Genomic DNA, 57,671 nt, shown 5'->3' on the forward strand with positions numbered 1-57,671 from the left:
CCGCACCACCGGGTTCTGGGTGGGTGTCGCGCCGATCGCGTTCTGCTCGCTGCTGCCGGTGCTGCGCAATACGATCCTGGGCTACCAGGAGGTCGACCCCGCCCTGATCGATGCGGGCCGGGGGCAGGGCATGTCGGCGGGACTCGTGTTGCGCCGCATCGAGTTCCCGCTCGCGGTGCCCTACATCCTGGCGGGCCTGCGGACGTCGTTGGTGCTGGCCGTCGGCACCGCCACCCTGTCGTTCATGGTGAGCGCGGGTGGACTCGGCATTCTCATCGACACCGGCTACAAACTGCGCGACACCGTGACCCTGACGCTCGGCGCGGTGCTCGCCGTCGCGCTGGCGCTGTTCGTCGACTGGCTGGGCGCACTGGCCGAACAGTTCCTCGGTCCGAGGGGGTTGCGGTGAGATTCACCGGATTGTTGCGCGGGCTGGCCCCGGTCCTGAGCGTGCTGGTGCTCGCGAGCTGTGGTCTGCAGTCGGGCGGTTCGGTGCCGCTGCCCGTGGGACCGGGCAGTATCGGGCCGGTGCCAGAACTCGACGGTGTCGCGGTGACGGTGGGCTCCAAGGACTTCACCGAGGCCAACATCCTCGGCTTCATGATCGAATTCGCCTTGACGGCCGCGGGCGCGAATGTGCGTGACCTGACCAATATCCAAGGCTCCAACAGCCTGCGCGACGCGCAACTGAACGGCCAGATCGACATCGCCTACGACTACACCGGCACCGGCTGGATCAACTACCTCGGCAAGGAGAAGCCGATCCCGACCGAGGCGGCGCAGTTCGACGCGGTCCGTGACGCCGACCTGGCCGAACACAACATGGTCTGGGCGGCGATGGCGCCGATGAACAACACCTACGCCCTCGTTACGAGCAAGGGCACCGCCGAGGAAACCGGCGTGCGCACGCTCTCGGACTACGCGAAACTCCTCGCGAAAGATCCAGGCGCGGCGGCCACCTGTGTCGGCACCGAGTTCAACGTCCGCCCGGACGGCTATCCCGGTCTGGCCGCCGCCTATGGGATCGACCAGGGCAAGGCCCAGCGCCAGATCGTCCAGGACGCGCTCGTCTACCAGGCCACCGCCGACGCGAAGCAGTGCCGCTTCGGCTCGGTCGCGGCCACCGACGGCCGCATCCCCGCGCTCGAACTGGTGCTCCTCGAAGACGACAAGGCCTTCTTCCCGAAGTACAACGCATCGCTGGTCATGCACCGCGACTTCGCCGACGCGCACCCCCAGGTCGTACAGGTGATGGCACCGATCTCTGCCCGCCTCACCAACGAGGTGATCACCGAACTCAACCGTCAGGTCGACATCGACGGTCGTGAACCCGCCGATGTCGCCCGTGACTGGATGGTCGCCGAGGGCCTCGTCACCGCCGGCTGACCCGCTGTGCCGGTTTGCCGAACTGTTACCAGCATCTGCCCGACATGTCCGGAACGCGTGGGTCGCTCACACCAACGCCTCAGCTTCTCGGTCCATGATGGACGGCGGTAGAGACACCGGAAACCAGGACGCGCAGCGGTGGGGGTGCCCGCGTCCAGACTGGGAGGCTGACGCATGACCATCGAATTCCGCAAGGTGACAGTCCTCGGGACGGGGGTGCTCGGATCCCAGATCGCGTTCCAGACCGCCTTCCACGGGTTCGACGTCACCGCCTACGACATCGACGACGCGGCGCTCACCGCCGCACGCACCCGATTCGATGGACTCGCCGCGGTGTATCAGCAGGACGTGGCAGGCGCCGATGCGAGCAACACCGCGGCGACCGCGGCGCGCATCACCCTGACCACCGACCTGGCCACCGCGGCGGCCGAGGCGGACCTCATCATCGAGGCGGTGCCGGAGGTACTCGAGATCAAGCGCGACCTGTACGGCAAGCTCGGTGCGCTCGCGCCCGAACGCACCGTGTTCGCGACGAATTCCTCGACGCTGCTGCCCAGCGACATCGTCGACTACACCGGGCGCCCCGATCGGTTCCTGGCGCTGCACTTCGCCAACCACGTCTGGAAGTTCAACACCGCCGAGGTGATGGGCACCGAACGGACCGATCCGGCGGTGTTCGCCGCCGTGGTCGAGTTCGCGAAGGCCATCGGCATGGTGCCGATCGAATTGCACAAGGAGAAGGCGGGTTACGTTCTCAACTCGCTGCTGGTGCCGTTCCTGAATTCCGGAATCGAGCTCGCCGCGGGCGGATACGCCGAACCCGCCGCGGTCGACGAGACCTGGCGCATCGCCACCGGCGCGCCCATGGGCCCGTTCCAGATCCTCGACATCGTCGGCCTGACCACTCCGTACAACATCCTGATCAACGGCAGCGACGCCCACAAGAAGCTCGCGGCCTGGCTCAAGGAGAACTACATCGACAAGGGCAAGCTCGGTGCCGCCACAGGAGAGGGGTTCTACCGCTACAGCGAATAGTCCCGCTCGACTTTCCGGAACGGACAGAGGAGACGGATGTACTACAGCAGTGGCAATTACGAAGCGTTCGCCCGGCCGCGCAAACCCGAAGGGGTGGACCGCAAATCGGCCTGGTTCGTCGGTGCCGGGCTGGCCTCGCTCTCCGGCGCGGCATTCCTCATCAGGGACGGGCAGCTGGCGGCCGACAAGATCACCGTGCTGGAGCGGCTGGCCTTGCCCGGTGGCGCGCTCGACGGCATCAGGGAACCGAAGAAGGGTTTCGTCATTCGCGGCGGACGCGAGATGGAGAACCACTTCGAATGCCTGTGGGACCTCTATCGTTCGGTGCCGTCGATCGAGATCGAGGGCGCCAGCGTGCTCGACGAGTTCTACTGGCTCAACAAGGACGACCCGAACTTCTCCCTGCAGCGGGCCACCGTGAAACGGGGCCAGGACGCGCATACCGACGGCTTGTTCACCCTCACCGATCGCGCGCAGAAGGACATCGTGAAGGTGTTCCTCGCCACCCGCGAGCAGATGGAGAACAAGCGCATCGACGAGGTGTTCGGCCCGGACTTCCTGGCGAGCAACTTCTGGCTGTACTGGCGCACCATGTTCGCGTTCGAGGAATGGCACAGCGCGCTGGAGATGAAGCTGTACCTGCACCGGTTCATCCACCACATCGGTGGCCTGCCCGACTTCTCCGCGTTGAAGTTCACCAAATACAACCAGTACGAGTCGCTGGTGCTGCCGCTGTACCGGTGGCTGCTCGACCAGGGTGTGCGATTCCGCTTCGACACCGAGGTCACCGACGTCGACTTCGACATCAGCGGGCCGCGCAAGCAGGCCACCCGGTTGCACTGGGTGTCCGAAGGGGTCGAGGGCGGGGTCGACCTGACCGCGGACGACCTGTTGTTCGTCACCATCGGCTCGCTCACCGAGAACTCGAACGAGGGCGATCAGCACACTCCCGCCCAGCTCGACGAGGGACCTGCCCCGGCCTGGGATCTGTGGCGGCGCATCGCCGCCAAGGACCCCGCGTTCGGCCAACCGGAGGTCTTCGGCGGCCACATCCCGGAGACCAAGTGGGAGTCGGCCACGGTCACCACCCTCGACGAACGCATTCCCCGCTACATCCAGAAGATCTGCAAGCGAGACCCGTTCAGCGGCAACGTGGTCACCGGCGGCATCGTGACGGCGAAGGACTCGTCCTGGCTGATGAGCTGGACGGTGAACCGGCAGCCGCACTTCAAGCACCAGCCCGCCGACCAGATCGTGGTGTGGGTCTACGCGCTGTTCGTCGACCGTCCCGGCGATTTCGTGAAGAAGTCGATGCAGGACTGCACGGGCGCGGAGATCACCCAGGAATGGCTGTACCACCTGGGTGTTCCCGAAGCCGAGATCCCGGAGATGGCCGCGGACGCCGCGACGTGCGTCCCGGTGATGATGCCGTATGTCACCGCGTTCTTCATGCCACGCCAGGCCGGTGACCGCCCCGATGTGGTGCCCGCGGGCGCGGTGAACTTCGCCTTCATCGGCCAGTTCGCGGAGACCACCCGCGACTGCATCTTCACCACCGAGTACTCGGTGCGCACCGGTATGGAGGCGGCCTACACGCTGCTCGGTGTCGAGCGGGGCGTGCCGGAGGTCTTCGGCTCCACCTACGACATCCGCTCGCTCCTGGCGGCGACCAGCAAGTTGCGCGACGGCGAGGAGATGAGCCTGCCCGGACCGGAGTTCGTCCGCAATCGACTGCTGAAGAAGCTCGACGACACCGAGATCGGGCCGCTGCTCCGCGAATTCGGCCTCATCGGCGAGGACTAGGAAACGACAATCGGGGCCCGATCCGGACGGATCGGGCCCCGATTGTCGTGTGTGGGACTACTTCTTGGTGATGTCCACGCCGGGTGCGGCGTCGGCGAGGATCGAGTCGGCGGCCAGCACCGCGCCACCGCTCTTCTTCCGCGACCGCAACCGCTTTTCCAGTGTGGTGGCCAGGAAGCTCAGCGCCATGTTGAGCGAGATCATGATCAGCGCGATGACGATCAGCGCGGGGATCGTGTTCTGCAACGACGCGCCTTCTTGCTGACCCGACCGCACCAGCTCCACGTAGGTGATCTGGTAGCCCAGCGCGGTGTCCTTGAGGACAACGACCATCTGCGAGACCAGTGCGGGCAGCATGGCCGTGATGGCCTGCGGCAGCAGGATCAGCCGCATGAGCTGGTTCTTGCGCAGACCCAGCGCCACGGCGGCTTCGGTTTGTCCCTTGGGCAGGGACTTGATGCCCGCGCGCACGATCTCGGCGATGACCGCGGAGTTGTAGATGATCAGCGCGATGACCACCGCGGCCAGCGCCAGCTGATCGGACGGGAACAGGTCGTAGTCGCCGAACACCGCGAACAGGAAGATCATCAGGATCAGCACCGGGATCGCCCTGGCGAGCTCGACGATCGTGCCCGCGACCCAGCGCACCCACGCGTGGTCCGACAGGCGCAGGATCCCGAAGATCATGCCGAACAACACCGAGCCGATGATCGAGATCACGGCGGCGGTGAGGGTGCCTTCCAGACCGGGCAGGAGATAGGTTTCCCAGATCTCGGACTCGAGGAACGGCTTCCACTTGGCCGCGGTGAACTGGCCCTTGTCGGCGAACGCGTCGTAGAGCCACCAGCCCGCGCCCACCAGCACGACGACGACCAGAACCGAGTACAGGTTGTGACGCAGCCGCGCGCGGGGCCCCGGAGCGTCGAACAGAACCGAAGCGCCGCTCATCGTGCCACCTCGTATCGCTTGGCCAGCCAGCCGAACAACAGCCCGGTCGGCAGGGTGAGGACGACGAAGCCGAGCGCGAAGATCGCACCGATGGTGAGAATGGCGGCTTCGTTCTCGATCATCGCGCCCATCAGGTACGCGGCTTCGGCGACGCCGATGACGGAGGCGACCGTCGAATTCTTGGTCAGCGCGATCAGCACACTGCCCAGGGGTGCGATGACGGCCCGGAAGGCTTGGGGCAGCACGATCAACCGCAGGTTCTGGGCGAATCCGAAGCCCAGCGACCGGCCCGCTTCGGACTGGCCGAGCGCGACGGTGTTGATGCCCGAACGCAGCGATTCGCAGACGAAGGCGGCGGTGTAGACGCTCAGCCCGATGATCGCCCAGCGATAGTTGATGACCTTGATCTCGTCACTGCCGAGTTTCCACCCGAGGGTGCTGTACAGGCCGAGCGAGGTGAATACCAGGATCAGGGTGAGCGGAGTGTTGCGGAAGACCGCCACATACGCCGCGCCGACCCAGCGCGCGACCGGAATCGGGGATACGCGCATGCCGGCGACGACGGTACCGATGACGAGCGCACCGATCGCCGAGAAGAAGGTGAGTTTGATGGTTACCCAGAACGCATCGAGGATTTGGTTGTCATACCTCGAGATCAGGTCGAACACGGACGCGCGTCCTCCGATCGGTGTGAAAGCCAGCAGGACAACACCGCATCGGTGACCCGGGAAACCCCGGGCCACCGATGGTCAGTGGTTGATCAGTAGCGGTCGATGGTCGGCGGTGCGGGCACCGCGATACCGGTACCCGCGAAGTTCTTCTCCTGCGCGGCCTTCCACGAACCGTCATCGATCATCGCCTGGATGGCGTCGTTGACCTTGCCGCGCAGCTCCGAATCGCCCTTCTTCAGGCCGATGCCGTACTTCTCGGTGGTGAAGGTCTTGTTCACCAGCTTGAAGGTGCCCGGCGACTGCGCCGCGTAACCGGCGAGGATGACGTTGTCGGTGGTGACCGCGTCGATCGCGCCGCTACGCATCGCCTCGATGCACAGCGAATAGGTGTCGTAGGTCTGCAGCTGCGCCTGCGGGTAGTTCTTCTCGATGTTCTGGGCCGGGGTGGAGCCCTTCACCGAGCAGACCTTCTTGCCCGCGAGGGAGTCGGGGCCGGTGATGTCGGTGTTGGCGGCGGGCACCAGCAGGTCCTGGCCCGCGATGTAGTACGGGCCGCCGAAATCGACCTTCTCCTTGCGCTTGTCGTTGATCGAGTAGGTGGCCACGACGAGGTCGACCTGGCCGTTCTCGATCAGCGTCTCGCGCTGCGCCGACGGCGATTCCTTGAAGGTGACGTTCTCCGGCTTCACCCCGAGCTTGTCGGCGACGTACTTGGCGACGTCGACGTCGAAGCCGCTGTAGGTGCCGTCGGTGTTGCGCAGACCCAGACCCGGCTGATCGAACTTGATGCCGATGGTCAGCTTGCCGTCCTGGGCGTTCTCGAGGGCGGACTTGTCGCTACCGCCACCACAACCCGCGGTGACGGTGGCTGCCAATGCCAGTGCCGCTGCGCCGATTCCGACGCGCATCGCACGATTGATCCTCATGGGGTTTCCTTCTCCTTGTGACAATGGTGCTGCGAGTCAGTGGCTGAGAATCTTGCCCAGGAAGTCCCTGGCGCGTTCGGATTTCGGTGCGGTGAAGAATGTTTCGGGCGCGGCGTCTTCGACGATCTCACCGTCGGCCATGAACAGCACGCGGTCGCCCGCTCGGCGCGCGAAGCCCATCTCGTGGGTGACCACGAGCATGGTCATGCCTTCCTTGGCGAGGGCCACCATCACGTCCAGCACCTCGTTGACCATCTCGGGGTCCAGCGCCGAGGTCGGCTCGTCGAACAGCATGACCTTGGGATCCATGGCCAGTGAGCGGGCGATCGCCACGCGCTGCTGCTGGCCGCCCGAGAGCTGGGCCGGGTACTTGTCGGCCTGGTTGGCGATGCCGACCCGCTCGAGCAGGGCGAGGGCGTGCTTGCGCGCCTCTTCCTTCTTCTTCCCACGGACCTTCGTCGGCGCCAGCATCACGTTCTCGAGGATGGTCTTGTGCGCGAACAGGTTGAACGACTGGAACACCATGCCCACCTCGGCGCGCAGCGCGGCGAGAGCTTTGCCCTCGTCGGGCAGTGCGACGCCGTCGATGGCGATGTCACCGGAGTCGATCGGTTCGAGGCGATTGATCGTGCGGCACAGGGTGGATTTCCCCGAACCCGACGGGCCCAGGACGATCACGACCTGCCCACGGGGCACTTCGAGGTGGATATCGCGCAGGACATGGAGCTCACCGAAGTGTTTGTCCACGTTGCGCATCGAGATCATCGGCGGAGCAGCGGTGGTGGCTGCGGCGTCGGCGTTCCCGTTCGCGGGTGCGGCGTCGTCGGTCATGGTCAGAAACCTTATGTCCATTCTGGAGAATTGCCCGGCTTTCGAAGACATGCCGTGACGGCACGCCGAAACGACACCTGCTGGTAACCCGGCGGCTGCCCGTTACCTTTGCGTATTATCGTGCGAACGCAACCGTGACGCGCATCACACTCGGGGCTGCCCGTACCCTGGACAGGTGGATTCGACGGTTCAGGACGCGACTGAGGGCGCGACGCAGCACAGCTCTGTGGCGCAGCGCAGCTATGAGGTTCGCACATTCGGCTGCCAGATGAACGTGCACGACTCCGAACGCCTGTCCGGGCTGCTCGAGGACGCGGGCTATATCAAGGCCGCCACCGGCGAGACGCCCGATCTGATGGTGTTCAACACCTGCGCGGTGCGCGAGAACGCCGACAACAAGCTCTACGGCACCCTCGGTCAGCTGGTCCCGGTCAAGCAGGGGCGCCCCGGCATGCAGATCGCCGTCGGCGGCTGCCTGGCGCAGAAGGACCGCGAGACCGTGGTGCGCAAGGCGCCGTGGGTCGACGTGGTGTTCGGCACCCACAACATCGGTTCGCTGCCGGTGCTGCTCGAGCGGGCCCGCCACAACGAGCAGGCGCAGGTGGAGATCCTCGAATCGCTCGAGGCGTTCCCCTCGACGCTGCCCGCCAAGCGGGAGTCGGCGTACGCGGGCTGGGTGTCGATCTCGGTGGGCTGCAACAACACCTGCACGTTCTGCATCGTGCCCTCGCTGCGCGGCAAGGAAGTGGATCGCCGTCCCGGAGACGTGCTCGCCGAGGTGCAGGCGCTGGTCGACCAGGGCGTGCTGGAAGTGACCCTGCTCGGACAGAACGTCAATTCCTATGGCGTGAACTTCGTCGATCCCGCGCAGCCGCGCGACCGCGGCGCGTTCGCGCAGCTGCTGCGTGCGACCGGACAGATAGAGGGCCTCGAACGCGTGCGGTTCACCTCCCCGCACCCCGCGGAGTTCACCGACGATGTCATCGAGGCGATGGCGGCCACCCCGAACGTCTGCCCGCAGCTGCACATGCCGCTGCAATCGGGTTCGGATCGGGTGCTGAAAGCGATGCGCCGTTCCTACCGCAAGGAGCGTTTCCTCGGCATCATCGACAAGGTGCGCGCCGCGATGCCGCACGCGTCGATCACCACCGACATCATCGTGGGCTTCCCCGGCGAGACCGAGGAGGACTTCCTCGAGACCCTCGACGTGGTCCGCCGGGCCCGCTTCACCAGCGCCTACACCTTCCAGTACTCCAAGCGTCCCGGAACTCCGGCCGCCGACCTGCCCGACCAGCTGCCCAAGCAGGTCGTGCAGGAACGCTTCGAACGCCTGATCGCCTTGCAGGACCAGGTCTCCTGGGAGAACAACCAGGCGCTCATCGGCACCGAGGTGGAACTGCTCGTCGCCGAGGGCGCGGGCAAGAAGAACGCGGTGACCGCGCGGATGAGCGGTCGTGCGCGCGACGGCAGGCTGGTGCACTTCCGGCCCGGCGAGGTGACCGGCATCCGGCCGGGCGACGTCGTCACCGTCGACATCACCGAGGCGGCGCCGCACCATCTCATCGCCGACAGCGCGGTGAAGTCGCATCGGCGCACTGCCGCCGGTGACGCGCACGAACGTGGAATCACGCCCAAAACGGCGCCGATCGGTGTCGGGCTCGGGTTGCCCCGGATCGGCGCACCGGTCATCGAGACGGTCGAGAGCGGCTGTTCGACGGGGTGCTCGTCGTGAGCGACGACGAATCTACTACCGGTCGTAGTGGGTCGGATGCGAACGGCGCGTCCGGTGATGGCACAGTGGGACCCGCCAACGACCAGCCTGTGGACAGGAGCGGACACGCGGTGAACCCGGCGCGCAACGACGAGGATTTCGAACAATTCCGCGGTGAACTCGACGCGGTCGAGCGCCGCATCGCCGGTGAGATCGACCCCGGCGCGCGAGCGCTGGTGGTGGCGGGCGCGGTCTTCGCGCTGCTGATCTCGCTGGTCCTACCGACCGCGGGTACGGCGCGCGGCTTCGATGTGCTGCTCGACACCGACGCGGCGGGGGTCGAACACATCGGCTTGCCGTCGCGGATCTTCGTGTGGCTGGTCATCGTCTTCGGTGTCGGCTTCTCGCTGCTGGCGCTGACCACCCGTCGCTGGATACTGGCCTGGGTCGCCTGCGCGGGGTCGGCCGTCGGCTCGGTGTTCGGTGTGCTCTCGATCTGGCACCGCCAGACCCCCGGTCTCGGCAACTATCAGGGCGCGGGTCCGGGGATCGGCCTGATCCTGGGCACCCTCGCGATCATGGTGCTCACCTTCCACTGGGTTCGTGTGGTGTGGAGTCGCACCGCCGTGCAACTCGCCGCGGAGGAACAGCGCCGCACGGCGGCCCGCGAAGCCGAAGATCGCGACCGCAAGCGACTAAGCGGCGAATAGTCCTGCGAGACAAGAAAACCCCCGACCGGATCGGTCGGGGGTTTCTTTCTGTCTCACTCAGAGATTGCTGACCGCGCCCTCTGCTGCTTCGGCCCATTCGCGCCACTGCTGTGCCTGCTCGAGCGCCTTCTCCGCATCGCGCTTCTTGCCCGCCGCGGTGGCCTTGGCGGCCTGCTCCTCGAACTGGGCCACCCGCTCGCGGAACTGTGCGGCCCGCGCGACGGCCTCGGGATCGGAACGACGCCACTGCTGATCGGCCGCGTCGCGAACCCGCTTCTCGATGGCGCGCAGCTTGGCTTCGAGCTCCTGCATGCGCTCGCGGGGGACCTTGCCGATGGCGTCCCACTTGTCCTGCAGCTCGCGCAGCGCGTTGCGGGCGGCGTCCACACCGTTGGCCGGGTCGATGTGCTCGTAGGCCGCCAGCAGTTCCAGCTTGGCGGCGGCGTTGTGATCGAACTCGGCGTCGCGCTCGCTGACCGCCGCGTTGCGGGCGGCGAAGAACACATCCTGGGCGCTCTTGAACCGTCGCCACAGCGACTCGTCGGCCTCGCGCGGTGCCCGGCCCGCGGCCTTCCACTCGGTGAGCAGGTCGCGGAACACCGCGGCGGTGCCGGTCCAGTCGGTGGAGTCGGCCAGCTCCTCGGCGCGCACGCACAGCTCTTCCTTGCGCGTCTTGGCGGTGGCGCGTTCGCGGTCGAGGTCGGCGAAGTGGGCGCCGCGCCGGCGGTTGAACGCCTCACGGGCCTTGGAATAGCGCTTCCACAGCGCGTCGTCGACCTTGCGGTCGACCCCGCGGATCGACTTCCACTCGTCGAGGATCTCGCGCAGCCGGTCGCCCGCGGCCTTCCACTGGGTGGATTCGGCGGCGATCTGCTCGGCCTCGGCGGCGAGGGCTTCCTTGCGCTCGGTGTGCTCGTGGCGGGCGCGGTCCTTCTCCTCCTTGGCGTGCGCGGCGGCTTCCTCGGAGTGTTCGGTGATGACCTGTAGCCGGGCGGCGAGGCCGTCGATATCGCCGATGACGGCCGCCGTCGGCAGCGTCTCGGCCAGTGCCAGCGCGGCGGCCTTGGTCTTGCGGGCGTCGGCCCCCGCGGCCAGCCTGGCCTCGAGCAGCGCGACCTCGGTCGCCAGATCGTCGAAGCGGCGGCCGAAGTGCGCCAAGCCCTCGGCGACGTCGCCCGCCTGCCAGGAGCCGACGATCCGTTCGCCCTCCGCGGTCCGCACCCACGCGGTGCCGTCTTCGTCGACCCGGCCCCACTTGCTCGGGTCGGTGGCACTCGGCACGATCACGGCGTGCGGATGCGGTTGATCGGGGCCCGGCGCCGGTTTCACGGCATGGGGTTTCGGCGGACGCGGAGCATTCCCGCCGGGCTTGGGGGTACCGGACGGTCGCGGGGCCGGACCTGGGGTGGGCTTCGCGGTTCCGTTGCTGTCGGTCATTGCTCTCCGTCCCTGCCGCGCGTCACGGCTGCCTGGTTACGCCCTAGCACATCCCATTGAACCCGGTTCGAGCCGCGGAAACCATCGATCCGGAGGATCGAATAGCGGATTTCCTGGGATTTCGTCCCGGACGACGTGGGTAGTCGCACCTGAAAACACTAGCAATCTCGGCGGGCATCACTACGCCGGACACTCGCAGACCGCCGCGCGCCCGCGCCGCGCCGGATGTGGGCCCCGGTGCGCGCTGCGGCTACGGTTACCGCGTGTTCTCGATAGCGGCCCTGGTCCCGTCGCCGCCGATGCTGGTGCCCGAACTGTGTGGGCGAGTCCCGGTGTCCGGCAGCGATCCCGACGATCCGACCGTGGTGCTGCGCGCGGCCGCCCTCGACGCCGCCGCGGCCCTCGCCGAGGCCGCGGGCCGGTGGGTCGTCGTCGGGGTCGGTAGCCATGACCTGACCTACGGTTCGGCGACCCGGGGGACCTTCCGTGGGTTCGGCGCCGATGTCGTCGTCGGGCTCGGTCCGGCGGGCGAGGACGCCGGTCCAGCAGACGCTCAGCTTCCCCTTCCGGTACTGGTCGCCGGATGGTTGCGGGAGCAGGCCGCGCCGCGGATCTCGGTGCGGGCCCGGCTGTTCGCCGCGGGCACGTCGGCCGCCGAGTGTGCCGCGGCGGGCGCCGCGTTGCGCGCCGAGCTGGACAGCGAGCAGGACCCGTGCGCGGTGCTCGTCGTCGCGGACGGTGCCGCGACGTTGACGGTCAAGTCGCCCGGCTATCTCGACGAGCGGGCCACCGCTGTTCAGCACGACCTCGACGCGGCGCTGCGCACGGGTTCGCGGGCCGGTCTGGCCGCGCTCGACCCGGAACTGTGTGCGGCGCTGCTCGTCGAGGGACGCGCCGCCTACCAGGTCCTCGGCGGTCTGTTCGCCGCCGATTCGGCCGATCCGCGGGTCCGTACCCTGTACCAGGGCGCACCCTATGGCGTCGGCTACGACGTGAGCGTGTGGCAACCGGGTGGACGGGAAAGGATCGACGAGTGACGAGCAGACCGATCGCGGTCGTCGGCCCCACCGCCACCGGGAAATCCGACCTCGCCCTCGATCTCGCCACCGAACTCGGCGGCGAGATCGTCAACATCGACGCGATGCAGCTCTATCGCGGAATGGACGTCGGCACCGCGAAACTGCCGCCCGACCAGCGACGTGGCATCCCGCACCACCTGCTCGACGTGCTCGACGTCACCGAGACCGCGACCGTCGCCGCCTACCAGAGCGCGGCCCGCGCCGTCGTCGAGGACATCATGGCGCGCGGAAAGACCCCGGTCATCGTCGGCGGTTCGATGATGTACGTGCAGGCGCTGCTCGACGAGTGGGATTTCCCGGCCACCGACCCCGAGGTCCGCGCCCGCTGGGAAGCGCTCCTGGCGGAGGGCGGGGTGCAGGCGCTGCACGCGGCGTTGCGGGAGGCCGACCCGGTCGCCGCGGCGACCATTCTGCCCACCGACGGCCGCCGTATGGTGCGCGCGCTCGAGGTGGTCGAGCTGACCGGTCGCCCGTTCGCCGCCTCGGCCCCGACCATCGGCGCCCCGCGCTGGAACGCCGCGATTCTCGGCGTCGACCGGGAGACCGCCGCCCTCGATGCCCGCATCGAGACCCGCACCGCCCTGATGTTCGAACACGGTCTGGTCGACGAGGTCCGCGGACTGATCGACCGGGGCCTGCGCGAAGGCCAGACCGCCCGCCGCGCGATCGGCTACGCCCAGGTGCTGGCCTACCTCGACGACGAATACGACCTCGACCACGCCCGCGAACGCACCCTGATCGGCACCCGCCGCTACGTGCGACGGCAGCGGTCGTGGTTCCGCCGTGACCCCAGGGTCTCCTGGGTAGACGGTGCCGATCCCGAGCTCGCCGCGACCGCGCTGGCCCTGCTCTCCCCAGCGAACACCGACCCGATAGGACGGACAGCGCAGTGACGCGACGAGTGAGTACCCGCAACGCCTCGGTGCAGGTGTGGCAGGCATACCTCAACAACCGGACAAAACGTCATCGTGACGGCCGGTTCCTCGTGCAAGGCGTGCGCCCGATCACGCAGGCGCTGGCCAATGACTGGCCGCTGGAAACCATGCTCTACCGGCTCGGTGGCCCCGAGCTGTCGAGCTGGGCGCGCGAGATCCTCGACACCGCCGACGTGCCGCAGGTGGGCCTCGTGCCCGAGCTCATGGCGGAGTTGGGGGAGAAGGCGGCGAGCGCACCGGAGATCGTGGCGGTCGCGGTGTCGCGACACCCTGACCTGGCCGACTACGCACCCGGTGAGCCGGGGGAGGACGCTCCGGTGGTCGTCGTGTTCGATCGCCCGAACTCGCCCGGCAACCTCGGCACCCTGATCCGCTCGGCCGATGCGTTCGGCGCGTCCGGGGTGATCGTGACCGGCCACGGCGCCGACCAGTTCGACCCGCAGGCCGTGCGCGCCTCGACCGGCTCGCTGTTCGCCGTGCCGGTGCTGCGCGCGGCGGGCCCCGGGCAGGTGCTCGAATTCCGGGACCGCCAGGCGGCGCGCGGCATCCCCACCCGCATCGTCGGCACCGATGAACACGCGCCGGGCACAATCTACGACCACGACTTCACCGAGGCGACGATCCTGGTCGTCGGCAACGAGACCACCGGCATGAGCTCGGCCTGGGCCGACGCGTGCGACGACCTGGTCACCATCCCGATGGGCGGCACCGCCAGTTCACTCGGCGCGCCGTCGGCGGGGGCGATCAGCCTCTACGAGATCGCCCGGCAGCGGCGTACCTTCGCCCGGTAGTGAAACCGTCGACGGCGCAGAGGAGAATGACGGACGTGTCCGACATCGAATTCAGCAAGGGCCACGGCACCCAGAACGACTTCGTGGTGCTGCCCGACCTCGAGGTGCGCCTCGACCTGACGGCCGACCGCGTCGCCGCACTGTGCGACCGGCAGCGTGGCCTCGGCGCCGACGGCGTGTTGCGCGTGGCGAAGGCCGGTGCGTTGCTCGCCGCCGGTGTGCTGGAAGCGCTGCCGGAGGGCGTCGGCGCCGACGACTGGTTCATGGACTACCGCAACGGTGACGGGTCGATCGCCGAGATGTGTGGCAACGGAGTGCGGGTCTTCGCGCACTACCTCAATGCCACCGGGCTCGAACAGCGCACCGAGTACGTCGTCGGCAGCCGTGCGGGCGCCCGTCCGGTCGTGGTGCACGCCGCCGGCCGGACCGACGGTGAGGTGACGGTGGACATGGGCGTCGTCCGCGAACTCGGCCCGTCCACCGCGACCCTGGCGGGCTGGGCACTGGCCGGCATCGGCATCGATGTCGGCAATCCGCATCTGGCCTGCGTCGACGACAGTCTGACCGTCGACGCGCTCGCCAAACTCGACCTGAGCGTTTCCCCGGGCTTCGACCCCGACCTGTTCCCGCACGGGGTGAACGTCGAGATCCTCACCGCGCTCGACGCGGACAACACCGTCGACATGCGCGTGTACGAACGCGGCGTCGGCGAAACCCGTTCCTGTGGCACCGGCACCGTGGCCGCCGCCGCTGCCGCGCTGACCGCCGCCGGTGTGTCGATCGGCACCGAATCCGGCGAGGTCACCGTGCGTGTGCCGGGCGGGCAGGTGCGTGTCGGGATCGCCGACGGGCGTGCCTGGTTGCGCGGTCCCTCGGTACTGGTGGCCTCGGGAAGTCTGTCGCAGTCCTGGTGGGACGCGCAGTAGCACCGATAACCGCGTGCACGCTGTCACCCGGACGTGGCAGCATAGAGAGCGTATGACGAAACCAGTAGAACCCACAGAATCCACATCGGCCGAGCACACCACCGCGGCCGATCCCGACGTGGCCGCCGATCGCGGTGACGTCGATGATGCGCTGGCCCGCCACGCGGCCCGCATGAAACAGCCCGGTTGGGCGGCCGATCCGACCGTCGGCGAGATGCAGCTCGACGAGCGCACGTCGCTGCGACGCGTCGCCGGGCTGTCCACCGAGCTCACCGACATCACCGAGGTCGAGTACCGCCAGCTACGCCTCGAGCGCGTGGTGCTGGTCGGTGTCTGGACCAGCGGTAGTTCGGTCCAGGCCGAGGGGAGCATGGTGGAACTGGCCGCGCTCGCCGAGACGGCGGGCTCGGAGGTGCTCGAGGGGCTGATCCAGCGCCGCGACAAGCCCGACCCGGCCACCTACATCGGCTCCGGCAAGGCCGAAGAGCTGCGCACGGTCGTTCTCGACACCGGCGCCGACACGGTGATCTGCGACGGTGAACTCACGCCCGCGCAGCTCACCGCGCTGGAGAAGGTCGTCAAGGTGAAGGTCATCGACCGCACCGCGCTGATCCTCGACATCTTCGCCCAGCACGCCACCTCTCGCGAGGGCAAGGCCCAGGTCGCGCTGGCGCAGATGGAGTACATGCTGCCGCGCCTGCGCGGCTGGGGTGAGTCGATGTCTCGTCAGGCCGGTGGCCGGGCGGGCGGCGCCGGCGGTGGCGTGGGCACCCGTGGTCCCGGTGAGACGAAGATCGAAACCGATCGTCGCCGCATCCGCGAACGGATGGCCAAACTGCGCCGCGAGATCCGGGAGATGAAGACCGCCCGCGACACCATGCGCGCGCGCCGCACCGAGAGCGGGGTGCCCTCGATCGCGATCGTCGGCTACACCAACGCGGGCAAGTCCAGTCTGATGAACGCGCTCACCGGCGCGGGTCTGCTCGTGCAGGACGCGCTGTTCGCCACCCTGGACCCGACCACCCGCCGGGCCGCGCTCGACGACGGCCGCGAGATGGTGTTCACCGACACCGTCGGTTTCGTCCGTCACCTGCCGACCCAGCTGGTCGAGGCCTTCCGCTCGACCCTGGAAGAGGTCACCGGCGCCGATCTGCTGCTGCACGTCGTCGACGGCGCCGACCCGCTGCCGCTCGAACAGATCAAGGCGGTCCGCGAGGTGATCACCGATGTGATCAGGGAGCAGGGCACGCCCGCGCCGCCGGAACTGCTGGTGGTCAACAAGATCGACGCCGCCGACCCGAACGAGCTCACCCGGTTGCGCGGCATGCTGCCGCAGGCGGCGTTCGTCTCCGCCCAGACCGGCGCGGGCGTGGAAGAGTTGCGTGAGCGGCTCTCGGAGGTGCTCGGCGGACTCGACGTCGACGTCAGTGTGCTGCTGCCCTACAGCCGTGGCGACCTGCTCGCCCGCATCCACGCGGACGGCCGGATCGTCACCGCCGAGCACGAGGAGGGCGGTACCCGGGTTCGCGCGCGCGTGCCGCACGCGTTGGCCGCCGCCCTGTCCGAGTACGCGCACTCCGGTCCCGCGGAACCGGTGCTCAGCTGATCTTTTTCGCTGATTTGCCCGCCGGTTGCGGACAAATGTCGATGCGACACAGGGATTTTCGAACGCTATGGTCGAATATCGACAGCAGGAGGGTGTTATGTCGAACGACCATCAAGGTACGGAAAATGTGACGAAGGACAGGGTTGCGGTGGGCGACCCTGTTCTCTCGGATGGAGCGCCGCTGAACCCGGCGCCGAGTGAATGGGACATCCGCGCGTTCGAAGCGGTGCTCGCGCCGCTGCGGGCGTGGACCAGCCCGAAGTTCTACGGTCTGGACAATATTCCGGCCGAAGGGCCGGTGCTGATCGTGGCCAACCACAATCTGCTCGGCGGGATCGACGCACCGCTGATCATGCCGGAGATTCTGCGCGTGCGCGGCAGGCTGGTGCGCGGTCTGGCCGAGCATGTGCTGATGGTGCCCGGCGTGCGGGATTTCCTGCATCATTTCGGCGCGGTGCGCGGTACCCGCTCGAACTGCCTGGCGCTGCTCGAGCGCGGGGAGGCGGTGGTGGTGTTCCCCGGTGGTGGCCGGGAGGCGATCCGCCGCAGCGGCGAGAAGTACGAGCTGAAGTGGGAGGGCCGCACCGGTTTCGCGCGGATGGCGATCCAGGCGGGGGTGCCGATCGTGCCGCTGGCGATGATCGGCATCGACGATGCCTACGACATCGTCTTCGACGGTCAGCACCCGGTGATGTCGCCGCTGCGCTGGACCTGCCGCCTGCTCGGGATCAATCCCGAGCTGAGCCCGCCGCTGGTCAAGGGAGTCGGCCCGACGCCGCTGCCCCGCCCGGAACGGTTCTACTTCTCGGCGGGCGCGCCGATCGACCCCGCACCGTGGATGGACGCCGACGATATCGACGGCGCCTCCGCCGATCTGCGTGATGTGGTGCGCAAGGGCCTCGAGGAAGAACTGCAGTTCCTGTTCAACGAGCGTGAGCGTGACAGCGGTCGCACGCTGGTCGGCCGCCTGCGCAACGCATTGCCCTGGTGACCGCGACCGCCTGAGCGGCTGGATCGGCGCCGCGGGGCAGACGCGCCCACGGGGGTGTGGAATGCCCGCGGCGCCGATCTGGTTACCCCAGTTATGCGGACCGAGGTCCGGATAATGAGAGGGTGGCGATGATCGTGACAGAACAGGTCCAGGTCGTGCCCGGCGCCGACCGCAGGCGCTGGCGCAACGAATGGCTCGACTCGCGGCAGTCGTTCCCGGCCACCGGCAACTTCGTGCTCGAGGACTATGCGCACGGGCTGCTGCTCGTGCACAACGAGGACATCGTCGACCCGGGCGAGGGCTTCGACACCCATCAGCACCGCGACACCGAGATCCTCACCTGGGTGCTGGAAGGCACCGTGGTGCACCAGGATTCGACCGGACACTCGGGCTTGATCCGCCCCGGCCTCGCGCAGCGGATGAGCGCGGGCGCGGGCATCCTGCATTCGGAGCGCAACGGGGCGGGCTACCGGGAGAAGGAGCGCCTGCACGTCGTGCAGATGTGGATCCCGCCGGACGCGACGGGCGTCGCCCCGAGCTACCAGGAACTCGATATCGAGGGTGACTTCGCCCGCAACGCCCTGGTGCCGGTGGCGTCCGGTATGGCGCGCCATCGCGGCGAGGCGGCGATCGGCATCGGCAACCGCCATGCCGCCTTCCACGTCGCGCGGCTGGACCCCGGCCAGGCCGTCACGGTTCCCGATGCGCCGTACGGTCACGTCTTCCTCGCTCGCGGCACCGCCGACTACGAGGGCTACGGCACCCTGGAGCAGGGCGACGCCGTCCGCCTGACAGCGACCGGCGGCCACCGCGTGACGGCGGTGACCGCCGCCGAGCTGCTGATCTGGGAAATGACCGCGACCGCGCGCCGCTAGACCTTGCGGATGACGGTGACGACCTTGCCCAGAATTTGCGCGTCGTTGCCGGGGATCGGCTCGAAGTGCGGGTTGTGCGGCATCAGCCACACGTCCTTACCGCTGCGTTTGAAGGTCTTCACGGTGGCCTCGCCGTCGATCATCGCCGCGACGATGTCGCCACCCTCGGCGACATTCTGCTGACGCACCACCACGAAGTCGCCGTCGCAGATGGCCGCGTCGACCATCGACTGGCCGACGACCTTGAGCAGGAACAATGATCCCTCGCCGACGAGTTCGCGCGGCAGCGGGAACACGTCTTCCACGGCCTGCTCGGCCAGGATCGGGCCACCGGCGGCGATCCGGCCGAGGACCGGGACGAAGGTCGGGGTCGGGCGGCTCGGGTCGACCTCGTCGGTCTGCTGGGGCAGCGTGGTGACCGAGCGGACCGCCTCGTCGAGTCCGCGGACGTTCACCGCGCGCGGCCGGTTCGGGTCGCGACGTAGGTAGCCCTTGCGTTCGAGGGCGCGCAGTTGATGAGCCACCGAGGAGGTGGAGGTGAGGCCGACTGCGTCGCCGATCTCACGGATGCTGGGCGGGTAGCCCCGTTCGGTCACCGAGGAGCGGATGACATCGAGGACCGTGCGTTGACGCACGGTGAGATCCGTCCCGGATCCCGATGTGACGGTGCCGGTGCCGCTTTCGTCACCCGTGTCGTCTGTGTGGGTCACCGTGTCCCGCCCTTCCAGTTGTCGAATTCGCCATCTCGAGGCTAGTCGTGCCACGCCGAACTATCAAACATCTGTTCGAGCATGTCGGGCGTTTCGTGCTGACAGCGGCGCGGGGATCTGGTAGAAATCGAACATCAGTTCGTCGCACAGGTGTTCGAATGGCGGGAGGCATTGCCGCCTCACCAGTACTTTCTCGCAGCAGCGGAGCACACCACCCCGGAGGTTCTTCCGATGAGCACAGCAACCAGCGCCCTGCGTTCCACAGACCCCATCGCCGCCCCGGAGCCCGTGCTCCGCCGGCGCCGGTCCGCCCGCGCCCCACGACCTTTCGCCTTGGTTCGATCGGCGATGTCGCGCACGGCGGGCATCGAACGCCAGGCCGTCGAAGCATCGTCGGCCGCGCCCATCGCAGGCTCCGCCTCGCCACGCCGGGTCGCGACCGCGCCCGCGAGCGTGGCACGCAGTATCGTCCGCTCCGGCGTGTTGAGCCCGCCCGCCAACGGCCTGCCCGCAGCCGAACCCGCCGACATCGTCCGCGTCCCCCGGCGGATCGACCTCACCGACGCCGAACTCGATCTCGCCTTCGCCACCGTGCCCCGCAGCGCGCCGGTGCGCCGTTCCCGTGAGGTCGTTCGCCCGCCGGCGGCGGATCGCGGCCCGCGGCACCGCGCGCCGCACAGCGACCTCTCGCTCTATGCCCGCGGTCCCGTGCGTACCGGCCACGCGCGGGGCATCCATCCGCTGCATCGAGTCGAGCAGGCCAAGGCCGGGTTCGCCGCGCTCGCCGTGACGGCGCTGGTGACCGCGCTGATCGTCGTCGCCTTTCTCGGGCTCGCCCACGTGCGCGCGGGTAGTTTCGCCGACCACGTCGACTCGACGACGCCCGGAATCTCGGAGCAGGCCGGGTTCGGGTCCGGAGCGCGGTCCGAGCCGGGGCGATGAGTCGAAAATCGCTGCGCGGAAGCATTTTCAGAGCGGATTCCGGCGGTGTCCGAGATCATCTGTATCGACGAATCACACCCTGAAACTAGAACACGTTGCTACGGTGACGAGCATCCTGAATCGGGGCGGGGGCCCCGGTCGAACCCGGATGCGAGGTCTCGGTGCGCCGCTGCTCGATCGCTCTACTGCTCGGTGTGGTGCTCGGTGCCCTACTGGCACCCGCCGCGCACGCGGTACCCGCCTACACCGAGTATCTCGACCTCCCCGCGCTCAACGGTGTGGGCGAATACGGTGGCGGGCTGCACCCGGCGCTGCCCTCGGCACAGCAACCCCTGCGGGACGCACTGGCCCAGGCGCGCGAGGACGGCATCGACCCGGCGCGGTACGCGACGCTGCTGCACCAGTACTGGCTCGTCGTCGCCACCGACAACGCCGGGATCGACCTCGAAGCCTGGGCGCCCGAGCGCGGCGTCGCGGCCAATTCCGCCACCTTCAGCCAGGTGTACGTGAACTACTTCCGCCTCGCCGCCACCCGCTCCGATCTCTACTGGGCGGGCATGGCGGGCATCGCGGGCGCGTCCTTCGCCGCCGGCTTCTTCGACGTCGGTGACGTCGCCGCCGGTGTGTCCGTGGGCGGAATCCACGAACTCGGCAACGCTGTCGCCGACCTGTTGCGTGCCACCCCGCCCGAATTGCTCACCGGCGTCCCGGCCGATATCAGCGGCCTGGCCGCCCTCGGCCCCCGGCTGACCGCCGCCGACCTCGCCTGGTATCAGACCCGGCTGATGATCATGCAGAAGCACATCTTCATCGACCTGGTCCCGATGCACGAGGCCTATCTCGCCGACGGGATGGCGGGCATCGAGGAGATGTCCGCGGCCGGCCTGCTCGACGACGGCATGCGGGTGGCCTGGACCGGGATCGACGGCGGCACCGAAGCGGGTCGCGGCGACGCGCTGGTCGCGATGGCCGATCGGGAACAGAACCAGATCATCGCCGACCAGTGGGATGTGACAGCACGCGGTCGTGCCGGAATGGGCCGGGTGCTCACCTACGTCACCACGGTCGCGGGCAAGCCCGCCGTCCCCGGCACCCGCGCTCCCGGCGTGTACGCCCCGGTCACGGTGTGGTCGCCGATCGCCGCGGGGCGGCCGATGGGTCTGCGGACGCCACTGCCCGCGTTCAACTGGGCCGACCGGGAGACCCGCTGGGACTACATCACCGCCGATCTGCTGCCGCGCCATCTCGACCTCGCGACCGACGCGGCACGCGCGGTGACGGTGTATCGCGAACCGTTCGCCGTCAAGCTCGACCGGGGCCGGATGCTCGCCCGGCTACCCGACATCATCGCGGACCTGGCCACGCAGTGGCAGGTTGTGCCATCCTGACCGGTATCCTGTCAAGAGCCATGGAATAGAAATGCGCATCGACGAAGGAACCCTCGGATGCATTGCCCGTATTGCCGACACCCCGACTCGCGCGTCGTCGACTCGCGGGAAGTCGAGGAGGGCACCGCGATCCGCCGCCGTCGTTCCTGCCCGAGCTGCGCGCGTCGATTCACCACCGTCGAGACCGCGATCCTGTCGGTGGTCAAGCGCAGTGGCGTGACCGAGCCGTTCAGCCGCGAGAAGGTCATCGTCGGTGTGCGCCGGGCCTGCCAGGGTCGTGAAGTCGATGACGACGCCCTGAACCTGCTCGCCCAGCAGGTCGAAGACGCGGTGCGCGCCAAGGGATCTCCCGAAGTGCCGAGCCACGAGGTCGGCCTCGCCATCCTCGGCCCCCTGCGCGACCTCGACGAGGTGGCCTACCTGCGCTTCGCCTCGGTGTACCGATCCTTCACCAGCGCAGCCGATTTCGAACGCGAGATCACCGAGATGCGGGCTGCTCGCGCGGTCGCCGCGACCGACTGATCCACGCCCCGGCGTCGCCTCGGCGGCGGATGTCTCAGCGCCGGATCGAGCTGATCGCCTTCTCGATGCGCTTGGCCGACACCGGATACGGCGTACCCAGCTTCTGGGCGAACAGGCTGACTCGCAATTCCTCGATCATCCACCAGATCTCGGTGACGTCGCGGGCGTTCTTGCGCGCCGGGGGCAGCGCGCCGACGAGCTTGTCGTAGGCGGCGAGCATCCGGTCCACCTCGACCATCGCCTGCCGGTCGCGCACCGCCGAACCCGGAAGTGATTCCAGGCGCTGGGCCGCCGCGAGGAGGTAGCGCGGGAGTTCGCGTAGCCGCACCCGGCCCCATTCGGCGACGAAGCCGGGGAACAGGAGATCGTCGAGCTGCTGACGCACGTCGTCGGCGATATCGGATTCGAGGGTGTCGGCCAGTGCGGCACGCGCCTGCTGGGCAGCGGCCAGTACGGGCACGACGGTACGGATCAGCGCGACGACCGCCGTGGACAGTTGCGGGCGGACGGCGGCCACCAGCTTGTCGAACTCCTCCGGCGAGCGCACCGGGCCGCCTGCCTTGGCGATCAGTTCGTCGGCGGCGGCGATCCGGCAGTCCTCGACCAGCTTGTCCAGGGAACCGTCGGGGTTCTGACTCAGTGCCAGCCGATCGCGGGCGGGCAGTCCGGCGGTGACGGCCCGCGTCGAGGTGGGGATCGCGGTGAGCAGCAGGGTGCGTACACCCGCTCGCATCGCGGCCGCCTGTTCGCCGGGCGAGCTCAGGACACGCACCGCGACGCCCTCGCCCTCGGGCACGAGTGCCGGGTACCCGGTCACGGTCTGGCCGGCGACTTCGCGGCTCACGGTCGGCGCGACCGAACCGAGCGACTCGGAGGTCCACACTGTCGCTGGCGCGCGTTCGGCGCCGGCGGTCGCCCGCGCGACCGATGCCGAAACCTGATCGGCCAGTGCCGCTTTGAGCTGTTGCAGGCTCTTGTTCTTGGCCAGTACCTTGCCGCTCTGATCGACTGCGGCGAACGTCATCCGCAGGTGATCGGGCAGTGCGGTGGGGGAGAGGTCGTCGGTGGTGATGGTGACCGCACCCAGCCGGGACAGCTCCCGTGCGAGCCCGGTGCGCAGCGGCTCGGCGCGCGGAGTCAGCCCCCGCAGGGCCGCCGACGCGAAGTCCGGCGCGGGAACGACCGCGCGGCGCAACGTTTTCGGCAGCGTTTTGATGAACGCGGCGGCCAGTTCCTCACGCATGCCGGGCACCAGCCAGTCGAAGCCGACCGCCCGCACGTGCGCGAGCTGTTCCACCGGGATCCGCGCGGTGACACCGTCGTCGTCCTGGCCCGGCTCGAACTGGTAGGTCAGCGGGAAGCTGAGTTCACCCTGGCGCCAGGCGTCGGGGAAATCGGTCGGGTCCAGGGTGGCGACACCGGCATTGACCACGGTGTCGGTCGAGAAGTCCAGCAGCGCGGGGTCATCGCGCTCGGTCTTGCGCCACCAGCTGTCGAAATGGCGCACCGACACGATATCGGCGGGGATGCGCTTGTCGTAGAACTCGAACAGCACTTCGTCGTCGACGAGGATGTCGCGGCGCCGTGCCCGATGCTCGAGGTCGGCCACATCGTCGATCAGGGCGCGATTGCGGGCGAAGAACCCGTGCCGCGTCTGCCATTCGCCCTGTACCAGCGCATGGCGCAGGAACAGCTCGCGCGACAGCTCCGGGTCGATGCGCCCGAAGTCGACCGGGCGCCCGGTCACCAGCGGCACCCCATACAGCGTCGCCCGCTCGTAGGCACGCGCCGATCCACGCTTGGCCGACCAATGCGGTTCGGAGTAGGTACGTTTCACCAGATCACCGGCGAGCCGTTCGGCCCACTCCGGCTCCACCTTCGCCGCGATCCGCCCCCACAGCCGCGAGGTCTCCACCAGTTCGGCCGCCATCACCCAGCGCGGCGCCTTCTTGGCCAGCGACGACCCGGGGAAGATCATGAATTTCGCATTGCGGGCCCCGAGGAACTCGCGCGATTCCGCCTCACGCACGCCGATATGCGAGAGCATGCCCGCCAGCAGCGACTGATGGATCTGTGCGCTCGGCCACGGCATCGCATGGTCGTCTGCCGAATCCGAGGACCCGCCAACGGGTGTGGCGGCTGCTGGGTGCTGCCCACCTGTCGCTGCCTCACCACCGCGTCGAGACCGTCCACCTGCCCGGCGTGGGTCTGTGCCCTTGGTCTCGGCCCGGCCGGAGGTGGTGTTCGCTCCGGCGGTCGGCTCCGCCACCGCGCGTGGGGAGTTCCCGCGTCCGCGGCCACGCCGTCCGCGATTGCCCCCTGCGCCGACGGCACCGTCCACGGTGGTGAGGGCGTCCGTCTGTCCCCGGCTCGCGCCCGCGTCGTTCCAGCCCATCCCGCGGGCGATGGTGCGCAACTGACCGTGCAGGTCCTGCCACTCCCTGATGCGCAGGTAGTGCAGGAACTCGTCGCGGCACATCCGCCGGAACTGGTTGGACGACAGCGACTTCCGCTGCTCGGTGAGGTAGTCCCACAGCCGCAGGTAGGCCAGGAAGTCCGAGCCCTCGACGACGAAGCGCGCGTGCTGGGTGTCGGCCGCCTGCTGGTGCTCGACGGGCCGTTCGCGCACATCCTGGATCGACAGCGCCGCGACGATGATCAGCACCTCGTCGAGGCACCCGTTGCGCTGGGCCTCGACGAGCATGCGCGCCATCCGAGGATCCACCGGCAGCTGCGCCATCTCCCGCCCGATCGGCGTGAGCGTGAGATGTTGACCCGAATCAGCTTCGCCGTCAACAGATTTCGTGCTGCCGTGCGCCAGCGCGCCCAGCTCTTCGAGCAGGGCGATACCGTCGCGGATGGCCCGGCGGTCGGGGGCCTCCACGAACGGGAAACTCTCGATATCGCCCAGACCCAGCGCCGTCATCTGCAGGATGACCGCGGCGAGGTTGGTGCGCAGGATCTCCGGCTCGGTGAACGCGGGCCGCGCCTCGAAATCGTCCTCGGAATACAGCCGGATACAGATACCGTCCGCCACGCGCCCACAGCGACCCGATCGCTGCCGCGCCGAGGCCTGCGAGACCTCTTCGATCGGCAGGCGCTGCACCTTCGTCCGCATCGAATAGCGCGAGATGCGCGCGGTGCCGGGGTCGATCACGTAGCGGATACCGGGCACGGTCAGCGAGGTCTCGGCGACATTGGTGGCCAGCACCACCCGGCGACCGGTGTGCGGGGCGAACACCTTGTGCTGCTCGGCGGCCGACAGTCGCGCGTACAGCGGCACGATCTCGGTGCGGGGGAGTTTCAGGTCGCGCAAAGCATCGGCGGTGTCGCGGATCTCGCGTTCGCCCGACAGGAACACCAGCACATCACCGTCGCCCTCGGCGAACAGTTCGACGACCCCGTCGGCGATGGCGTCGGTGGGGTCGCGATCGACGACCCGGGTGTCCTCGTCGTCGTCGGATCCGGGCAGTTCCAGCGACAGCGGCCGATACCGCAATTCCACCGGATAGGACCTGCCCGACACTTCGACGATCGGCGCGGGCGTGCCGTGCGTGTCGGCGAAATGGCGGGCGAACAGTTCGGGATCGATCGTCGCCGAGGTGATGATCACCTTGAGATCTGGCCGCTGCGGCAGCAACTGCTTCAGATACCCGAGCAGGAAGTCGATATTGAGGCTGCGTTCGTGGGCCTCGTCGATGATGATCGTGTCGTAGCGGCGCAGCATCCGGTCGCGCTGGATCTCGGCGAGCAGGATGCCGTCGGTCATGAGTTTGACCAGGGTGCGATCGGAGGCCTGATCGGTGAAGCGGACGGTGTAGCCGACCACGTCGCCGAGTTCGGTGCCCAGTTCCTCGGCGATGCGTTCGGCCACGGTGCGGGCGGCGAGCCTGCGCGGCTGGGTGTGACCGATGGTGCCGCGGATTCCGCGACCGAGTTCGAGGCAGATCTTCGGGATCTGGGTGGTCTTGCCCGAGCCCGTCTCACCGGCCACGATCACGACCTGGTTGGCGGCGATGGCCGCGGCGATGTCGTCGCGGCGCGCGGAAACCGGCAGTTGTTCGGGGTAGGTGATCTGCGGAAGCGCCGCGCGGCGATTGGCCACGCGGGTCTCGGCGGTGGCGATCTCGGCCTCGACGGCGGGCAGGTCGTCGGGGCGCGCACGGTCGAGCTTGCGCCGGAGCCGATGTTCGTCGCGCAGCGAGACCTCCGCCAGGCGGGTGCGCAGCGCGCGGGTTCCGGTGCTAGCTGTCCTGGTCATTGCGCCTACCAGCCTAGCGAAGCCCGCCACCGGTTTTCCCCCGCGTCGCCCGCTCGCGCTGTCGCGGAGACCAACGACACACCACGACACCCGCCCGTCACGGTCCGCGCGTCCGGTCCGTACCGCGCGACGCGACGACCGTGCGCACACGAACTCCCGGTCAGCCGGGGTCCGTCGTGCGAGGATCCGGGCATGAGCGGTCAGCGGGCACCTCGCGTCGCCAGGCAGGCCGCCCGACCATGCGGAAGGGACACAGCATGAGCGCTTCGGTGCGAACGGCGTGGTGGATCAGGGCCTATCGGCTCGGTTTCGGGTTGCTCGGGATCCTCGCCCTGGTCTGGATCCCGCTGCGAAACGTCGACTCGGCGACGTTCTCGCTCACGAACTATCTGAGCTACTTCACCATCGAGTCCAACATCTTGGCCGTGATCGTGCTGCTCGTCGGTGGCCTGACAGCGCCGCAGAGCCCGCGCTGGCAGACGTTTCGTGGCGCGGTCACCCTGTACATGCTCATCACGATGGTCGTCTACGCGGTCCTGCTGGCCAATGTCGACGTGATGCTCACCGACAAGTGGATCAACGATGTCCTGCATCGCATCGTGCCGCTGGTCCTGCTGCTGGACTGGCTGTTCGTCGCGATGGCGCAACGCCTGCGACCCAGCCTCGAACTGATCGGCCTGTGGCTGATCTTCCCGGTCGCCTACGGCGTCTACAGCCTGATCCGCGGCCCGATCGTCGACTGGTACCCCTACCCGTTCATCGACCCACGGGCCCAGGGATACGTGTCGCTGACGATCGGGTTGGTCGTGTTGCTGGTGGTGTTCGTCGTGCTCGCGGTCGCGATGGCGGGCCTGGGAGATCTGCCCGCTCGGTGGCGGGAACGCAAGTCAGAAGGCTGACCGGCGGCGGGCCAGGTGCGCGCCGGTCGGCACAGTGGGGTAGATGTGGAGCCATGAATGCGCTCTGGCATGGATTCGCCGATATGGGTGCCGTCGATCGTGACGGTGCGTTCGTTGTCGCTCGCGGTGAGGGCGCCTACGTCTTCGACACCGCGGGCAAGCGGTACCTCGACGCCACCGCCGGGCTGTGGTTCGCCAATGTCGGGCACGGCCGTGGCGAGATCGCCGACGCCGTCGCCGATCAGTTGCGCACCATCGCGCACTACTCCAACTTCGGCGACATCACCGAAGCGCCCACCCAGGAACTCGCCGAGAAACTCTCGTCGATCGCCCCCGTGCCCGGCAGCAAGATCTTCTTCACCTCCGGCGGTTCCGACTCGGTGGAGACCGCGGCGAAACTGGCCCGCCGCTACTGGCACGAGCAGGGCCGCACCGACAAGAAGATCCTGGTCGGGCGACGTCTGGCCTATCACGGCATGCATTACGCGAGCACCGCGCTCGGCGGTTTGGCGCCGAACAAGGAGGGCTACGGCGTGCTGGTGGACGACACCCGCACCGTCGAATGGAACGACGCCAAGTCCCTGCTCGCCCTGATCGAAGAGGTCGGCGCCGAGCGGATCGCCGCGTTCTTCTGCGAACCGATCATCGGCGCGGGCGGGGTGTACCTGCCGCCCGAGGGCTACCTGGCCGAGGTCCGCCAGATCTGTCGTGACCACGACATCCTGTTCGTCGCCGACGAGGTCGTCACCGGTTTCGGCCGCATCGGCGGTTCCTGGTTCGCTTCCACCCGCTTCGACCTGCAGCCCGACCTGATGACCACCGCCAAGGGCCTCACCTCCGGCTACCTCCCGATGGGCGCGGTCTTCATCGCCCCCCACCTGGCCGAGCCCTTCTTCGCCGGCGGCACCTGGTTCCGCCACGGCTACACCTACGGCGGCCACGCCGGCGCGGCCGCCGCGGCCCTGGCCAACCTCGCCATCGTCGAACGCGAGGGTCTCTTGGAGGAAGCCGCCCGCCTCGAATCCACCCTCCACACCGCGTTGGCGCCGTTGGCCGACCACCCCCGCGTCGCTGAGGTTCGCAGCGGACTCGGCGCAGTGGCGGCGGTGCAGCTCGCCGACCCGTCCGAGGGCCCCGCCCTGGTGAAAACCCTGCGTGAACACGGCATCTCGGGCCGGGCCGCCGGTGCGGGCGCCATGCAGATCTCGCCGTCGTTCGTCATGACCGACGCCCAGGTCGCCGAGCTCGCCGCCGGATTCGCCCGCGCCCTGGGCTGATTCGGGAGTCGATCGATACCGGGCCCGTCGGCGAAACTCGCTGGCGGGCCCGGAGTCGTGCGGGCTAGCCTGCTCTGTTCTGATCGAACAGGGGAGGACCTGCGTGCAAGCATCGGTGACCGTGACACCGGACCAACTACCGGAACTGCTGCTGCATGTCGCGGTGGTGCGGCCGGTATTCCTGTGGGGTGCGCCGGGAATCGGTAAGAGCTCGCTCGTGCGGACCTTCGCCGATTCGCTCGGCCTGGAGTGCGTCACGCTCCTCGGCACCCAGCTCGCCCCCGAAGACCTGATCGGTGTCCCGCAGATCGTCGATGATCGCAGCCGCTTCGCACCGCCGGAGCTGATCGCGCGACCGGAGCCCTACTGCCTGTTCCTCGACGAACTCAACGCCGCCTCACCGGAAGTGCAGAAGTCGTTCTACTCGCTGATCCTGGACCGCCGGATCGGGACCTACGAATTGCCCGCCGGTTCGGTGGTGATCGGCGCGGGCAATCGCGCCACCGACAACGCGCTCGCCCGGCCGATGGCGTCGGCACTGGTCAACCGGATGGTGCACCTGCACCTGCGCGCCGATGTCGACGACTGGCTGAAGTGGGCCGCTACCCACGACATTCACCCCTGGATCATCCGCTACCTCACCCAGCGCCCCGATCACCTGTGGTCGGCGCCGCCCAAAACCGAGGCACCTTTCTCCACGCCGCGCGGCTGGCACATGCTCTCCGACGCCCTGCACTCCTGCGGCGACGACATCGACGACACGACCCTGCAGGTCCTCGCCGCGGGCACGCTCACCCTCGGCCACAGTTCCGGCTTCCGCGCCTTCGTGACAACGATCCGCCACGCCTACGACCTGGACGCGGTACTCAAGGGCGACGCCGGATGGCCGCGTGACCCGGCCGACCGTGACCTGCTCTATTTCCTGTCCGAGACGATGCGCGTCCGGTTGATCAAAGATCTCCCCGGCGACCGCGCGCACACCTCGCCGACGGTGCAGCGCTTCGTGATGCGCGCCAAGTCGCTGCTGGTGGAACTCGCCGAGATCTCGGTGGAGTGCGCGCAACTGGTGATCGCCTCCGATGCCGAGGGGATGCCGGTACTGCCGTCGTGGTTCCTCATCGAGGTGTCGCGGGATCTGCCGCGCCTGGCCGCGCGGCGCTGAGCATGGCCACCGCACGCAAGCGGCGCACGGTCGCGGATCCGTGGCAGCAGGCGGTCGACGACGGCTGGAAGGCGGCGTGCGCTCACCCGGCGTTGCGGCCGCTGGCCACCCAGCTGTACCGCCTCGACGAGCGGACTCCTCGTGCGGTGTGGGCGCGGCTGAGCGGCAGTTACGTGGGCTATCACCCGAAACGCCGTGCCACCGCACAGGAATGGGCGTGGGTGTTCGCGCATTGCCTGCTCCACGCCGGATTCGGTCACCTCGATCCGCGAAACACGGTGCCCGCCAACATCACCGGCCTCGATCCAGGCGACCCCGAGGGCCGGCGAGACGTGCGCGCACCGCATCCGGCCTATCGTGCGGCCTGCTGCGCCGCCGTCGACACCTACCTGACGACGATGAAGATCGGCACCCGCCCCACCGACATCCCGCCGACACCCGAGTTGGCCGACGAGCACGCTGCCGCTGCCCGCTGGCGCGATACGGCCGTGCCGGATGCCTTCGCACGCACCGGGTTCGCCGACTTCCTGCTCACCTCGGCCGAGACCGCGAAACGTGTCGACAACCCCGCCCGGTTCGCCAGGGGTATCGCGGCCGCCGCCCGTGCGGCGCTGGCCACCGCGGGCGGAGAACGCACCGCCGACGGTGTACTGCGCCACCGCACCCCGTGGGACAGCGCGCTCGGCTGGTTCGTATCGTCGTTTCCGTTGCTCGGGGCCCTCGCCGCGGGCATGACCGTCGTCGCCGACGCGGAACTGGCACGCAGCTGGAATATTTCGATCGCCGCGGTGAATGCCGAAGCCGCCGAGATCTACGTCAACCCGCTGATCGGATTCGGTGAGGAGCAGTGGCGGTTCGTGCTCGCCCACGAAATGCTGCACGCCGCACTGCGTCACGGCGAACGCGCCGACTGGCGCGACCACTACCTGTTCAATATCGCCTGCGACTATGTGGTCAACGGCTGGCTGGTCGAGATGAAGGTCGGTCAGATGCCGGAGGGCCTGCTCTACGACCCGTCGCTGAAAGGCTGTTCCGCCGAGGAGATCTACGACCGGATCGCCGTCGACCTGCGCCGGCTCCGCAAACTCGCCACCCTGCGCGGACGCGGCCTCGGCGATGTCCTGGGTGAACCGCTGGCCTACCCCGGTAGCGCGGGCCGCTACGTCGACCTCGACGAGTACTACCGCAGCGCGCTGACGACGGGGTTGGCTTACCACACCGACAGCGGCCGCGGATATGTCCCGGCCGCACTGGAACAGGCGATCCGCGCGCTCGACCAGCCACCGCTGCCGTGGGACGCGCAGCTGGCCCAGTGGTTCGACGAACACGTTCCCACCATCGACACCCGGCGCAGTTATGCTCGCGCCTCCCGCCGACAGGCCTCGACACCCGACATCCCGCGACCGGCGTGGGTGCGCCCCGAGGAGAACGTGCGGTTACCGACCTTCGGGGTAGTCCTCGATACCTCGGGTTCGATGGACGTAACCCTGCTCGGCAAAGGGCTCGGCGCGATCGCGTCCTACGCGCTGGCCCGAGACGTGCCACGAGCCAGAGTCGTCTACTGCGACGCGGCCGCCTACGACGCGGGCTACCTGCCGGTGGAGGAAATCGCCGCCGGCGTGCGGGTCCGCGGGCGCGGCGCCACGTTCCTGCAGCCCGGCATCCGCCTGCTCGAACGAGCCGAGGACTTCCCGGTCGACGGCCCGATTCTGGTGATCACCGACGGGCAGTGTGACGCGGTACGGATCCGCCGCGAACACGCGTTTCTCGTCCCCGCGGGGGCGTGCCTACCGTTCGCCCCCAAGGGCCCGGTCTTCCGTCTGCGCTGAGCCGAAAGCATGGCGGGGCGGACGCCGATCCGGGATCAGCGAGGATCGAGCCGCAGGGTGAAGAAGCGGCTCAGCGGGTCGATGGAGTAGCTGCCGAACGGACCGCATTCGGCGAACCCGTGGCGCAGGTACAGGCGGCGGGCGGGGGCGAAGAAGTCCTCGGCGCCGGTTTCCAGGCTCAGCCGCCGGTACCCGCGCTCCCGGGCTACCGCGACCAGGTGGGCGAGCACGGCGGCGGCCACGCCACGGCCGGTATGCCCGTCGGCGGTGCGCATGGACTTGATCTCGGCGTGCTCGGCGTCGAGCTCCTTCAGCGCGCCGCACCCGACGAGGTCGTCGCCGGACCACGCGCTCCACACCGTGACCGCGGGATCGCGCAGGGCGGTGAGGTCGAGGGCGTGCATGCTGCAGGCAGGGGTGGTGTCCGCCATTTCCGCGTGGTGGGCGGCCAGCAGAGTCCGGATTTCCGCGCCGGTGAGGTCATCGGCCACCACGCGAAGCTGGTCGACCGCAGCAGTCGGGTTATCGGTCATAAGTCCAGTTTGCAGATCGATACCGGAGCCCGTCGATCCGGGTCTCCCAGGGACCACCCGACCGCGGAAAACGCCCCGGGGCGACCAGTACGGGTGCGAGCATGGTGACGCGGGTGTCGACTCGAAAGTGGTGGGGTGTGGCCGATTTCGTGCAGCAGTATGCGTTCGTGCGGTGGCCGGTGGTCGCCGCGTTCGTCCTGGCATCGCTGATCGTGGCCACCCGGTTGACCAGGCGAACCCCGTCGGAGCACCGGATCGATACCGCCTCCGACAGCGCGCACCTGCTCATGTGTCTGGTGATGCTGGCGATGCTGGTGTTCCCCGCCGCGACCGACCCGCACGCGATGCGCGGACTGCTCACCGCCCTCACCGTGGCGTTCGCGATCCTGCTCGCCGAACGCGTCGTCGGATGGCGCACCGGTTCGACGCCCGACGGTGTGCCGGCGCTGGGCTATCACACCGTCGCCGCCGCGGCGATGCTGTACGCGATGGCCGGGCACGGGGCCGTGCACGGCGCCGGTGCGGCGGGCTGGCCCGCCGTCGTGCTGGCGGTGCTGTTCGGTCTCGACGCGCTGCTCGTCCTCGGTACGGCCGGTCACCGGTCACGCTGGCACCGCTTCGTTCATCCCGCCGGCTCCCACCCGCTGACCTCGGCGCTGGTGCCCCATGTGGTGATGGACATCGGGACCGCGTTCATGCTGATCGCCGCGATCGGCCGGTGAATACCGATCCACAACCGCTCGCGCTGCGAATTGCCTTAGTGCGGGCAGGAATTCGACGATGAGTGGGCAGCGCGGTCCCCAACCGCCGCCGGGGTCGCGCGGCGCCGGTCCGCGGATACCCCCGATCGTGGCCGGTGCCGACGATCGCGAGGAGATGCGCGCGCTCTACCGCGCCACCGGCGCCGCCGCGTTCGGGCTGGCCCTGCGGGTGCTGCACCGTCGCGGTGCCGCCGAAGACGTGGTCCGCGAAGGTTATCGACGGGCGAGATCGGCGCAGTGGATCGTCGACGAGGACGACACCGGCCGGGAACCCGGTTTCCCCTCCGCGGAATCCGGGGACGACCACACCGAGCCGGCCCCGCTGTCGCGTCCCGGGCCGGACCTCGGGACACCGTGGGGGCGTTCGGCGTTCGTCGCGACCGAACAGCGATCCGATCTGACCCCCCGCACCTACGGTGGGATGGATGTCGCCTTCGGTCGCGGCGTCGTCTACTCCCACGACGGTGCCCGCCTGCCCGACGGCGCGAGCACCGAGGATCCGGATCACCTCGGCACGGACCACCCGGACCGACGCCACGCGGGCGCTGAAGACGCAGTCCACGGTCTCCCCGGCTCCCGCGCGGACCACCCAGCCGAGGTCATCGGCTCGGGAAATATCGGTACCGAGCGTGTAGACGCCGACCAACGGGCTTTCGGCCACGTCGATGTCGAACGATCGAGCGCGGTCGGCATCGACACCGAACGTCTCGGGACGGATCGTTCCGGGATCGCCCGCGACAGCCCGGCATTCACCCCCGATCAATCCTGGCTGCTGGCCCAGATCCATCGACTCGCGGTCCAGCGCCTGCGTCTGGACCGCCGCGGCGGCGACGACATGCCGTGGCTGGCGGCCGCGGCCAGACTCGGTTTCGACGACCCCCTCGACAGCCACTGCGAGGTCTTCGTCCTCGCCTACTACGGGGGCCGCACCTACCGCACCATCGGCCGTGAACTGGGTCTGCGGGTACCGATGGTGACGAGGCTGCTGGCCGAGGGCATCGAACGGCTCGCCGAACAGCGGATCCCCCGGTGGACGGCCAGGCAGTCGTGGTGCCCGCCCGGCTCGGTCCTGTCCCTGGCCGACGCCTACGCGCTCGACGCGGTCGCCGAACTCGAACACCACCACATCGAGAACAAGCTCACCGCCACCACCCCGAACAGTCTGTCGCAGTTCGCCACCCGCGTGCGCGGTGTGCACGACGTGCTCGCGCTGCTGGCCGCCGACGACCAGCACACCCCGCCCCGCGCGCTCGAAACCCGCATCCTCGCCGACCTGGGCGCCGCGCCACAGCGACGCGGCCACTGGGCGGCCAGACCGCCCTGGTTGCGCCGCTTCGGCGGTCAACCGGAGAGTTAGAGCACCACCACGTGGTCTTCGGCGACCCGTCCGCCGAGGCGAACCCATCCGTCGGAGTCCCACTCGGTGTAGAGCTGCGAGCCCTGCCCCTGGGTGATGATCAGCCCGCGGCGCAGCTGGGCGGTGAGCGCGACCGCCGCCGCCCCGGTCGCCTCGTCCTCGGCGATGCCCATGGCGGGCGCGAACATCCTGGCGCGCAGCGCGCCACGTGACTCGTCGGTCCAGGCCCAGAAGAAATGCTGGCCGTCGGTGAAGTCGACGGGTGCCAAGGCCGCCAGCGCCTGCACCGAATCCAGTTGCTGGAAGGCGAACTTCGGTGCCCACTCGGCGCGCGCGGTGATCCAGGTCAAGCCGTCGGTCTGGTTGACGGCCACCGGCCCCGCGGGCACCCGCAAGGTGTGCACAGGTGTGTGTTGTACATCCAGCCACCACGCGGTGCCGACGGTGGGATGCCCGGCGAAGGGCAACTCGACGGCCGGGGTGTAGATGCGGACGTCGGCGACGCCGTCGACCGGATCGGAGACGACCGTGGTTTCGCTGAACCCCAGCCGGGCCGCCAGTTCCTGCTTGTCGAGGGCGACGACATCGCCCGCGCGGGCGATGCCGAGCGCGTTGCCGAGATTTCCGGCCGGATCGGTGAACACTCGGACGACCTCGACCTGGATGTCCGGGGCATCGGGCACATCATGTGCGTTCATGATCGCGAGCCTACCGGGCCGCCGCGCGGGGCCCACCGACCCGCGAGCCCCCGGACACGTCCGCTCCCAGCACGGCAACGGCCCCGATCCGGAATCCGGATCGGGGCCGCCGGGCCTTGAAAAGCAGGCGCGAAACCGACGAATCAGACGGCCGCCGAAGCCAGCGCCTCGGTGGACGCGACCGCCTGGCCGACACCGGCGACGATCGCCGCCGCACGCAGCGACTCGAAGATCACCTCACGCGACACACCGGCCTCGCGCAGCGTCTTCTCGTGCGCCTCGAGGCAGTGCGCGCAGCCGTTGATCGAGGACACCGCGAACGACCACAGCTCGAAGTCGGCCTTGTCGACGCCGGGGTTGCCGATGATGTTCATCCGCAGACCCGCGCGCAGATCGTCGTAGCGACCGTCCAGGAACGCCTTACCGCGGTAGAACACGTTGTTCATGCCCATGATCGACGCGGCGCCCAGCGCGGCGTCGTACGCCTCGGCCGAGAGCACGTCGGCGGCCTCTTCGGCGACCTCACGCAGGGTGGTGGCCGAGCGCGTGGCGGCGGCCGAAGCGAGCAGGGTGCCCCACAGCTGCTGCTCGTTGAGCACCGTGGTGCGGGCCAGCGAGGACAGATTGAGCTTGAGGTCCTTGGCGTACTCGGGAAGAGAGTTCTTCAGGTTCTCGATGCTCATGACAGTGGGGCTCCTTCAGGGTGTTTCGGTGGGGAAGTGGGTCAGACGCTGGCGGTGAGCAACTCGCCCGCGTTGATGGTCGGGTCGCCCTTCTTCCAGTTGCAGGCGCACAGCTCGTCGGACTGCAGGGCGTCGAGCACGCGCAGCACCTCGTCGACGTTGCGGCCGACCGAACCGGCGGTCACCGAGACGAACTGCACCTCGTTGTTCGGGTCGACGATGAAGGTGGCGCGGTCGGCGACGCCGTCGGCGTTGAGAACGCCGGCGGCGGTGGCCAGTTCACGCTTGAGGTCCGACAGGATCGGGAAGGGGAGGGTCTTGAGATCCTCGTGCTGTGCGCGCCACTGGAAGTGCACGAACTCGTTGTCGACCGAGGCGCCGAGCACCTGCGCGTCACGATCGGCGAACTCCTCGTTCAGCTTGCCGAACGCGGCGATCTCGGTCGGGCACACGAAGGTGAAGTCCTTGGGCCAGAAGAACACGATGCGCCACTTGCCGGCGTGGTCGTCGCTGGTGATCTGGGTGAAGTAATCGTCGGGCTGCTGCGCGTCGACCTTGGAGAGGTCGCCTCCGATGACGGCCTTGAGGTTGTATGCCGGGAACTGGTCGCCGATGGTCAGCAGAGCCATGCTTCGTCTCCTCATTCGTGGTGTGGTTGATGTCAGCCTACTGAAAGGTAAAGCCGATTGCTGGTCGTACACTGATAGGTGTGAGTGATCAGACTTATCAGCCAACCCTGTCGCAGCTGCGTGCGTTCGTGGCCGTCGCCGAATACCGGCATTTCGGCACCGCCGCAGCGCGTTTGACTGTGAGTCAACCCACGTTATCGCAGGCACTGGCATCACTGGAAAACGGACTCGGGCTCCAGCTGATCGAGCGCAGCACCCGCCGCGTGCTGGTGACCGCCGCCGGAATGCGACTGCTGCCGCAGGCCATGGCGACCCTGGAAGCCGCCGATCGATTCGTGGCTTCGGCGACCGGCGACACCCTCGGCGGCACACTGCGTGTGGGCATCATTCCGACCGTCGCCCCGTATGTGCTGCCCGGACTGCTGCCCGAGTTGCGCCGCAAACTGCCCGGGGTGCTGCCCCAGGTGGTGGAAGACCAGACCGCGCGGCTGCTGGACGGGTTGCGCACCGGTGTGCTCGACGTGGCGGTGCTCGCCTTACCGACCGAAGCCAACGGCTTGGTCGAGATCCCGCTCTACAGCGAGGAATTCGTGCTGGTCACGCCCCGTGGACACGACCTCGCCGGCCGCACCGACCTGGCCGCGCCCGCTCTCGCCGACCTGCCGCTGTTGCTGCTCGACGAGGGTCACTGCCTGCGCGATCAGACTCTGGACCTGTGCCGCTCGGCCGATGTACAACCCGGGACGGTCGGTGATACCCGTGCCGCCTCGCTGACCACGGTCGTGCAGTGTGTGGCCGGCGGGCTCGGGGTGACGCTCATTCCGGAGATGGCGGTTGCCGCCGAGACCGCGCGCGCGAATCTGGACACCGCGCGCTTCGCGGCCCCCGCTCCCGGCCGCACGATCGGGCTAGCTTATCGAGGGTCTTCCGCGCGGGCCGCGGATTACGAATACCTCGCGGCGGTCATCCGATCCAAGCGCCCTTTCTGATCTGCGCAATGCTGGTGTGACAGTGAGCTCGGTGTAGAGCCTGCGAATTGTCGTCGTTGTGGAATAAATTTCGCAAAATGGACTTTTCTCCGCTCGACACCGGAGGGCGAGCGGATATTTAACAGCGCAAATCAAATAACTATTCGGCGATCCAGCGATGCATCAGTTGCTTCGACCGGCTCGCGAATCATCGCAGTTAACTATTGGCATTCACGTGTTCGGGAATGCTGTAGCCGGGGAGTTCGGTCCACGGCCCCCACGACACGGTATAGCGATCGGAGCGGTGCGGCAAGGGTCTGTGCGACCTTTGTGGATCGATTCCGAATCGTGCTGAATTCGGTACCCGATGCATGTTCCGCGGGCGATCCGACTATGGGCGGACGGCCGGGACCGCCCATCGGAGAGGATGTCGACCAGGGGTCGGCCTGGTCGGGGTGCCGATCGCCACAACGGCGGTGTCCTAAACGTCGTTCCCTGTGTTCGTGACCATGTTGAAAGGTTCCGGAAATCTGATTCGGCAACTTTGCGGCTATATAATCGACCTCTTGAAGTGAGCGGTATGAACGGAGGTCGATATGGGCCGAAAGAGTCGCGTCGATGGCAGTCAGGACCGGTCGAAGCGGTTGGAAATCGGCTCATTCCGTTATTCCCGAAAAAAGAATTCCGGTAACGGTTCCGGCACTGATTCCAACGGCAGTGGACACCCGTCATTCGAAATCTTCCCGCTGACGGCGGCGCAGCGGGGGATCTGGTTTGCCCAGCATCTCACGGAATCGTCACCGATTTCTGTGGCCCAATACGTCGAGATCGCGGGCGAGGTGGACGCCGAGCTGCTTGCCGAGGCCTGCCGAACCGCCAGTCGTGAGTTCGGATCCGGACACACGCGACTGATCGAGGTCGACGGAGAGCCCTGTCAGTTCGTCGACGAGGACCGTGGAGGTCCGGTATCGGTCATGGACTTGCGCCATCACACCGATCCGGTGGCGACCGCCCGCGCGATGATGACTCAGGACTATTCCGCGCCGCTGGACATGCTGAACGACGACCTCGTGACGAGCATCGTGTTCCGGGTCGGCGAGGACCATTTCCTGTGGTACCAGCGCGCGCACCACATCGCGCTCGACGGATTCGCCGCGGTAACGATGCTGCACCGGATGACCGAGTTGTACAACGCTTGGGTGAAGTCCGAGGAACCGGCATCGTGCGCGGCGCAGGACCTGGGGGTCATCGTCGAGCAGGATCTGGCGTACCGGGGTTCGACGCGTTTCGACAACGACCGCAGATACTGGCTGGAGCATCTGGCAGGCGCGCCGCCCGCTGTCAGCCTGGCCGGTCGCGTCGGCAAGCCCACTATTCATCCGGCGCTGGTCAGCACAGAGCTGCCCGACGCCACCGCGCGGCTGCTCGACAGTGTCGCGCTCGAACACGGTCAGAGCGTGGCTCCGACCATCGTCGCGGCATTCGCCGCCTATCTCGCGCGAATGACCGGAAGCGACGAAGTAATGCTGAGCCTGCCGGTTTCGGGTCGGCACTCCGCCGTGCTGCGCCGTTCCGGGGGGATGGTGGCGAACGTGGTCCCGCTGCGGGTGCGGGTGGCCGGCCGCAACGTCGGTGAACTGATCGCCGCGGTGCAAAGTGAGTTGACGAGTGCACTTCGGCGGCAGCGCTACCGCCAGGAGGACATATTCCACGATATGGGGATCGCGCGCGACGAGGCGGCGTCCTTCGGGCCTGCTGTGAACCTGATGCTGATCGAGAACGAGGTGGTGCTCGGCAACACGACAGGCCGCCTGAACGTCCTCACCTCGGGCCCTACCGCCGACCTATTCGTCAATATCTATCCGGGTGCGGGCAAAGACAGTACGCATATCGACTTCCAGGGAAATCCGAATGCCTACACCCCGGACGAGCTCGCTGGTCACCACCGGCGATTCCGCATGTTCCTGCACGAGTTCCTCGCCGGGGGAGCGGAATATCCGGTCAGCGGATTGTCACTGCTCGACGTGCACGAACGGTCCACGCTGCCGCGAGTGCGGGGGCCGAGCGGAGTCGAAACACGGCTGCTTCCCGAGATTCTGACCGAGAGCGCGCGCCGCAATCGCAGTGCGTGCGCGATCACCTCGGCCGGGCAGACGATGACCTACGGCGAGCTGGACGACAGATCCTCCCAGCTGGCCCGGCATCTGACAGCGCTGGGTTGTGGCCCGGACACAGCGGTGGCGATCATGCTGCGACGCTCGGTCGAATCCGTTGTGGCGACCTGGGCGGTCGCGAAATGTGGGGCCGCGGTCGTCCAGCTGGCCCCCGAGTACCCGCGCAAGCGGGTAGAACACATGGTCGCCGACAGCGGCGCGGCCGTGGCGATCACGATCGACGAGCTGCGCGACCAACTCCCACCGGCGACGCGTTGTGTGGTTCTCGATGATCCCGCGACCCTGGGGGAAGACGGCGCCGGCAGCGGGCCGATCTCCGACTACGACCGGACCCGGCCACTGCGCCCGTCCAATATCGCCTACATCACCTATACCTCGGGATCCACCGGAACGCCGAAAGGCGTCCAGGTCACGCACACCGGCCTCGCGAATCTGATTGCCGACCGGGCCGCCACCTACGGAATCGACACGACCGCTCGGGTGTCGTATGCGCTCTCGCCCAGTTTCGACGCCTCCATGGAACAGTTTCTGACCTGCTTCGCGAGCGGATCCACGCTGGTGATCGTGCCGCCCGAGGTGACCGGCGGCGAGCCGCTCACGCGACTGCTGGCCGACGAGCACGTGACCCACCTGACGCTCACGCCCACGATGCTGGCAACCGTGGACCCGGATCCGGCGACCGACGTGCGCGTGCTCGTGGTCGGCGGCGACGTATGTCCACCGCACGTCATCGAGCGGTGGGCGCCGTCGCTGTCCATGTACAACGAATACGGTCCCACCGAAGCCACCGTGACCGCCGCCGGCGCCATGCTGAGACCCGGCCACGCCCACCTGGTCGGTGGCCCCATTCGTGGCGTCGCGGCGATGGTGCTGGACCGAACGCTGCAACCGGTGCCGAACGGTACCGCGGGCGAGCTGTATCTCGCCGGGCCGGGATTGGCCCGCGGATACAGCCATCTGTCCGTCGAAACCGCCGCCCGGTTCGTCGCGGATCCGTACGGCGGCGCCGGCGAGCGGATGTACCGCACCGGCGACCTCGCACGCTGGACCGGCGACAACGCCGAGATGACGCTGGAATTGATGGGACGCAGCGACTTCCAGGTCAAGATCCGTGGCTACCGGATCGAACCGGGTGAGATCGACGCCGCGCTCACCACCCACGAGGACGTGGATCTGTCCGTGACGGTGCCGGTGCCCAACAACGCGGGCACGACCGTGCTGGCGTCGTATGTGGTCCCGGTCAGCGGCCGTCGGATCGAACCGCTCGAACTCCAGCGCTTCGCCCGTGATTCGCTGCCGCCGCAGATGGTTCCGGCGGTGATCATCGCGTTGGACAGCCTCCCGGTGAACGCGTTCGGCAAGCTCGATCGCAGCGCTCTGCCGAAGCCGGAATTCGGGACCGCGCCAGTCGGCCGGTCGCCGGCCACCGCCCGGGAGAAGGCGGTCGCACGGCTGTTCACCGAGGTGCTCGGCGTGCCTCTCGTCGGGGCGGACGACAGCTTCTTCGCCCTGGGCGGCGACAGCATTCTGTCGATCCAGCTGGTGGCGCGGGCCAAAGCCGATGGCCTGAGTTTCTCCACCCAGGATGTGTTCGTGCACAAGACCGTTGCGGGCTTGGCGGCCACGGCGACGACAGCGAGCGATACGCCCGAGTTGGCGGAGTTGCCCGGAGGCGGCGAAGGACCGATGCCGTTGTCGCCGATCATGTGCGCAATGCTGGATCGGGGTCACTACGACCGATTCGCACAGGCCGCGCTCGTGCAACTGCCCGAAGGGGTCGACCGTGCGGGCCTCGTGCGCGCAGTGGGATCCCTGCTGGACCGCCACGACATGCTGCGCGCGGTATTGCGCGGCGATTCGGCTGATCGCTACGTCGAGGTGCTCGAGCGGAACGCGGTCGACCCGGACGCCGCGCTCGTCGATGTTCGCCTCGATCGACGTGACGCCGCCGAGGTCGACCGGCACCTGCAGGAGGCCGCCGATCGATTGGACCCGGGCCGGGGGGTGCTCGTTCAAGCCGTCTGGATGCAGGATCGCGACGGCTCGGGACCGGACCTGATGTGGCTGGTGATTCACCACCTCGCCGTCGACGTGGTGTCGTGGCGCATCATCCTCGCCGACCTCGCGCGGGCCTGGTCGCAGATCTCCGCCGGCGGCGAACCGGATTTCGGCCCGGTCACCACCTCGTTCCGGCGGTGGGCGCACGGCCTGGTCGAGCGGGCACCGGGCAGACGGTCGGCGGAACTCGACAGGTGGAAGGACGTCCTCGCGCCGGGTGATCAGCTAGTCGGATCGCGCCGTCTGGTTCCCGATCGTGACGTCGGCGCCACGGCGGGCCGGGTCCATCAGCGCATCCCGGCAGCGGTCACCGAGGCGGTTCTCACCACCATTCCGGATCGCTTCCACTGCAGCGCCAACGATCCGCTGCTCGCGGCGCTGGCATTGGCACTCGGTGAGTGGCGGCGCAGGCGCGGTACTGCGGCGGACGCGGGCGAGTTGATCTCGCTGGAGGGACACGGCCGCGAGGAGCGGGCCGTGCCGGGCGCCGATCTCAGCGGCACCGTGGGTTGGTTCACCACACGCTTCCCGGTCCGGATCGACTGGGACGGTGTCGATCTCGATGACGCGCTGGCCGGCGGCGTGAGTGCTGGGCTGGCGATCAAACAGGTGAAGGAGAAGTTGCGGGCGGTGCCGGGCAACGGCATCGGCTACCAGGTGCTGCGTCATCTCGATCCCCAGGGCAGTGCCGAGCTCGCGGACCTGCCCGAACCTCAGATCAGCTTCAACTACCTCGGGCGGGTGAGTGTCGGTGAACGATCGATGCCCTGGGCGCCCACCACCGAGTTCACCGCACTGACCGCGACGAACGATCCGGGGATGGCGCTGCCGGCCGTGCTCGATGTCAATGCGATCGCCGAGGAAGGACGCGACGGGCTCGAACTCGACGTGACCTGGGAGTTCGCCTCGCAGGTAGTGGGTGGCGAGGAGGTCGACGAGCTCACCGAGCTGTGGGCTCGCGCGCTGGGGGCACTCGCCGATCACGTCCGATCCGACACCGGCTACGGCTTCACTCCCTCCGACTTCCCGCTCACCGCCGTCTCGCAGGACGATGTCGACCACTGGCTGGGGAAATACCCGTCGATGATCGATGTGTGGCCGCTCACCGCCTTGCAGACCGGGCTGCTGTTCCACACCATCTACGACCGCGACGGCGACGATGGCTACATCGTGCAGGTGGCGCTGACATTCGCCGGGCAGGTGGACGGTGCGCGGATGCGCCGCGCCGCGCAGGTGCTCATCGACCGGCACGACAGCCTGCGGACCGCGTTCGTCGAGAGTGTCGACGGACCACGGCAGATCGTCCTGCGCGACACCGAAGTCGAGTGGGGCGAGTCGAATCTCGCCGGCATCAGCGATGCGGGCAGGCGGGCGCGAGCACTTCGGCGACTCGCGACGGCGGCCGTGGCTCCGTTCGACCCGGCCCGTCCACCGCTGGTGCGTTTCCACCTCGTGCGCACCGGCGTCGACACTTTCCAGTTGCTGGTCACCAACCACCACCTCGTGCTCGACGGCTGGTCGATGCCGCTGCTGATCCACGAACTGCTCTCGTTGTACACCTCCGATGGCGACACCGCCGAGCTCGCGCCCCCACGTTCGTACCGAGAGTATCTGCGGTGGCTGCAGGCACAGGATCGTGACGCCGCAACCGCCGCGTGGCGGGAGGCGCTCGCCGGAATCGACAGTCCGACACGGGTCACGGGCAGGCCGGATCGGTCCGTCGCCGCGCACGTCGGTGAGGTCGACCTGAACCTGGACGCGGCGACCACCGCCGCGCTTCTCGATCTGGGCCGCTCACACGGCGTCACCGCCAACACGGCCCTGCAGGTGGCGTGGGCACTGCTGGTCGCGGCGCAGACCGGACGGTCGGACGTGGTCTTCGGCAATACGATCGCGCACCGCCCGCCGCAGATTCCGGATGTCGAGCGCATGGTCGGGCTTCTCGTCAACACCCTGCCTGTCCGAGTCCGCCTCGAACCCGGCGAAACCGTCGGCGACCTGCTCGTCCGCGTGCAATCCGAGCAGGCCGCCATGCTGGATCACCAGTACGTCGGCTTGGCGGAGCTGCAACGGGCCACCGGCATCACCGATATGTTCGACACCGCGACGGTGCTCGAGTCCTATCCGCTCGACCGGGACCTGCTGGCGCGCGATCTGTCCGACGCGGGCTTGCGGTTCGTCGAGATCGACGCACACGACGCCACGCCGTATCCACTGAGTTTGCAGGTGTCCCCGCCGCGGTCGAGTCGCGACCGGCGATCGGATGCCGCCGACGAGCCGAGCACCTACACAGTGACGCTGAAGTTCGCCACCGACCGATTCGATTCGGACGAGGTCCGCACGCTGCTCGAACGCTTCGAACTCCTTCTCACGCAGATCGTCAGGTATCCCGCCCGCAACGTCGCCGCGATCTCCTCCTGCTGGGATTCCGAACGCGCGGAACTGCTTTCGGTCGGCAGCGAGGAGCCGCCCGCCGCGGAACTCGTGCTGCGCGACATCCTGTGGGGGACCGCGCGCAGGTATCCGGATGCTGTGGCCCTGCGCAGCGGTGACACCACGTGGACCTATCGTGAGCTCGAGCGCCGCGCCGACCGGTTCGCTCATCTGCTGGCCCGCCATGGTGCTCGCGCCGAGTCGATCGTCGCGTTGGCCGTTCCCCGTTCGGCTGAACTGGTGGTCGCGATCTGGGCGGTGGCGAAGGCAGGCGCCGCCTTCCTGCCCTTGGATCCCGGCAATCCCGCCGCGCGGATCGCGGAGTTGCTGTCCGACTCCCGGACCGGTCTCGGCGTGACGACCAGCGATGTCGCGCCGAGTCTTCCGGATACTGTCGACTGGTTGATACTGGACGCTACGGCTTCGGATGCTGACGAGGATCTACCACGTCTGTCCGACATCTCGGCCGGGGGCGATCGGCTGTCGGCCGACAACGCGGCATACGTGATCTACACGTCCGGATCGACCGGTAAACCGAAGGCGGTCCACCTCAGCCATCGTGGCCTGGCCGACCTCGTCTCGGCGCAGGTCGACGCCTTCGGTGTCGGTCCGGGTTCGGTGGTGCTGCAGGTCGCGTCGCCGGGTTTCGACGCCTGCTTGTCGGAGTTGCTGTTGGCGCACGGTAGTGGCGCCGGTCTCGTGGTGTCGCCGCCGGAGGTGTACGCCGGCGCCGATCTCGAGGAATTGCTTCGATCGCAGCAGGTTTCGCACGCGATCATCACCCCGTCGGTGCTGAAGACCATGGATCCGACGCGGACGCCGTCGTTGACATCGCTCGCGGTCGTCGGCGAAGCCACCGAGCCGGACACCGTGAACCGGTGGGGGCACGGTCGACGGCTGATGAATCATTACGGACCGACCGAGTGCACGATCTGGGCGACGGGGTCGGACGCCCTGGTGCCCGGCGAACCGGTGACGATCGGCGGCCCGATCCGGGGCGCGTCCGCGATGGTTCTCGACAGGTGGCTGCGACCGGTGCCGGTCGGTGTCGTGGGCGAACTCTATATCGGTGGGCCCGGACTTGCCCGCGGATACGTCGATCGACCGGACGTGACCGCGTCGCGCTTCGTCGCGGATCCGCGATCGGTTCGCGGCGAACGGATCTACCGCACCGGTGATTCCGTGCGCTGGGTGCGCGGTCGCGCCGGACTGGCGCTGGAGTATCTGGGCCGAGGCGATCAGCAGGTCAAGATCCACGGCCTGCGGATCGAGCCAGGGGAAATCGATGCTCACCTGGCTCTGCACCCGGAGGTGGCGAGCGTCGCGACCGTCGTGGTGAAGGGGCCTGCCGACGAACCGGTTCTGGTGTCCTATTTCGTCTCCCCCTCGGGCGCCGCGGTAGACGTGGCGGCACTCGGCGACGATCTCTCACGCACACTACCTCGCTATATGAATCCCGCAGCGATCGTGCAGCTGGAGGAGATGCCGCGCACACCTACGGGAAAACTCGATCGGAAAGCATTGCGGCAGAGGGCTTTCGATTCCCACGCCACGGACGGCAGAATGCCGTCCACGCATGCCGAACAAGTCATGGCGAGACTCTTCGCCGACGTGCTCCATCTCGACACCGTGTCCGCCGACAGCAATTTCTTCGCGCTCGGCGGTGACAGTATCGTCTCGATGCGACTGGTGGCGCTGGCGCGATCGGCCGGGCTCACGCTCACGCCGCGAGATGTCTTCGAAGGCAAGACAGTTGCCGCCCTCGCCGCGATGGCCGACGCCGATGTGGCTCCGCAGGTGGACCGCGTCTCGGATTCTCCGCTCGTCGCCCTCACCCAATCCGACCTCGATCGGCTCGAGCAGCAGTACCACGGCCTGTCCGACGTCTGGCCGTTGTCGCCCATGCAATCCGGTGTGCATTTCCACTCGACGTTCGATCCGGATGCCGGGGACAACTACACCGTCCAGACGATGATCGGATTTTCCGGCGAGGTCGACGGTGAACGCCTGCGCCGTGCCGCGCAGGCCGTGGTCGACCGGCACGATATTCTGCGGGCCGCCTTCGTGGAGACCGTGGGCGGGCCGCGCCAGATCGTGCTCGACCATGCCGAGATCGGCTTCCGGGAGATCGATCTCGCCGGTGACGGCGGCGCGGAACTCCCGGCCGATGCCGCGACGATCGCCGCAGCGGACGCGGCGGCGGGATTCGACCTGTCGGCTCCGCCGCTGCTGCGCTTGACGCTGATCCGTCTCGACGCGGGGTCCTTCCGGCTGCTCGTCACGAATCACCATGTGATCCTGGACGGCTGGTCGATGCCGCTGCTGATGCGCGAACTACTCGACTACTACGGGTCTCCCGCCCATATCGACTTCGCCGGACCCGCACCCTCCTACCGCGACTATCTGTCCTGGCTGGGGCGGCAGGACACTGCCGCATCCAAGGCGGCATGGGCACAGGCCTTTTCGGATGTCGACGCACCCACCCGGGTGTCCCGCGACGTGCTCGCGACGGGTTCGGTGTCCGCCGCCGAAATCGAGGCCGAGCTGACGGCAGATCGTTTCGGAGAACTCCGTCGAGTGGTGGCCGAGTCGGCCGTCACCATCAATACGGCGGTCGCCGCGGCCTGGGCTCTGAATCTGCGGGTACTGACCGGTGAGACCGATGTGATCTTCGGATCCGCGGTGTCGGGACGGCCACCGGAGTTGCCGCGGGTCGATCAGACGCTCGGCATGTTCCTGACCACGATTCCCGTGCGAGTCCCGCTCGACCCCACCATGACGGTGCGCGAGTTGCTGACCGGCATACAAGAGCGGCACGCTCGCATGCTGGATCATCACCACATCGGCCTCCCCGAGATTCACCGCAGCGTCGGTCTGCCCGAACTCTTCGACACCGCCGTCACCTTCCAATCGTTTCCCGTCGACCGGACGGCACTGCAGCAACTCATCGAGTCGGCGGGCCTGCGAGTGGACGAACTCAGCGGTGTCGACGCTACGCCGTACCCGTTGAGCCTGGTCGTGGCACCGAAACAGTCCGCGCACGGCCAAGCACAGGCACTGCGGATCACCCTCCGTTTCCACGACCACGCGTTCGGCGCCGCGGCGGCGCGCCGGATCCTCGACCGCTTCGTCGCGTTGCTCGGCCGGGTCGCCGTCGACGCCGACGTACGGCTGGGTGAGCTGCCGCTCGACGAGGAACCGGGGCCGTCGTGGCCGGTTTCGGGTGCGCGACCGGCGATCCCGGACACGCTGGACCGGATCCTCGCCGCTCGCGCTGCCGCCGAACCCGCCGCGATCGCCGTGCGATGCGGTGCGACCGCCATGACGTACCGGCAACTCGACGAGCGATCCACCCGTCTGGCCCGGATCCTGCTGCGGCATGGCGTCCGTCGGGGACAGGTCATCGCCTCGGTGCTTCCGCGATCCCTCGCGGCAACGGTGACCCTGTGGGCCGTGGCGAAGACCGGTGCCGCGGTCCTGCCGATAGATCCGACCCTGCCATCGGAGCGGATCGACTTTCTGCTGTCGGATTCGGCAGCCGTGCTCGGGCTGACCGACTCATCCGCCCGGACGCACCGTCCCGACGGCGTCGACTGGCTGTTCCTCGACCAGGAGCAGATGCTCGGCGACGCGGATTCGGTTCCCGCTGTGCCGATCACCGATGCCGAACGCGGCGGACCGATTCGGCGGGATCAGACCGTGTACGTGAGCTACACCTCCGGGTCGACCGGTATGCCCAAGGGCGTGCTCGTCAGCCATCGCGGCCTGGCCGACATCGTCGCGGCGCAGCGGCGGATTCTGGGCGTCGACCCGAGCTCGGTAGTGCTGCAGGTGGCCTCGCCCAGCTTCGACGCCTCGGTGTTCGAGTTGTTGATGGCCCACGGCTCAGGCGGCCGACTGGTCGTCTCGCCTCCCGATGTCTACGCCGGACCCGAGCTGGCGGATCTGATCGGGCGCGAACATATCTCGCACGTGGTGATCACTCCCTCCGCGCTGGCGACACTCTCGTGCGACGGTCTCGAGGGGCTGCGTGTGCTGGCAACAGCCGGTGAGGCGGTCGGGCCGGAACTGGTCGACCGGTGGGCGCCGCATCGCACCATGGTCAATCTCTATGGGCCCAGCGAAAGCACGATCTGGGCTACCGCCAGCGACACACTGGCGCCCGACGCCGCGATCACGATCGGCAGGCCGGTCGGCCCCGTCGCGGTCGTCGTTCTCGATACCTGGTTGCGGCCCGTGCCACACGGTGTCGAGGGCGAGCTGTATCTGTTCGGTCCCGGCCTGGCCGATGGGTACGCCGCCAGGACGGGGTTGACCGCGTCGCGGTTCGTCGCCTGCCCGTTCGCGGAGCCGGGTCAGCGCATGTACCGCACCGGCGACGTGGTGCGCCGTGGCGTCGATGGCGACCTGGAGTTCGTGGGACGCAACGATTTTCAGGTGAAGGTGCACGGCACCAGGATCGAGCTGGGAGAGATCGACGCGGTGCTCGACGCGCGGGCGGATGTGGCGTATGCGGTCACGGTGCCGCGCCGCGACGGCGGGCGAGCGGTGCTGCTGGTGTCCTATGTCGTGGCTGCGCCGGAGGCGGAGGTATCGGGCGAGCAGTTGCGTGCGGCACTGGCCGAGGTGTTGCCCCGGTACATGGTGCCGTCCGCGGTGATGGTGCTGGACGAGGTGCCGCTGACCGTCAACGGGAAGCTGGATCGCGATCGGTTACCCGAGCCGGTTTCCCTCACGCGAGAATTCCGGGCGCCATCGCCAGGGGTGGAAGAGCTGGTCGCGCGGACATTCGAGCAGGTACTCGACGTGGACCGGGTGGGAGTCGACGACGACTTCTTCGCGCTGGGCGGCGACTCCCTGAGCGCCTCGATGGTGGTGGCGCGCCTGGGCGCTGCCCTGGATACGCGGGTACCGGTGCGGTCGGTTTTCGAGGAGCCGACCGTCGGCGGATTGGCCGGTCTCGTCGCGGCGCTCAGCGGTGGGGGCCGGTTGCCTCTGCTGCCGGGAGCGCACCCCGACTCCGTGCCGCTGTCGCTGGCACAGCAGCGGATGTGGTTCCTGAACCGGTTGGAGCCGGATTCGGCGGTGCACAACATTCCGGTGATGCTGCGGCTGTCGGGACGGCTGGACACCGAAGCGCTGGCTGCCGCGCTCGCCGATGTGGTCGCGCGCCACGAAGTATTGCGGACGATATATCCAGAAGTCGCCGGTGAGCCGCGCCAGGTCGTTCTCGACGAGACCGCGGTGCCGGTGCGGGCGGTGCGAGTGCCCGCGGATTCCGTCCCGGAGGTGGTGGGCGAGTTCGTGCGGCGTGGATTCGATGTGACCGTCCGGGTGCCGATACGAGTGGGATTGTTCGAACTCGGCACCGAGCGCGACAGTGACACAGGAGAATTCCTGCTGGTGCTCGTGGTCCATCACATCGCGGGCGATGGTCAGTCGATGGGGCCACTGGCCCGTGACGTGATGGTGGCGTATGCCGCGCGACTGGCCGGGCAGGCACCGCTGTGGGAGCCGCTCGCAGTACAGTACGCGGATTTCGCGTGGTGGCAACGGCAGATGCTGGGGGCCGCGGACGATCCGGCGTCGTTGATGTCGGAGCAGCTGGAGTTCTGGCGCTCGACGCTCGCGGGCGCACCGGACCGGCTGGAACTTCCGGCCGACCGCCCACGCCCGGCCGTCGCATCGCTGTCGGGAGGCCGGGTGCCGGTGGAGATCGATGCGAGGCTGCACGAGCGGCTGGTCGCGCTGGCACGGTCGAGAGGGTCGTCGCTGTTCATGGTGATGCACGCGGCGCTGGCAGCGGTGCTGGGGCGGCTCAGCAGCAGCGATGACGTGGTGATCGGCACCCCGGTCGCGGGACGGGGCGAGCCTGGTCTGGACGACCTGGTGGGGATGTTCGTGAACACGCTGGCATTGCGGACCCGGGTGGATACGGGCGAGCCGTTCGCCGAGTTGCTGATGCGCACCCGGCAGACGGACCTGCTGGCGTTCGAGCACGCGGACGTGCCGTTCGAGCGGGTCGTGGAGGAGTTGAACCCGGAGCGATCGGCGGCACGACATCCGTTGTTCCAGGTGGCCTTGGCGTTCCAGAACGTGTCGACGATCGAAGTGGTGCTGCCCGAGGTCCGGGTTGCCCGGGCGGAGGTGGATACCGAGGCGATCCAGTTCGATCTGCAACTGGTGCTGGCCGATTCATCCGGTAATGCCGCTGTGGCGCAGGGTATGTCGGGAATGCTGACCTTTGCCCGGGATCTGTTCGACGAGGCGACCGCGGCGGCGATCGTCCGGCGGCTGGTGCGGGTACTGGAAGCCGTCGCCGACGATCCGGCCGTGGTAGTCGGCGATATCGACTGGCTGGAAGCCGGCGAATGCTCAGCGCTCACCTCGCGGGTCGGGGCGCACACCGTGGCGGCGCTGGAGCCGTCCGGACTGCTGCCGGAGGTGTTCACCTCGGCCGTGCGGGACAACGGCGACGGTATCGCCGTCGTCGCGGGGGATGCCACGCTGTCGTATGCGCAGCTGGACGAACGATCGAGCCGACTGGCGAGGGTGCTGATCCGCCGTGGCGCCGGACCGGAGAATCCGGTGCTGGTGGCAGCGGCGCGGTCGACGGGGTCCGTCGTCGCGTGGTGGGCGGTGGTGCGGTCGGGTGCGCCTTACGTGCCGGTCGACCCGAGCTATCCCGATAGCCGGATCGAGCAGATGGTGTCGGATTCTGGTGCGACGCTGGGGGTTACGGTGTCGTCGGTGCGCGCCCAGCTGCCCGATTCGGTGGACTGGATCGTGCTCGACGACCCGGCCGTCGCCGCGCGGATCGACGCGGCGGCGAGCGGCCCGATCGGCGACGACGAGCGGACGCGGCCGCTGCGGGCTTCGGATGTCGCCTACGTCGTCTTCACCTCCGGATCCACCGGAGTGCCCAAGGGCGTGGCCATCACACATTCCGGCATCGCCGGCTTCGTCGCGGGGCGGCGCGCCGACCGCGAGCTACAGCACACGTCCAGGGTGTTGCATTTCGCGTCGCCGTCGTTCGACGCCGCGGTGATGGAGATCCTGATCGCGGCCAGTCGAGCCGGCGCGCTGATCGTGGCGCCGACGGGGATCTACGGCGGCGACGAACTGGCCGAGTTCTTGCGCGTGCAGCGGGTCACCCACGCCTTCATCACCCCGGCCGCGCTCGCGTCGGTGGATCCGGCCGGACTCGACGACTTGCGGATGGTGATGTCCGGTGGTGAGGAGGTCCCGGCGGATCTGGTGAGCCGATGGGCGGGCACCGACGTGGCGGGCGCCCGGAAGTTCCAGGTGCTGTACGGGCCGACCGAGGCCACGATGCTCGCCACGGCGACGCGCGCGCTGCGACCGGATGATCGGCCGACGATCGGTGCTCCACTGCCGGGAATACAGGCGCTGGTCCTGGACGACCGGCTGCGCCCGGTGCCGGTGGGGGTGGCCGGAGAGTTGTATCTCGCGGGTCCGGCGCTGGCGCGCGGATACCTGAACAGGGCGGCTCTCGACGCGGTGCGGTTCGTGGCGCATCCGTTCGGGGAACCGGGAAGCCGCATGTACCGGACCGGTGATGTGGTGCGCTGGAATACCGGCGGCGACCTTGAGTTCTTGGGGCGCAACGATTTCCAGGTGAAGATCCGCGGTTACCGGGTGGAGCTGGGTGAGATCGACGCGGTGCTGAGCGCGCGAGCGGAGGTGGCATACGCGGTCACGGTGCCGTGGCGTGCGGGCACCGGTCCGGCACAGTTGGTGTCCTATGCGGTGCCCGAAACCGGCGCGAACGTCTCGGGCGAACAGTTGCGCGCGGCATTGGTCGAGGCGCTGCCGTCGTACCTGGTGCCCGCCGCGGTGATGATCCTCGACGCGATCCCGCTGTCGCCGAATGGAAAGCTCGACCGCGCGGCCCTGCCCGCACCCGTCGTCCAGGTCAAGCGATTCCGGGCACCGGTGTCACCGGCGGAGGAAATAGTGGCAGGCGTATTCGCCGACGTCCTCGGTAACGATGGTCCCGTAGGCGCCGACGACGACTTCTTCGACCTCGGCGGCAACAGCCTGGTGGCCACCCGGGTGGCCGCGCGGATCGGTGCCGCGCTCGATGTGACCATCCCGGTGTCGATGATCTTCGAAGCGCCGACAGTCGAGAGGTTGGCCGCGCGCGCCGAATCGCACGCCGATACCGGTCGGGTAGCCCTGACCGCGCAGCCGCGGCCGCAGCGAATTCCCCTGTCGTACGCACAGCAGCGGATGTGGTTCCTGAACCGGCTCGAGCCCGGCTCTGCCGCCTACAGCATTCCGATGGTGCTACGGCTGTCCGGTCAGCTGAATGTCGACGCGTTGCGTGCGGCGATCGAGGACGTACTGAATCGGCACGAAGTACTGCGGACCGTATACCCGTACGCCGAGGGCGAGCCGTCGCAGGTGGTCCTTTCCGCCGCTGACGCCTTCGCGCCGATCACCGTGACCTCGGTCGCCGAACCGGAACTGGCCGAATCGTTGTCGGCGTTCGTCTCGACGGTCTTCGATGTGACGGTCGAGGCACCGGTGCGGGCACGGTTGTTCGAGCTCGGCCGGGACGAGTGGGTCTTGGCCGTGGTGGTGCATCATATTGCCTGCGACGGGTCGTCGCTGGGCCCGCTGGCACGGGACATGATGACCGCGTACACAGCTCGCCTGCTCGGGCAGTCGCCGAGTTGGCCGCCGTTGCCGGTGCAGTACGCCGACTACGCGATCTGGCAGCGGACGGTACTGGGGGGCGAAGACGATCCGGAGTCGCTGCTCCGTGCCCAGATCGACTACTGGACACGCGAGTTGGCCGAGCTCCCGGTGGTGCTGGGGCTGCCGACCGACCGCCCGCGTCCGCCCGTGCAGTCCCATGCGGGCGCGAGCGTACCGATCACCGTCGGCGCCGATCTGCATGCGGGATTGCAGCAGGTCGCGCGAGCACACAACACGACGCTGTTCATGGTCTTCCATGCTGCGCTGGCGGCCACGCTGGCCCGGCTGGCCGATACCGACGATATTGCGATCGGCACGCCGTTCGCGGGACGCGGCGAGCCCGAACTCGACGATCTGGTCGGGATGTTCGTCAACACCCTGGTGCTGCGGACCCGGTTGACGCCGGGGATGACGTTCACCGAGCTACTCGAACACCAGCGGGGGACCGATCTGGCCGCGTTCGGGCATGCCGATGTTCCGTTCGAGCGCCTGGTGCAGGAGCTGAATCCGGTGCGGTCGCACGCCCACCATCCGCTGTTCCAGGTGATGCTGGCGTTCCAGAACGTCGGCGGGGCCCAGTTCGAACTTCCGGGGCTCTCGGCGTCCGCCGCGACGGCCGACACCGACCTCGCACTGTTCGATCTGCTGATCACGATGTCGGATTCCTATGACTCCGCCGGTGACCCGGCCGGCATCAGCGGCGGGGTGATCTACGCGAGCGACCTCTTCGACGCCACGACAGCGACAGCGATCGTCGATCGCCTGCTGCGATTGCTCGGCGAACTGGTAACCGATGCGACACAGCCGGTGCGCGAGGTGGATCTGCTCGGCGCCGATGAGCGGGAAACCATCCTGACGCAGTGGAATTCGACCGATCACCGCCTCCAGCCGGAGGAGACGCTGCCCTCCGTCTTCGCCCACTCCGTGCAGGCGCGAGCGGACCAGCCCGCGGTGACAGCCGGAGAGCAGACATTGACCTATGCGGAATTCGCGTCCCGCGTCAATCGGTTGGCGCGGTGGTTGATCTCCTGCGGAGTGGGGCCGGAGTCTTTGGTGGCGCTGCGGATGCGGCGTTCACTGGACCAGGTCGTCGCCGTCTACGCGGTGCACGCCGCCGGGGGCGGATACGTGCCGGTTGATCCGGACCTGCCGGCGGACCGCATCGACTACATGCTGTCCATCGCCGCACCGGTGCTGGAGTTGTCGTCCCTCGACGGGCTGGAGCTGTCGGGATTCGATGACGGGCCGGTCACCGACGCCGATCGGCTCGCACCGCTGCGCTCGCACAATGTCGCGTACGTGATCTTCACTTCGGGGTCGACCGGTCGACCGAAAGGTGTTGCGGTATCGCACTGTTCGGTGGTCAACCAGGTGCGGTGGGTCAACGAGACCTACGCGCTGACGCCGAACGACGTCGCGATGCTGAAGTCCCCGGCTACGTTCGACATGTCGGTGTGGGAGTTGTTCGCGCCGCTGGCGGTGGGCGCGCGGCTGGTGATCGCGCGGGCGTACGGGCATACCGACCCGGCCTATCTCGCCGAAACCATTGCCGCTCAGCGGGTCACGGTCGCCGCGCTCGTGCCGTCGATGCTGGCGGTACTGGCGGACATGGCGCCCGCGCGGTCGCTCGAGTCGGTGCGCACGCTCCTGGTGGGCGGTGAGGCATTCGACCCCGAGACGGTGGCCGCGGCACGGCGAACAATGCCCGGGGTCGCGTTGCACAATCTGTACGGGCCGACCGAATGCACTGTGTGCGCGACCGCGCATCGGCTGACCGAAGCCGAGAACGCGAACATGCCGATCGGCTCACCGGTATGGAACACGCGGGCGTACGTACTCGACGACCGGCTACATCCGGTACCGCCCGGCGTCGCCGGGGAGCTGTACCTGGCGGGCACCCAGCTCGCGCGCGGCTACCAGTCACGTCCGGGCCTCACCGCGGAACGGTTCGTGCCCGACCCGTACGGTGAAGGCCGGCGCCTGTACCGCACCGGCGACCTGGTGCGCTGGCGCCGCAACGGCGAATTGGATTACCTGGGCCGCACCGATTTCCAGGTGAAGCTGCGCGGCCTGCGTATCGAACTCGGCGAAATCGAGGCAGTACTCGCCGAGCACCCCAGCGTCGCGCGGGCGATCGCTGTGGTGCGCCCCATCGGCACGATGGAGCACCTCGTCGGCTACCTCGTGCCTGCCGCGGGCGCCACGGTCGATACCGCGGCGGTGGCGGCGCACGCGGCGACCAAACTGCCCGACTACATGGTGCCCGCCACGATGATGGTGCTCGACACGGTGGCCTTCCACTCGTCGGGCAAGCTGGACCGTCTGCGGCTACCGGAGCCGGTGCTCGCGGTAGCGGAGTTCCGGGAGCCCTCGTCGTGGCTGGAAGGTGAGGTCGCACGGGCCTTCGGAACGGTACTCGGCGTGGATCGGGTGGGCGCCGACGACGACTTCTACGCATTGGGCGGCAACTCGCTGAAGTCGGTGCAGGTGGTGAGCGAGTTGCGCAAGGAACTCGACTACGAGGTTCCGATCAGCTGGATGCTGTCCGACCCGTGCCCGGCCGACCTGGCGAAGCGGATCGAATCCAGAATCCGCTCCGGTCCCGCCGCCGACGGGGCCGATGCCGGCTTCGACATCCTGCTGCCGATCCGCACCGGTGGTGAGCGAGCCCCACTGTTCTGCATCCACCCGGCCGTCGGCCTGTCGTGGTGTTATCGCACCCTCGACCACTACCTCTCCGACGGTCGACCGATCTACGGCATCCAGGCGCCACAGATCGCCGGCGAGATCCCCGGTCCGACATCGATCGAGGAAATGGCCGCCCGCTACTTCGACGAGATTCGCGCGGTCCAGCCACACGGTCCCTATCACCTTCTCGGCTGGTCACTGGGTGGCGCGATCGCCCATGCCATCGCCGTCGAGATGCGCGCCGCCGGTGAACAGGTCGCGCTGCTGGCGCTGCTGGACGCCGAGGTGGGCGGTGTCGACGAGTCGACGCTGCGCGCCGTCACGGCCGGTGAGCTGATCAGTAATCTCGGCCCGGTCATGGGCGTCGATTTCGTCGACCCCGATGCGACTGCCGAGGAGGCCGCCGACCTGATCGAACGGCACCTGGGGAGCAGCCTCGGGATCGACGCCGCCCGGATCCAGCGCCTGACCGATGCCTACAACCTGGCGATCCGGGCAGCCGGTGCCTGGCGTCCCGCGGTCTTGGACAGCGACATGCTCTATTTCACCGCGACACGCGACAGACGATCCGATGCCGCGGGCCACGAGGGATGGGCGCGGGTGGTCCGCGGCCAGATATCGATTTTCGACATCGACGCGGCCCACCTCGAAATGACCCAACCGGATGCGATCGCCCAGATCGCCCGGATTCTCAACGCGCGACTGGATCGATGACCGGATAGCCCCGCGCGATCAGCCGTCCGCACCGGGGGTGCTCCGACCCCGCGGCGTCAGCTGGTGTCGGCCCGCGGCGGCGTCGTTCCGGTTGCGGCGCCGACCTGGTCGCCTGCTATTTTGAACGTTGTTCAATTCTGTAGCGAAGGATGTCTGCGTGCCCGAAGTCGAGAAGTCCCCGAAGTGGGCAACCGCGTTCACCGCACGGGACATGGCGCAGATCGCGGTGTTCGCGGCCCTGATCGCCGCGCTCGGCCTCCCCGGCGCGATCACCGTCGGATTCAGCGGGGTGCCGATCACGCTGCAGACGCTCGGGGTGATCCTCACCGGTGCGATCCTGGGCGCGCGCAAGGGCACGGCCGCGGTGGCGGTGTTCATCGCGTTGACGATGATCGGGCTGCCGCTGCTGTCCGGCGGCCGCACCGGACTCACCGCGCTGGCCTCGCCGACCGCCGGGTACCTGATCGGCTGGATTCCGGCGACGCTGGTCATCGGGTTGTTGACCGCGATGATCCTGCCGAAGTATCCGATCGTGTTCGGTCTGCTGATCAACGCACTCGGCGGCATCGTGATCATCTACCTGTTCGGCACCGCGGGACTGCTGGTACGCACCGATCTCGACCCGTGGGCGGCGGTGTCGACCAACTTCGCGTTCGTACCGGGTGACCTCGCCAAGGTCGTGATCGCCACGGTCGTCGCCAAGGGCGTGCATCGCGCGTATCCCGGGCTGATCCGTGGCTGATCGCAGCGCGTCGTGAGCGAGATCGTCGTCGAGGCGGTGGGTCACCGTTTCGGTGACCGGACCGTGCTGCGCGACATCGATCTGCGGATCACCGAACGCCGCGTCGGCTTCATCGGCGCCAACGGGTCGGGCAAATCGACGCTGGCCCGCATGCTCAACGGACTGCTGAAGCCGACCACCGGCACCGTCACCGTCGACGGGCTCGACGTCGCCCGTAAGGGCGCGCAGGTGCGGCGCAAGGTCGGCTTCGTGTTCACCGACCCCGATACCCAGATCGTGATGCCGACGGTCGCCGAGGACCTCGCGTTCTCGCTGCGCCGCAGCGGTCTGAGCAAGTCCGATATCGCCGCACGGGTCCAGCGGATGCTCGACCGCTTCGGCCTCGCCGCGCACACCGACCATCCGGCGCACCTGCTCTCCGGCGGACAGAAACAGCTGCTGGCCATCGGTTCGGCGCTGATCCGTGAGCCCGAGGTGATCGTCGCCGACGAACCGACCACGCTGCTCGATCTGCGCAACGCGCGGCGGGTCTCGCAGGCGCTGAACTCCCTCGATCAGCAGGTGATCGTGGTGACCCACCAGCTCGGACTGCTCGACGGGTTCGATCGAGTCGTGGTGCTGGACAACGGTTGCGTCGTTTTCGACGGCGCGCCGGTGGCGGCGATCGACGCGTATCGGCACCTGATCGAATGATCGGCCTGTACTGCCCCGGCGACTCGCCGCTGCACCGGATGCCCGCGGGGGTGAAGCTGGCGCTGTTGCTCGGTTCGATCCTGGCGATGACGGTGTTCGTTCGCGGGCCGCTCGGTGTGCTGGTCGCCGTGGCGCTGGTGGCCGGTTTGTTCGCGCTCGCCCGCG

Annotated in this window: 38 protein-coding genes (2 of these 38 only partly in view); 27 read left to right on the forward strand and 11 right to left on the reverse strand. The window is 68.3% G+C overall.

Annotated features, from left to right (window positions below; translation table 11 throughout):
* The 4 genes from ACFTS5_RS01550 to ACFTS5_RS01565 form a co-directional block, all read left to right on the forward strand.
* A protein-coding gene (locus ACFTS5_RS01550) for an ABC transporter permease (protein ID WP_378628267.1) crosses the window boundary here: on the forward strand, positions 1-409 show its 3' portion. The gene continues 365 nt to the left of window position 1, outside the view; 409 of the gene's 774 nt are visible here — the last part of the coding sequence; its start codon lies beyond the left edge, outside the window; it ends in the stop codon at positions 407-409.
* The gene (locus ACFTS5_RS01555) at positions 406-1,386 is read left to right on the forward strand and encodes a glycine betaine ABC transporter substrate-binding protein (RefSeq protein ID WP_378626602.1); all 981 of its coding nucleotides are present in this window, start codon (positions 406-408) and stop codon (positions 1,384-1,386) included. Before ACFTS5_RS01550 ends, ACFTS5_RS01555 begins: the two co-directional genes overlap by 4 nt.
* 174 nt (positions 1,387-1,560) lie before the next feature.
* On the forward strand, positions 1,561-2,421 hold the full coding sequence (locus ACFTS5_RS01560) for a 3-hydroxyacyl-CoA dehydrogenase (protein WP_378626605.1): 861 nt from the start codon (positions 1,561-1,563) through the stop codon (positions 2,419-2,421).
* Positions 2,422-2,457: 36 nt separating this feature from the next.
* A complete protein-coding gene (locus ACFTS5_RS01565; protein WP_378626606.1) occupies positions 2,458-4,224 on the forward strand; it encodes an oleate hydratase in 1,767 nt (588 codons plus the stop codon).
* Between the two features lie 57 nt (positions 4,225-4,281).
* Here the strand turns inward: ACFTS5_RS01565 and ACFTS5_RS01570 are convergent, their stop codons facing one another.
* From ACFTS5_RS01570 to ACFTS5_RS01585, 4 genes are all read right to left on the reverse strand, one after another.
* On the reverse strand, positions 4,282-5,172 hold the full coding sequence (locus ACFTS5_RS01570; protein ID WP_378626607.1) for an amino acid ABC transporter permease: 891 nt from the start codon (positions 5,170-5,172) through the stop codon (positions 4,282-4,284).
* Positions 5,169-5,840 (reverse strand): amino acid ABC transporter permease, encoded by a 672-nt coding sequence (locus ACFTS5_RS01575; RefSeq protein WP_378626608.1) that lies wholly within the window; start codon positions 5,838-5,840, stop codon positions 5,169-5,171. The genes ACFTS5_RS01570 and ACFTS5_RS01575 overlap by 4 nt, the downstream gene beginning before the upstream one ends.
* Positions 5,841-5,932: 92 nt before the next feature.
* On the reverse strand, positions 5,933-6,769 hold the full coding sequence (locus tag ACFTS5_RS01580) for a glutamate ABC transporter substrate-binding protein (RefSeq protein ID WP_378626610.1): 837 nt from the start codon (positions 6,767-6,769) through the stop codon (positions 5,933-5,935).
* Between the two features lie 36 nt (positions 6,770-6,805).
* Positions 6,806-7,534, reverse strand: a complete 729-nt coding sequence (locus ACFTS5_RS01585) for an amino acid ABC transporter ATP-binding protein (protein WP_378628270.1) — start codon at positions 7,532-7,534, stop codon at positions 6,806-6,808.
* Positions 7,535-7,775: 241 nt separating this feature from the next.
* Between ACFTS5_RS01585 and miaB the strand changes: the two genes are divergently transcribed.
* Together miaB and ACFTS5_RS01595 are read left to right on the forward strand one after the other, a co-directional pair.
* Entirely contained in the window at positions 7,776-9,332 is a 1,557-nt protein-coding gene (miaB, locus tag ACFTS5_RS01590; RefSeq protein ID WP_378626611.1) for a tRNA (N6-isopentenyl adenosine(37)-C2)-methylthiotransferase MiaB, read from the forward strand.
* Positions 9,333-9,421: 89 nt separating this feature from the next.
* Positions 9,422-10,021 carry a hypothetical protein gene (locus ACFTS5_RS01595; RefSeq protein ID WP_378626613.1) on the forward strand — a complete coding sequence of 200 codons (600 nt, stop codon included), beginning with the start codon at positions 9,422-9,424 and terminating at the stop codon, positions 10,019-10,021.
* Positions 10,022-10,078: 57 nt separating this feature from the next.
* On the opposite strand, the gene ACFTS5_RS01600 is transcribed toward ACFTS5_RS01595, so the two are convergent.
* Complete coding sequence (locus tag ACFTS5_RS01600) at positions 10,079-11,458, reverse strand: DUF349 domain-containing protein (protein WP_378626615.1); 1,380 nt, start codon at positions 11,456-11,458, stop codon at positions 10,079-10,081.
* A 263-nt stretch (positions 11,459-11,721) separates the two neighbouring features.
* On the opposite strand from ACFTS5_RS01600, the gene ACFTS5_RS01605 reads away from it, so the two are divergent.
* The 7 genes from ACFTS5_RS01605 (at position 11,722) to ACFTS5_RS01635 (ending at position 18,661) form a co-directional block, all read left to right on the forward strand.
* Positions 11,722-12,495, forward strand: coding sequence for a hypothetical protein (locus ACFTS5_RS01605; protein WP_378626616.1), 774 nt, complete (start codon positions 11,722-11,724; stop codon positions 12,493-12,495).
* The gene (miaA, locus tag ACFTS5_RS01610; protein ID WP_378626617.1) at positions 12,492-13,430 is read left to right on the forward strand and encodes a tRNA (adenosine(37)-N6)-dimethylallyltransferase MiaA; all 939 of its coding nucleotides are present in this window, start codon (positions 12,492-12,494) and stop codon (positions 13,428-13,430) included. Before ACFTS5_RS01605 ends, miaA begins: the two co-directional genes overlap by 4 nt.
* On the forward strand, positions 13,427-14,263 hold the full coding sequence (locus tag ACFTS5_RS01615; protein WP_378626618.1) for a TrmH family RNA methyltransferase: 837 nt from the start codon (positions 13,427-13,429) through the stop codon (positions 14,261-14,263). The genes miaA and ACFTS5_RS01615 overlap by 4 nt, the downstream gene beginning before the upstream one ends.
* Positions 14,264-14,307: 44 nt before the next feature.
* The gene (dapF, locus tag ACFTS5_RS01620) at positions 14,308-15,189 is read left to right on the forward strand and encodes a diaminopimelate epimerase (protein ID WP_378628272.1); all 882 of its coding nucleotides are present in this window, start codon (positions 14,308-14,310) and stop codon (positions 15,187-15,189) included.
* Positions 15,190-15,361: 172 nt separating this feature from the next.
* Entirely contained in the window at positions 15,362-16,795 is a 1,434-nt protein-coding gene (gene hflX / locus ACFTS5_RS01625) for a GTPase HflX (RefSeq protein ID WP_378628273.1), read from the forward strand.
* Positions 16,796-16,943: 148 nt separating this feature from the next.
* On the forward strand, positions 16,944-17,786 hold the full coding sequence (locus ACFTS5_RS01630; RefSeq protein ID WP_378626620.1) for a lysophospholipid acyltransferase family protein: 843 nt from the start codon (positions 16,944-16,946) through the stop codon (positions 17,784-17,786).
* A gap of 128 nt (positions 17,787-17,914) precedes the next feature.
* Positions 17,915-18,661: a pirin family protein gene (locus ACFTS5_RS01635; RefSeq protein WP_378626621.1), complete on the forward strand. Its 747-nt coding sequence runs from the start codon at positions 17,915-17,917 to the stop codon at positions 18,659-18,661.
* On the opposite strand, the gene lexA is transcribed toward ACFTS5_RS01635, so the two are convergent.
* The gene (lexA, locus tag ACFTS5_RS01640) at positions 18,658-19,296 is read right to left on the reverse strand and encodes a transcriptional repressor LexA (protein ID WP_266295581.1); all 639 of its coding nucleotides are present in this window, start codon (positions 19,294-19,296) and stop codon (positions 18,658-18,660) included. The genes ACFTS5_RS01635 and lexA overlap by 4 nt on opposite strands.
* A 306-nt stretch (positions 19,297-19,602) precedes the next feature.
* On the opposite strand from lexA, the gene ACFTS5_RS01645 reads away from it, so the two are divergent.
* The 3 genes from ACFTS5_RS01645 (at position 19,603) to nrdR (ending at position 22,223) form a co-directional block, all read left to right on the forward strand.
* Positions 19,603-20,313 (forward strand): hypothetical protein, encoded by a 711-nt coding sequence (locus ACFTS5_RS01645; protein ID WP_378626623.1) that lies wholly within the window; start codon positions 19,603-19,605, stop codon positions 20,311-20,313.
* A 161-nt stretch (positions 20,314-20,474) separates the two neighbouring features.
* Complete coding sequence (locus tag ACFTS5_RS01650) at positions 20,475-21,701, forward strand: hypothetical protein (protein ID WP_378626624.1); 1,227 nt, start codon at positions 20,475-20,477, stop codon at positions 21,699-21,701.
* 57 nt (positions 21,702-21,758) lie between these two features.
* Positions 21,759-22,223: a transcriptional regulator NrdR gene (gene nrdR / locus ACFTS5_RS01655; protein ID WP_378626625.1), complete on the forward strand. Its 465-nt coding sequence runs from the start codon at positions 21,759-21,761 to the stop codon at positions 22,221-22,223.
* Positions 22,224-22,257: 34 nt separating this feature from the next.
* Here the strand turns inward: nrdR and hrpA are convergent, their stop codons facing one another.
* On the reverse strand, positions 22,258-26,484 hold the full coding sequence (gene hrpA / locus ACFTS5_RS01660) for an ATP-dependent RNA helicase HrpA (RefSeq protein WP_378626626.1): 4,227 nt from the start codon (positions 26,482-26,484) through the stop codon (positions 22,258-22,260).
* Between the two features lie 257 nt (positions 26,485-26,741).
* On the opposite strand from hrpA, the gene ACFTS5_RS01665 reads away from it, so the two are divergent.
* The 4 genes from ACFTS5_RS01665 to ACFTS5_RS01680 all read left to right on the forward strand — a co-directional run bounded on the left by ACFTS5_RS01665 (position 26,742) and on the right by ACFTS5_RS01680 (position 31,651).
* Positions 26,742-27,383 (forward strand): Pr6Pr family membrane protein, encoded by a 642-nt coding sequence (locus tag ACFTS5_RS01665; RefSeq protein ID WP_378626627.1) that lies wholly within the window; start codon positions 26,742-26,744, stop codon positions 27,381-27,383.
* A 53-nt stretch (positions 27,384-27,436) separates the two neighbouring features.
* Positions 27,437-28,660, forward strand: coding sequence for an aspartate aminotransferase family protein (locus ACFTS5_RS01670; RefSeq protein WP_378626629.1), 1,224 nt, complete (start codon positions 27,437-27,439; stop codon positions 28,658-28,660).
* 103 nt (positions 28,661-28,763) lie between these two features.
* Positions 28,764-29,822: an AAA family ATPase gene (locus tag ACFTS5_RS01675; RefSeq protein ID WP_378626631.1), complete on the forward strand. Its 1,059-nt coding sequence runs from the start codon at positions 28,764-28,766 to the stop codon at positions 29,820-29,822.
* Positions 29,823-29,824: 2 nt separating this feature from the next.
* Positions 29,825-31,651 carry a hypothetical protein gene (locus tag ACFTS5_RS01680; protein ID WP_378626632.1) on the forward strand — a complete coding sequence of 609 codons (1,827 nt, stop codon included), beginning with the start codon at positions 29,825-29,827 and terminating at the stop codon, positions 31,649-31,651.
* Between the two features lie 35 nt (positions 31,652-31,686).
* Here the strand turns inward: ACFTS5_RS01680 and ACFTS5_RS01685 are convergent, their stop codons facing one another.
* A complete protein-coding gene (locus ACFTS5_RS01685; protein WP_378626633.1) occupies positions 31,687-32,184 on the reverse strand; it encodes a GNAT family N-acetyltransferase in 498 nt (165 codons plus the stop codon).
* Between the two features lie 113 nt (positions 32,185-32,297).
* On the opposite strand from ACFTS5_RS01685, the gene ACFTS5_RS01690 reads away from it, so the two are divergent.
* The gene (locus ACFTS5_RS01690) at positions 32,298-32,906 is read left to right on the forward strand and encodes a DUF5134 domain-containing protein (RefSeq protein WP_378626635.1); all 609 of its coding nucleotides are present in this window, start codon (positions 32,298-32,300) and stop codon (positions 32,904-32,906) included.
* Positions 32,907-32,964: 58 nt separating this feature from the next.
* Entirely contained in the window at positions 32,965-34,302 is a 1,338-nt protein-coding gene (locus ACFTS5_RS01695; RefSeq protein WP_378626637.1) for a hypothetical protein, read from the forward strand.
* Here the strand turns inward: ACFTS5_RS01695 and ACFTS5_RS01700 are convergent.
* The 3 genes from ACFTS5_RS01700 to ACFTS5_RS01710 form a co-directional block, all read right to left on the reverse strand.
* A complete protein-coding gene (locus tag ACFTS5_RS01700) occupies positions 34,299-35,000 on the reverse strand; it encodes a PhzF family phenazine biosynthesis protein (protein ID WP_378626639.1) in 702 nt (233 codons plus the stop codon). The genes ACFTS5_RS01695 and ACFTS5_RS01700 overlap by 4 nt on opposite strands.
* A gap of 143 nt (positions 35,001-35,143) precedes the next feature.
* Positions 35,144-35,683 (reverse strand): carboxymuconolactone decarboxylase family protein, encoded by a 540-nt coding sequence (locus ACFTS5_RS01705; RefSeq protein ID WP_378626640.1) that lies wholly within the window; start codon positions 35,681-35,683, stop codon positions 35,144-35,146.
* A gap of 41 nt (positions 35,684-35,724) precedes the next feature.
* A complete protein-coding gene (locus ACFTS5_RS01710; RefSeq protein WP_056811330.1) occupies positions 35,725-36,312 on the reverse strand; it encodes a peroxiredoxin in 588 nt (195 codons plus the stop codon).
* A gap of 80 nt (positions 36,313-36,392) precedes the next feature.
* Here ACFTS5_RS01710 and ACFTS5_RS01715 point away from each other — a divergent pair, with 80 nt between their 5' ends.
* The 5 genes from ACFTS5_RS01715 to ACFTS5_RS01735 all read left to right on the forward strand — a co-directional run.
* A complete protein-coding gene (locus ACFTS5_RS01715; RefSeq protein WP_378626641.1) occupies positions 36,393-37,301 on the forward strand; it encodes a hydrogen peroxide-inducible genes activator in 909 nt (302 codons plus the stop codon).
* Between the two features lie 623 nt (positions 37,302-37,924).
* The gene (locus ACFTS5_RS01720) at positions 37,925-56,071 is read left to right on the forward strand and encodes an amino acid adenylation domain-containing protein (RefSeq protein WP_378628275.1); all 18,147 of its coding nucleotides are present in this window, start codon (positions 37,925-37,927) and stop codon (positions 56,069-56,071) included.
* A gap of 211 nt (positions 56,072-56,282) precedes the next feature.
* Positions 56,283-56,813, forward strand: a complete 531-nt coding sequence (locus ACFTS5_RS01725; protein ID WP_378628276.1) for a biotin transporter BioY — start codon at positions 56,283-56,285, stop codon at positions 56,811-56,813.
* Between the two features lie 12 nt (positions 56,814-56,825).
* Complete coding sequence (locus tag ACFTS5_RS01730; protein WP_378626642.1) at positions 56,826-57,506, forward strand: energy-coupling factor ABC transporter ATP-binding protein; 681 nt, start codon at positions 56,826-56,828, stop codon at positions 57,504-57,506.
* Positions 57,503-57,671, forward strand: the 5' portion of a protein-coding gene (locus ACFTS5_RS01735; RefSeq protein ID WP_378626643.1) for an energy-coupling factor transporter transmembrane component T family protein. It continues 434 nt past the right edge of the window; the window shows 169 of its 603 coding nt (coding positions 1-169); its start codon is at positions 57,503-57,505; its stop codon lies beyond the right edge, outside the window. The genes ACFTS5_RS01730 and ACFTS5_RS01735 overlap by 4 nt, the downstream gene beginning before the upstream one ends.

The organism is Nocardia sp. NPDC056952, from assembly GCF_042674185.1.
Classification (GTDB): domain Bacteria; phylum Actinomycetota; class Actinomycetes; order Mycobacteriales; family Mycobacteriaceae; genus Nocardia.

Coding starts and splice junctions, on each gene's coding strand:
- ACFTS5_RS01560 (WP_378626605.1), top strand. CDS start 1,561: ATGACCATCGAATTCCGCAAGGTGACAGTCCTCGGGACGGGGGTGCTC.
- ACFTS5_RS01565 (WP_378626606.1), top strand. CDS start 2,458: ATGTACTACAGCAGTGGCAATTACGAAGCGTTCGCCCGGCCGCGCAAA.
- ACFTS5_RS01570 (WP_378626607.1), bottom strand. CDS start 5,172: ATGAGCGGCGCTTCGGTTCTGTTCGACGCTCCGGGGCCCCGCGCGCGG.
- ACFTS5_RS01580 (WP_378626610.1), bottom strand. CDS start 6,769: ATGAGGATCAATCGTGCGATGCGCGTCGGAATCGGCGCAGCGGCACTG.
- ACFTS5_RS01585 (WP_378628270.1), bottom strand. CDS start 7,534: ATGATCTCGATGCGCAACGTGGACAAACACTTCGGTGAGCTCCATGTC.
- ACFTS5_RS01600 (WP_378626615.1), bottom strand. CDS start 11,458: ATGACCGACAGCAACGGAACCGCGAAGCCCACCCCAGGTCCGGCCCCG.
- hflX (WP_378628273.1), top strand. CDS start 15,362: ATGAAACAGCCCGGTTGGGCGGCCGATCCGACCGTCGGCGAGATGCAG.
- ACFTS5_RS01635 (WP_378626621.1), top strand. CDS start 17,915: ATGATCGTGACAGAACAGGTCCAGGTCGTGCCCGGCGCCGACCGCAGG.
- ACFTS5_RS01645 (WP_378626623.1), top strand. CDS start 19,603: ATGAGCACAGCAACCAGCGCCCTGCGTTCCACAGACCCCATCGCCGCC.
- nrdR (WP_378626625.1), top strand. CDS start 21,759: ATGCATTGCCCGTATTGCCGACACCCCGACTCGCGCGTCGTCGACTCG.
- hrpA (WP_378626626.1), bottom strand. CDS start 26,484: ATGACCAGGACAGCTAGCACCGGAACCCGCGCGCTGCGCACCCGCCTG.
- ACFTS5_RS01665 (WP_378626627.1), top strand. CDS start 26,742: ATGAGCGCTTCGGTGCGAACGGCGTGGTGGATCAGGGCCTATCGGCTC.
- ACFTS5_RS01670 (WP_378626629.1), top strand. CDS start 27,437: ATGAATGCGCTCTGGCATGGATTCGCCGATATGGGTGCCGTCGATCGT.
- ACFTS5_RS01680 (WP_378626632.1), top strand. CDS start 29,825: ATGGCCACCGCACGCAAGCGGCGCACGGTCGCGGATCCGTGGCAGCAG.
- ACFTS5_RS01685 (WP_378626633.1), bottom strand. CDS start 32,184: ATGACCGATAACCCGACTGCTGCGGTCGACCAGCTTCGCGTGGTGGCC.
- ACFTS5_RS01695 (WP_378626637.1), top strand. CDS start 32,965: ATGAGTGGGCAGCGCGGTCCCCAACCGCCGCCGGGGTCGCGCGGCGCC.
- ACFTS5_RS01700 (WP_378626639.1), bottom strand. CDS start 35,000: ATGAACGCACATGATGTGCCCGATGCCCCGGACATCCAGGTCGAGGTC.
- ACFTS5_RS01705 (WP_378626640.1), bottom strand. CDS start 35,683: ATGAGCATCGAGAACCTGAAGAACTCTCTTCCCGAGTACGCCAAGGAC.
- ACFTS5_RS01710 (WP_056811330.1), bottom strand. CDS start 36,312: ATGGCTCTGCTGACCATCGGCGACCAGTTCCCGGCATACAACCTCAAG.
- ACFTS5_RS01725 (WP_378628276.1), top strand. CDS start 56,283: ATGGCGCAGATCGCGGTGTTCGCGGCCCTGATCGCCGCGCTCGGCCTC.